Raw genomic sequence first — 56861 nt, 5'->3', positions numbered from 1 at the left:
ATGCTTCTAGATCCGGCGCCTGTGGGAATTTTCCTGCCATTCCCACAATGGCGACCAGATCAGCGGCGACAAGCTCGGATCGGGTGTTGCTCACAAAGCCCTCCTCTGAACCTCGCGTGAACTCGCGTAGGCGCGGTGGTAGTTGAAGAGCCCGGATGTTCTGACATGTCCGGCAGTGCTGCGGGCGTGGCCGACGTGCCACACCCCAGGTTAGGAGCGCAGGCCAAAGCACCGCTAAAGCCCGGCTAACCGGCCGCGCCGGTCGGAGCAGGGCGGGTCACTCCGTGATCATGCCGCTGACCTGCAGACTTTGATCCGATCGCCGGGCGGGTGGCGTCTTTGCCGATACGGTCCGCGACCTGCGTCCTCGCAGGTCGCGACCATGGGCGCGGGACAGAGGCGCAGCAGGGCCCGTGGGTTCCGCGGGCATCGGTGCGAAGGCGGCTCGATCGCCACTTGGCCGTCCTTCCGTGCGGTAGCGTTTTCGGTTGCGCCTGCAGCATTTCCGGGATCAGGCACCGCCGATCGGAGAGTGATGATTCATCGCACGGGCAGTTCTTCCGAGCCTCTTGCCGACCGGGCCCCCGTGGTGGAGTCGGTATGCGACCCGGAATTGGTCCGACGCCTCGTCGCCGACGTGTGTGGGAGTGGTTCCACATTCCGTCTGAGCCCTTTCGATGAGCGGAAGATCGCCGATATACCTGAGTCCTCAACGGACGATGTCCTGCGCGCATTCGCGGGTGCCCGAAAGGCACAGGAGGAGTGGGCGGCCGTCCCGGTGCGGCGCCGGGCGCAGGTGTTGCTGCGGCTCCACGACCTCCTGCTCGCGCGCCAGGAGGAGATCCTGGACCTCGTCCAGTTGGAGACCGGGAAGACGCGGCTGCACGCGCTGGAGGAGGTCCTCGCGGCGGCCGTGGTGGTCCGCCACTACGGCCGTACGGCGCACTCCTATCTCAGGCCGCGGCGCCGCGGAGGGGCGATCCCCGGGATCACCAGGACGGTGCAGGTGCGCCATCCGGTGGGGGTGGTCGGCCAGATCGTGCCGTGGAACTATCCGCTCGCGCTCACCGTCAGCGACGCGCTGCCGGCACTCGCGGCCGGGAACGCGGTGGTGACCAAGCCCGACACCCAGTCGGCGCTGAGCACGCTGTGGGTCCGCGAGCTCCTGGTGGAGGCGGGTTTGCCGCAGGAGGTGTGGTGCACCGTCATAGGCGAGGGCCCCGTGGTCGGCCGCGCCGTGGTGGAGCACGCGGACTACGTCTGCTTCACCGGCTCCACCCGCACGGGGCGCGAGGTCGGCCGGCGGGCGGCCGACCGGCTCGTCGGCTGCTCGCTCGAACTCGGTGGCAAGAACGCCATGGTCGTGTTCGAGGACGCGGACCTCGACCGGGCGGTGGACGGAGCGCTCCGGGGCTGCTTCGCCTCGGCCGGACAGCTGTGCATGTCCATCGAGCGGCTCTACCTGCACGAAGCCGTGGCGGCGGACTTCCTCGCCGCCTTCGCGGAGCGGACGGCGGCGCTGCGGCTCGGCGCGGACCTCGCGTACGGGCCGGACATGGGCTCGCTCGTCTCCCACCAGCAGCTGAGGACCGTACGGGAACACGTGGAGGACGCGGTGGCGAAGGGTGCCGAGGTGCTCGCCGGCGGGCGCCCGCGGCCGGACCTCGGCCCGCTGTTCCACGAACCCACCGTCCTGACCGGGGTGGACGCCTCCATGCGGGTCTTCGCCGAGGAGACCTTCGGACCCGTCGTCTCGGTCTACCGGTTCGCCGACGAGAGCGAGGCCGCCGCCCTCGCCAACGGCACTGACTACGGCCTCAACGCGAGCGTCTGGACGAGGGACGGGGCTCGCGGCCGTGCCTTCGCCGCCCTGCTGCGGACCGGCATGGTGAATGTGAACGAGAGCTATGCCTCCGCCTTCGGGAGCGTCGGGTCCCCGATGGGCGGCCGGAAGAGCTCGGGGCTGGGCCGCCGACACGGGGCGGAGGGCATCCAGCGCTTCACCGAGTCGCAGACCATCGCCCAGCAGCGGCTGGTGCCCATGGCGCCCTTCGCCCTCGGCCCGCTCAGGGTCGAGGGTTACGCGGCTTTCATGACGAGCAGCTTGCGCCTGCTGAAGCGGCTACGGCTGCGCTGACGGCAGCGCCGCGTCATCGGCGCGCCGCCCGGGTGTTCACCAGCGCACGGGCAGCCGTCGCACGCCCCGGATCAGCAGCCCGGGACGCCAGTCGAGGGCCGCCGGATCGGTGTCCAGGGTCAGCCCGGGGCAGCGCTCCAGCAGGGTGCGGATGGCGACACGGGCCTCCAGCCGCCCCAGCGGGGCGCCGATGCAGTAGTGGACGCCGTGGCCGAAGGCGAGGTGGGACTGGGGGGAGCGGTGGATGTCGAAACTGTCGGGGAGCGGGAAGCGGGACGGGTCGCGGTCAGCGGCGGCGAGCACCACCCGCACGATCGCACCCGCGGGGATCACCGTCCCGGCGAAGTCGATGTCCACCTCGGTAAAGCGGAAGGTGGACGTCTCGACCGGGCCGTCGTACCGGAGCATCTCCTCCACGGCGTCGTCGAGGAGCGAGAAGTCGGCCTGCAGAGCGGCCTGTTGTGCGGGATGCCGGAGCAGGGAGAGCAGGCCGCCGGAGATCAGATTGGCGGTGGTCTCCTGTCCCGCCACCAGCAGGAGGAACGCCATGGCGATCAGCTCGTCGCGGGAGAGCCGGTCACCGTCCTCGGCCCGGGTCCGGATAAGGGCGCTGAGCAGGTCGTCGGCCGGCGCGGAGGCCCGCTTGTCCTCGATCAGCTCGTCGAGGTACGTCTCCATGGCGGCGACCGCGGACGCCGCGGACTCCGGGCCGGTCGGCGCCACGAAGTCGTTGGACCAGGTGCGGAACGCGTCGCGGTCCAGCTCGGGAACGCCGAGCAGCTCGCAGATCACGGTCATCGGCAGCGGGAAGGCGAGGGCGTCCACCAGGTCCGCCCGCCGCTCCGGCTTCGCCACCAGCGCATCGACCAGCTCGTCGGTGAGCTGCTGGATGCGGGGCTCGAGCGAGGCCATCCGCCGGGCGGTGAATGCCTTGGACACCAGCTGCCGCAGCCGGGTGTGGTCCGGCGGGTCGGTCTCCAGCAGGTTGGCGTCGATCGGCGACACCCGGCCGCCGTTCGCATTGGGCCGGGACTTGCGGCGCCAGTCCTTGTGCAACCGGGGATCGGTGAGCGCGGCTCGGACGGCGTCGTACCCGACGATCAGCCACTGCTCACCCTCGTCCGTCAGCACCCGGTGCACGGGGCCGCGCTCGCGCAGCTTGGCGTAGAGCGGGTAGGGATCGGCGGTGAACTCGGCGCCGTGCGCGGTGAGATCCACGATATTGGTCATGGGGAGCACTCCAGGTGAAGGGGGTGGGTTGCGGCGGGAAGCCGGCATGTCCCGTTGTCGATCGGAGGATGGGGTGAGGGGCTGCCTGACCGAGCGCGACGGCGCGCCGGGCAGGACCACGCAGCCGAGGTGTGAAGGAGGCCGCCCACGCGCCCGTCGGCGGATCAGCACGATTCCGCCACTGCGGGGGCAGGGCCCGGAGCCGGTCGGTCACGTGCGGCGGCCGGGGAGAAGCGGCGGCAGCGAGCATCGCTTTCCGGTGTGCTCATCGGAAATGATCGTACGAGCACGGGGCCGCCGCTGCTTCGCACCTCCGCAAGGGCCGACCCTATCCGCAGGTACCCAAAGCGATTTCAAGCCCAAAACCAGCACTCGGGAACGCGGGACTCCGGAAACTATGGATCCTGGGCCGGCTGTGCACCTTTGCCTGCCGGTAAAATGTTGTGCATCGTCCGGTAAAATCTCGTGCGCCGGACGGCTACCAGGAGTTCTTCAGCCGGCTCGCGAAAGAGCGGGTGCCGCATCAAGATCCGGATCGCGCACCAGGATCGATTGATGCAGTCGCTTAATTCGCGCACCGGGTTCCAGGCCGAGCTCACGGACGAGCGCGTCGCGAACCTTGTGATATGTATGAAGCGATTCCGATACCCGGCCGCTCCGGTATAGCGAGAGCATGAGCTGGGAATGGACGTCCTCCCACAGGGGATATTCCGCCACCAGTCCGCGGAGCTCGCTGATGATGCCCGCGTGCCGGCCGAGCTGCAGTTCCATGGCGATGCGCTGCTCCAGGGCGTCGATACGCTTTTCGTCCAAATGCCGGGCGAAATTCTCGAAGGCCGGGAGGCCTCGCAGATCCGCCAGAGCGGGGCCGCGCCACAGGTCGCACGCGGTCCGCCAGTACTCCAGCGCCTCGTTCGTACGGCCGGCCGCGGCGGTCGACTTGGCCAGGCTGACCTGCAGCTCGAAGGCGAGGAGGTCCAGCTCCGAGGTCTCCAGCTCCAGCACGTAGCCGGGCGGCCTGCTGACCAGCCGGGCGGCGAGTCCCGCGTGGGCCTCAAGGTGCTTGCGGAGTTTGGAGACGTATACCTGGAGCGCCGTGCGTGCCGTGCGCGGGGGGTTTCCCGACCAGAGGGCGTTGATGATGAAATCCCTGGGGACGACCGTTCCTGACTTCACGCAGAGCAATGCCAAAAGGGATCTTATCTTCGCGGGCCGGGGTGTGATCGGGCAGATGCCTTTGGTGATTTCCACCGGACCCAACACCTGGAACTGAACATGTGCGGTGCCCATTTTCCCCCGTCTCGTTCGGCTGCTGGCAGCTGACCGACATTCCATGCTGCCAGAGGGAAGTGGTCTGAACAACCCCTAGCTAGGGGCCGTTTTCAAGAGCGGGTCGAGATCGACGGGTTCACCCGGAGACTCGGGGGCTCGGTGAGGTAAAAGCCTGTCAGTTCCCTGTGGAAGTGCTCTGCCGAACCGAACGGGTCCGGAGTGTTCTCGACTGCCGAGATGGAGGTTGGTCCTGATTGCCGGAGTTCGGCCGGATGGCGGCCTCCGACCTAATTTCTGGGGCCACGGAAATGCGGAATAGTTGGTTCCGATAATTTGTCGGCAGTGCGGAGCTCAAGGTTTCCTCAATCTCCTTGTCGCCTGCACGGATGGTGGGTAGATTGCGACCATGCTAGATCGTATGTTCGATTGGGGGGCATCCCAACCGCCTCGCGGAGTAGGGGGTGAGGTGCGGGCTTCAGTCGTGCATGTGCCAGGGCAGGCGTCCGCAAGGCGATGCCCGGATGCCGACGGCGCCGGCCGGGGCCGGGGCCGAGCTGGTCGAGAGAGCTCGACGCGGCCGGCCGGACTCCTCGGGGCGGGGTGGCGGCCGAGCGCGTGGCGGTTTCGGGGGAGGGAGGCGAGGTGCCCCGGGGTGGAAGCGGAACGCGGCCCCGTGGCCAAGTCACCAGGATAGGTTGATCAGCGTTCCAGGCTTTGCGAAGACACGGGGGCAAGCAACTTGATGGATCTGTTGGACCGAACACGGGCTTGGCCAGTCCTCAGGAACATGTTCACGCAGGCGGAAGGCGGCGACGGCCGGGCCGTGCTCGTCACCGGCGCGCACGGAATGGGCAAGACGACCCTGCTCCGCGACATCCAGACCCATGCCGAAGCATTAGGAGCGGTGCTCCTCACCGGTGTCGCCTCGCGCGCGGAGCGGGACGTGCCCATGGGGGTGATAGGCCAGTTGACCGGGGCCAGAGGGCTGCCGTCCGGCCAGGCGGCGGAGCTGGACCGGCTGTTGGAGGCCGCGCGACGGTTTCCGGCCGAATGCTGGGACTCCTCGTGCCTCCCGCCCTCCCAGGTGATCCGGGTGATCGACTCGATCCACGGGGTGATCCGGCAGCTGGCCGAGAGGGCGTTCGTCGTCATCACGGTCGACGACGTCCACGAGATCGACCCGGCCTCCTTGCACTGTCTGCTGTACGGGATACGGCGGGTGGGGCGCTCGCGGGTCCTCGTCGTCCTGGGCGAGCGCACCGAAGTACCGGAGGCCACCTCCACCCTGACGACCGAGTTCGTCCGGAACCTCCGGTGCGCCCTGGTCCATCTGACGCCGCTGTCCAAGGAGTGCGTCACGTCCGCGATCGCGTACCAGGAGGTCTGCTCGGAGAGTGCTCTCGGGGCGGTGACCGCCTGGCAGGGCGTCTCGGGTGGCAACCCGCTTCTGTTGCAGGCCCTGCTGACGGACAGGCAGGCGTCCGCGGCGGAGGGGCGGGGGTCCGACCCCGTCACGGGCAAGGCATTCGGACTGGCGGTCCAGTACCTGGTCGGCCAGGTGAGCGAGCCGGTCCGGCGCATCGCGCACGGTCTCGCCCTGCTGGGCACGGCGGCCACGTCGGCACTGGTCGAGCGGCTGATGGACGTGGACGCCGGTGGTGTCACACGCGCGATGGGTGTCCTGGACGCCATCGGCCTGACCGGCCAGGGGCAGTTCAACGCGGCAGCCGCCCGGACGACGGTGCTCGCGGACATGGCCCCAGCGTGCCGCGTCGCACTGCACCGCAAGGCCGCCCGCCTGCTGTACGAGGACGGGGCCGCGTCGGCGGTGGTCGCCAGCCATCTGGTCGCGGGCGGCCCTGTGGAGGAGAGCTGGGCGCTCCCCACCCTGCTGCACGCGGCCGACCAGGCCCTTCGCACCAACGACGCGCAAGGCGCCAGGACGCTGCTGCGGGCCGCGCGCGAAGCGTGCAGCGACGATCGGCAGCTGGCCGCGATCCGCGCAGAGCTCGTCCAGGCGGAATGGGAGATGAACCCCGGCGCGGTCCGCCACCAGCTCGACAGGATGCTGGACGACCACCGGAGCGGCCTTCTCGACCCGCGCCACAGCCTGCGGCTGGTCGCCCACCTGCTGTGGCAGGGCCGACCCCGGGCCGCCGAGGAGGTGTGCTCCGATCTCGATGCCGCCGAGGACCGGCTGGAGGGAGAGTCCAGGACCCGCCTGGAGACTCTGCGGATCTGGTTCGCGTACGTCTATCCAGCTCTGGGAGCGCGCTACGCCGAAGGTGCCGCGCCCGGCGGTTCGGCGCCGGCCCCGTTCTTCGGAGCGGCGGACCCGGAGTCGGAGGGGGCGCTGCTTCTGCGCACCCTGCGGTCCGAGGGGCCGGTCAGCGGTGTCGCCGAGACCGCCGCGCGGCTCCTGCAGGGGCTGTCCCTGCAGGACCCCTCCATGGCGGCCGTGGGCGCGGCCCTGACCTCCCTGTTCGACGCCGCGTGGCTCGACGAGGCCGCCGAGTGGTGCGACCTGCTCTACCGCGACGCCGACCACCGGTCGCCCACGGTCCGGGCGATCCTCGCCGCGGCCAGCGCCGCGGTGGAGACCCGGCTCGGGAACTTCGAGCTCGCCAGGCGGCGGGCCGACGAGGCGCTGAGCCTGCTGAGCCCGGCGGCATGGGGGATCGCCTTGTGCATCCCCCTGTCCGCCAAGGTGCTGGCGTGCACGGCACAGGGGGACCGGGAAGGCGCCGCCGAATGCTTCAGGATCCCCTTGCCCGAGGCCCTGTTCGAGACGGTTCCGGGGCTGCAGTATCTCAAGGCGCGCGGCAGGTACCACCTGTCGGTCTGTCGGTATCAAGCCGCCCTCGGTGACTTCTACGCGTGTCGTGACCTGATCGCCGCGTGGAAGCTCAACTCCTCCGTGTCGCTGGACTGGCAGGTGTACGCCGCCAAGGCGCTGACCGGGCTCGGGCATCAGGAAGAGGCCGAACGGCTGCTCCGGGACTGGCACTCGAAGCAGGAGACGGTGAGCCGGTCACCGCGCGAGCGAGCGGTGTCGTCGCTCGAACGGTTCGGCGGCGGCAGGTGTGTGACGGTCCCGACGCGGGCGTTGAAGGAGGGGGAGCGGGAACGGGCACGGTCCAGGACGGTCCTGCGGGACGGCCCGCACCTCGCGGACGGGCTGGGCAACCGGCGCGTCGAGGTCCTCAGCCGTGCCGAGCAGCGGGTCGCCATGCTGGCGTCCCAGGGCCGCACCAACCGGAAGATCGCCGAGGAGCTGTTCGTGACGACGAGCACGGTGGAGCAGCACCTGACACGGACGTACCAGAAGCTCGGGGTCCGGGGCCGGTCGGACCTTTCCCCGATCATGGGTTTGCTGACGAGCGGGAAACCGGCCCGGAGCGGTCCCTAGCCCGGGCCGGGCCCGCCCGGTGGGAGAGCCGGGGCCACAAAGGCCCCGGCTCTCCCTCCCTACTACGGCCAGCAGCGGAACCCCTGGCCGCTCTTGCGGCCGAGAGCGCCGCCGACGACCAGCTCTTCGAGCATGGGCGGCACCGCGAAGTCCGGTGCGGAGAACTCCGCCCGCAGACGCCGCATGATCGCCAGCGAGACGTCGAGGCCGATGCTGTCCAGCAGGGTGAACGGGCCCATCGGATATCCGAATCCCTGCTCCAGGGCGGTGTCGGTCTCCTCGATCAAGCTGTCGTGGCGGTCCAGCAGCCGGACGGCGTCACCGAGGTAGGGGAAGAGCAGGTAATTCACGATGAAGCCGGCCCGGTCCCCGCACTCGACCGTGGTCTTGCCGAGCCGGGCGCAGAAGGCCCGAGCGGCTGCGACGCTCTCCTCGCCGGTCGTGGACGTACGGGACAGCTCGACCAACCGCATCGCGGGCGCCGGGTTGAAGAAGTGCAGTCCCAGCACGTCCTGGTGCCGTCCGGACGCGTCCGCGCAGGCCGCGACCGAGAGGCTGGACGTGGTGGTCGCCAGCAGCGCGCCCGGCCGGCACACCTCGCCCAGCCGGGCGAAGACGGCCTGCTTGACGGGTAGTTCCTCCGCCGTCGCTTCGATCACCAGGTCGCAGTCGCCCAGCGCTGAGAGGCCCTCGGCGCTCTCGATCAGTCCCAGCGCCGCCGCCCTGCGGTCGGGCGTGACCCTGCCGCGGCGCACGGAACGGGTCAGCGAGGCGCCGATCGCCTCCACCGCCGCGTCCGCCTTCTCCCGGCTGCGGGCCACCAGCACGGTCGGCAGTCCGGCCGCCGCGGTGACTTCCGCGATGCCGCGGGCCATTGTGCCCGAGCCCGCGACACCGACACGCAGGATGTCCGCGGTGCCCGCACCGCCGCCTTCGCGGACGGCGTCCGTCGGGGACGGGGTCCGCACCGCGCCCTCGGCCGCGTCGGCCTCGTCGTACGTGTAGAAGCCCTGTCCGCTCTTCCTGCCCAGCGCCCCGGCGTCGGCCAGTGACCCGAGCAGCGGTGCGGGGCGGAAGGTGTCGTCACCGGTGCGCTGCCACCGGTCGGTGAGCGCCGCGTGCACATGATCCAGGCCCAGTTCGTCCAGGAGCTGCAAGGGCCCGAGCGGTAGCCCGCAGCCGAGCCGCATCGCGGCGTCGACGGCGTCCCGGTCGGCGTATCCGTCCTCGATCATGGCCACGGCGCGGTTGAGGAAGCGGTACACCAGGCCCACCGCGTCGTCGCCCGCGCGTGCGCCGACCGTCGCGGGGGTCAGTCCGAGCGATGCCGTCAGACCTTCGAGCACACCGACGGCTTCGGTGCAGCTCATGGCCGTGGCCACCAGCTCGACGGCGCCCCCGGCCCCGGGCGGCCGAAGAAAGCGCAGCGCCAGGGTCCGGTCCGGCCTTCCGGAGGCGGAGGCGATGCGCACGAGGGGGAGTGCGGCGGTGGTGCTGACGAGGACCGTGTGCGGTGCGCACAGCGAGGCGGCCCGGCGGAGGGTATCGGTCTTCACCGCCAGGTCCTCCTGCACGGCTTCGACGACGACGTCTGCCCGGGCCACTTCCGCCAGGTCGGTCGTCAGCAGCCAGTCTCCGCCGTCCAGCCCGTCCGCTGCCGCGGACTTCATCCGACGGTCCACGCGCGCCAGGACGTCGGGATCGCTCTCGACACCGACGACGTCATGACCGGCCGCGCGCACCGCGCGCAGCAGGGGCTCTCCCACCGATCCGAGCCCCACGATGCCTACCACTGAAGGGTTCATCGCCCTGCCTTCTCTTCCCTCTGGTCCGCCGGCGCCGTGCGGAAGCGGTTGATGGCGTCGATGTGCTTCTCGCGCAGTTCTTCGTCGCGCACGCCCAGGCCCTCGCGGGGGGCGAGGGCGAGGACGCCGACCTTGCCCTGGTGGAGGTTGCGGTGGACGTCGTACGCGGCCTGGCCGGTGTCCTCGAGCGAGTAGACCTTGGAGAGGGTGGGGTGGATCTTGCCCTTGGCGATGAGGCGGTTGGCCTCCCAGGCTTCGCGGTAGTTGGCGAAGTGCGAGCCGATGATCCGCTTGAGGGACATCCACAGGTAGCGGTTGTCGTACTCGTGGTTGTAGCCCGAGGTCGAGGCGCAGGTGACGATGGTGCCGCCCTTGCGGGTGACGTACACGCTGGCGCCGAAGGTCTCGCGGCCCGGGTGCTCGAAGACGATGTCCACGTCCTCGCCGCCGGTCAGCTCACGGATGCGCTTTCCGAACCGCTTCCACTCGCGCGGGTCCTGGTTGTGCTCGTCCTTCCAGAACGTGTAGCCCTCGGCGTCGCGGTCGATGACCGCCTCGGCTCCCATCGCCCGGCAGATCTCCGCCTTCTGGCCGGAGGACACGACGCAGACCGGGTTGGCGCCGCCCGCGAGCGCGAGCTGGGTGGCGTAACTGCCGAGTCCGCCGCTCGCGCCCCAGATCAGGACGTTGTCGCCCTGCTTCATGCCGGCGCCGTTGCGCGAGACGAGCTGGCGGTATGCGGTGGAGTTGACCAGGCCGGGGGCCGCGGCCTCCTCCCAGCTGAGGTGCTTCGGCTTGGGCATCAGCTGGTTCGACTTGACGAGTGCGATCTCCGCGAGGCCGCCGAAGTTGGTCTCGAAGCCCCAGATCCGCTGCTCGGGGTCGAGCATCGTGTCGTTGTGGCCGTCACTCGATTCGAGCTCGACGGACAGGCAGTGCGCGACGACCTCGTCGCCCGGGTTCCAGGCCTGGACCCCAGGACCGGTGCGCAGCACGACGCCCGCGAGGTCGGAGCCGATGACGTGGTAGGGCAGATCGTGACGAGCGGCCAGTTCACTGCGCCGGGCGTAGCGCTCCAGGAATCCGAACGTCGCGACCGGCTCGAAGATCGAGCTCCAGACGGTGTTGTAGTTGACGGAACTGGCCATCACCGCCACGAGAGCCTCGCCGGGGCCGAGTTCGGGCACCGGGACCTCGTCGACGTGCAGGGACTTGCGCGGGTCCTTCTCCCCAGAGGCCATCCCGGTGAACATGCCGACGTCCTCCTTGCGCAGGACGACCGCCCGATAACTTTCCGGCATGCGGAGGGATGTGAAATCCCTCGATGTCGCATCGCCTGCAAGAACAGTATCGATGACTTCCTTCACGTGATTTCCTCGAAAAATAGGAGCCGCCGAAAAGAGTGTGCGCCGGCACGGAAGCCTAGGCAGGCACTCCCGGGCGGATAACCCCTGTTCCACGATCTCGGCGACATCGTGGAGACCCCCAAAAAACAGGGGGGCCGGTGCGGAGTAGGGGTTCGCCCGGCGGTCGCCCCGGAGACCTAAGGGGACCTCACCGCCGCGGTGCTTTTTATGGGTTGTCCGTTCCGGCGGGCTCCGGCATCGTCCCACTGTGACCGCAATTCGTGGTCCGTTGTTCGGCACCACCAAATCCGACGGAGGGACGAATGGTGCGTTTGCGTGTCTTGGGGCCGCTGGAGCTCGTCGACGCCGACCGCGCGGTCACGCCGCAGCCCATGAAGATCAGGTCGGTCCTGGCCCTGCTCTGCGTGCACGCAGGGACGGTCGTCTCCCGGGAAAGTCTGGTCGAGGCGCTCTGGGCGGGCCACCCGCCGAGGACCGCCCGCACCGCTCTGCAGGTCTACGTGTCGAAGCTGCGTAAATACCTCGATGAGTACGGCGGGCTCGCGGACCGGCTGATCACCAAGCCGCACGGCTACGTGCTGGAGGTGCTGTCCGGTGAGCTCGATCTGCATGAGTTCGACCGGCACTTCCGGCAGGCCCGGGCGGCCACGGCTGAGGGGCGTCAGGAAGAGGCACTGGTCAGCCTTCATGCCGCCCATGCCCTGTGGCGCGGTGGTGCCCTGGCGGACCTCCGCGGGCTGCCGACGTTCGACAACCTCGCCCGGCAGCTGGACGAGCGGCGCATCGAGGTCCTGGAGCGGCGGATCGACATCCAGCTGAGCCTGGGGCGGCACAAGAGCGTCGTGGCGGAGCTCTACGGCCTCGTCGGCGAACACCCGACCTGGGAGACCGCCCACGCGCAGCTCATGCTCGCCCTGTACCGCAGCGGACGCGTCGCCCAGGCGCTGGAGGCGTACCGCCGCGTCCGCGATTCGCTGGTTCGCGAGCTCGGGCTGGAACCCGGCGAGCGGCTCCGGCTCCTGCACACGGCAATCCTGGCGAGGGACCCCTCACTGGAGTCGCACCGGGTTCTGTCGACCGCCTACTGATTAGCGGAATTTTAGCGGGATCAATCGTACCCACTGTTACCTTCGCTACGCCCCAGCAGCGGGCGGCAGTTACTCGACATTCCATCGTCCGACGCGGGAGGACTCTTGCTGTCCCATCTCTCTGAACGCCTTCACGACCCCATCATGTACGCGCTTCCCGCTGTCGCACTCATTATCCTCGTCGAATTCGTGGCGATACGATTCGATGACGACGATCGCGAGCGTTTCTCGACGGAGGACACCCGCGCCAATATCCTCACCGGGCTCGGGGCCCTGGCCATTTCGAGTGTGCTGCGTACCGCGGCTCTGGTCTTCTACGCCTGGCTCTACGTCTATGTGGCGCCGTTCCAGCTGCCCGCGGATTCCTGGTACACGTGGGTCATTCTCTTCATCGGAGTCGACCTCACTATCTACTGCTACCACCGCATGACCCACCGCATCAGGCTGCTGTGGGCCGGACACCAGGTGCACCACTCCAGCCAGTACCTGAACGTCTCGGTCGCCCTGCGGCGCAAATGGGCCCAGTGGTTCGAGAAGCTGATGTGGCTGCCGCTGCCCCTGATGGGTGTCCCGCCGGCCCTGGTCTTCACGATGCACTCACTGCATCTGATCTACGGGCTCTTCGCGCACACCGAGAAGATCGGCAAGCTCCCGCGTCCCATCGAGGCGATCTTCGTGACGCCCTCCCACCACCGGGTCCATCACGGCAGCGACGCCGAGTACCTCGACAAGAACTACGGCAGCATGCTGATCATCTGGGACCGGATGTTCGGGACGTTCCAGCCGGAGCTCCACCGTCCCACCTACGGACTGACCAAACAGCTCACCACACACAGCATCTGGCGCATCCAGGTCCACGAGTTTGCCCAGATGTTCCGTGACATCCGCGGCGCTTCGTCCTGGCGTGACCGTGCCGGTTACGTGTTCGGCCCGCCCGGTTGGAAGCCTCCCCAGGCCCGGACCGGCCAGGCCCCGGAACGCACCGCGGCATGAACCGCCTGCGCGGGCACCCGTGGCTCACCCTGGTGCCCCTTGCCCTCGGCGGCATGATGGTGTCCCTGGACACCACCGTGGTCGCCGTCGCGCAGCCCGCCATGCAGGCTGATCTCGGAGCGTCGGTCGGGGACATCCAATGGGTGACGACGGGCTATCTGCTGGCGCTGGCGGCCATGCTCGTCCTCGCTGGGAAGCTCGGCGACCGGCTGGGACACCGCCGGGTCTTCCTCGCGGGGACGGCGGGCTTCGCCGCGACGTCCGTCGCCATCGGCCTGTCGCCGGACATCACCTCGATCACCGTGCTGCGGGTGGCCCAGGGGGTGTTCGGCGCGCTGATGCAGCCGCCGACCCTCGCCCTGCTGCGCGCGACGTTCCCCGCGGACCGGCTGAACGTGCCGATCGCCGTCCGCAGCGGCGCGCTCGGCATCGCCACGGCGGCCGGTCCGGTCGTGGGCGGCCTGCTGGTGGAGTACGGCAGCTGGGAGTCCATCTTCTTCATCAACCTGCCCCTCGGCATCGTGGCCATCGCGATGGGCCTGCTGGTCCTGCGCGAGGCGCGCCTCGACACGGTGGCGAGGTCCTCGGATCCCGTCGCCGTGATCCTGCTCGCCGGGACGCTGCTCGCGCTGCTGTGGGGATCGGTACAGGCCCCTGAATACGGCTGGGGCGACGTCCGTATCTGGGGGGCACTCGCCGGCGCCTGCGTCATGGGCGCCGGTTTCTGCGTGTGGGAGGCACGGGCACCCGAACCGCTCGTGCCCCTGTCGCTGTTCCGCTCGGCCGCGTTCTCGGCCGGGGTGATGCTGATGGTCCTGGTCTCCTTCATCATGTTCGGCGTGCCGTTCGTCTGCACGTTCTTCCTGCAGAACGTGGTGGGGCTGTCCCCCGTGGAGTGCGGCGTCCTGGTGCTGTGGCTGACCCTCGCCATGGTCGTGGCGGGTATCGCCACGGGTCTGCTGATGCGGCGTACCGGCTCACGGGCGCCCGCCCTGCTGGGCATGGCGCTCACGGCCGTCGCCGCCGCCGGTCTGGCGCACGCCACCGGTGCCGGGTCGTCACCGGACGAACTGCGGCTGTGGTTCATCGTGTTGGGGCTCGGATTCAGCGCCGTGATCGTGGCCTCCACCCATCTCATCGTCGCCGCAGCTCCGTTGCGTCACTCGGGCGTTGCCGGCGGGCTCCAGCAGACCGCCATGCAGGTCGGCGGGAGCCTGGGTACCGCCGTGCTGGGCGCGGTGCTCGTGGCCCGGGTGGACGCGCTGCTTCGGCAGCGTCTCGCCGAGACCGGTACGCGGATGACGGGACCGGAGCTGGACGAGGCGGTCCGGTCGGTCTCGCTGGGGATCACACCGGCGTCGTTCGGGCCCGAGGCGGCGTCCGTCGTCCCGGGCACGTTCGTCGCCGGCATGGACACCGCACTTCTGATCTCGGGCGGCGTGGCGGCGCTCGCGGCCCTTGCCGGGTGGCTGCTGCTGCGCCGTCCCGCGGCCGAGGCGGCGCCGGAAGCGGGGGCGGAGGTGAAAACCATGGCGTAGCGGGCCGCACGGTGACGAGATCCCGAAGACGTGAGGAGGGGCGGGAACCGCGACCGCGGTTCCCGCCCCTCCTCACGTCGCTCACACCCTCACGTCGTCCGCGCGGTGCCGGTCCGCCGCTCCGGCGCTCTCCAGTACCCGCCAGAAGTTTTGGAGCCAGGTGAGCGTGTCCCGCATGACGTAGTGGTCGGAGCCCGGGCGCAGCGCGGAGAGAAGGAACGACCTGCGGCCCTCGGCCGCCGGCCCCAGCACCGTGAGACGGTCCTCGACGCTCCCGTCGGCACGCACGGGGTGGGAGCGCTCGGTGAGGTCGAGCCCTCCGGGTTCGAACATGTCGCCCGCTCCGGAAGCGTTGCGCCAGAGCCGTACGGTTCCGTGCTCCAGCAGGTTGCGGAACAGCGGCGACGCGTCCAGCTGCGGGTCGAAGGGGTGGATCCTCGCGTCGGCCAGGGTGTCCACGAGGCACGACGCGCCCGTGGCGGGCCCGTCGACGCGGAAGCGCCCGGCCTCCCCGTCGCTGACGACGACCGCTCCGGGGCCGGTGCCGACATCGAGCACACCGTGCCGGATCAGAGCCCTGATGCGGGACATGACCTCGGCGGCGGCGCCGTTGGCGAGCCGGTTGTGGATCCGTACGTACCGCGCTAGGAAGACGCGGTGGGACGCCGGAGTGAGACCGCCGTCGTCCACCGCGTACGAGATGACCCCGCGCAGATCCCGCCACACACCGTCCGCGGCGGCCTTGTGCGGGTTGTTCAGATTGCCGTGCACCGCCCAGAGGTGATCGCGGTCCATGAAGTCGAGGACCGCCTCCCGGTATTCCCCGGGTGACCGCGAGGGGCCCCCTGCCAGGGGGGCGACCGTGCGCTCCCAGCTGAACCGGTTTCCGTGCGGCTGTTCGTCGAGCCGCCAGGGCGAGACCCACGACGCGGCGACGCGCTCCGGTGCGGCGAGGTTGTGGCACAGGGCAGCCCGGGTGATCGCCTCCCGCTCGGTCCCGAAAACCACCCCGATCCAGCGCAGGACGGTGGGCTCCACCGCCCAGCCGGACGTGCCGGCCGCGGCCCGCGCCACCGTCACGCGGCCGTGCAGGACACCGTCGACCACGTCGGCCAACTCGTTCACGGCGGCTTCCAGCGGACCGAGCAGCCGCGACGGGTCCTCGGGCCGCTCACCGTGCGGCGGCCCGCCCGCGAGGAACCCGCGGTAGACGCCCGCGAGCCGGTCGGCCAGGAAGTCGGCCACATGGCCGCCGAAGAGGGTGGTGTAGTGGACGAACGCCATCTCCAGGACCACGAGCGGCAGTACGTCCCGCTCGAAGTCCAGCTGACCGGATCCTCCGCCCGCTCCGGGAGTGCCGACACTTGTCCGCATCTGGTCCAGGGCCGTGGGCGTCAGGAACACCGCCCGGTGTTCCAGCCGGGCCGGGTCGGCTTCCTTGTGGTTGTCGGGACGGGCGAAGGTGAACAGGCCCGTCTCGCTGAAGGCGAGCAGCTGCGCGGGCTCGGCTCCGCCAGGCCGGTAGCGCAGGCCGTGCTGGCCGTCGGGCTCGAAGCTTCCCCCTCGCCCTTCCGTGAGGAAGAGGATCTCGTCGATCGCCGTGAGCCCCATGCCGGCGATGCCCACGACGCGGCCCGCGCCACTCACCTCGGCCGTCAGCGCCTTGTCCAGCGGGTAGGCGTACGGGACGTAGGCGGCACCGGTGGTCTGCGCGAAGTCCGTCAACGCCCGCGACCGCGCGGACCGGCGCGGATCGTGGTGGGTGTGACCCGTCACCATCAGCACCTGGTCGCAGGGGAAGCCGACGCCGTCGGCCCCGTGCACCGTCAGCCCCTCGCCGTCCGGCCGCACGTCCACGACCTCCTCGTGGTGGAGGAACACCTCGACCTGCGGATGCGCGCGCAGTTCGCGGACGTAACCGTCGAACATGTCCTGGAGCGCCATGCCGTGGACGTAGCGCTTGGGCCAGTCCTCCGGGCCGAGGTCGAGGTCGGGGTGGCCGGTCCGGAGGAACCGGCGCCGGCACCACTGGTGGAGGTCGGGCCGCTGATCGGGGTGGCGCAGCGGCCCGGCGCCCTTCACCGACTCGTCGGCGGCGAAGGACACCTGATTGCCGATGCGGTTCAGATAGCTCGTCCTCGGCTGTGTCGGGCTGTGCGCCTCCCCGGAACCGAACTCCCCGGTGCGCTCGAAAACCCGTATCTCCAGCGAGCGGTCCGGGCCGAGGCGGTCGATGCCCGCCGACAGCCGCTCCAGGGCGTACGTGGCGCGGGGCCCGCCACCGACGACGGCCAGCCGGTGGACCCCCGGTGTGCCGGTCACGCGGCCTCCCCGGGCCCGGAGCGCACGGGAGTGCCCCGCCCTTGCCCGGCCAGCGCCTCGCCGAGCGCGGCGAGGAAGCCGTCGATGTCCCGCTCGTCCATCGCGCCCATGGTGGAGAGGCGGAAGAAGCCCCCAGCCAGCTGGTCCTGGGCCGCGTAGATCACGAACCCGGCGCGCTTGCAGGCATCGTGCAGGCTCTCGTACGGCACTCCGTCGGGCAGCCGGATCGCACTCAGGCTCACCGCGCGGTGCCCGGGCTCGAGCATGATGTGCAGGCCCTGTTCCGTCAGGCCGGCGCGCAGCCGCTCGGCGAGGGCGCGATAGCGCGCGCCCCTCCCGGCGACGCCCTCGGCGAGTGCTAGGTCGAGGGCCGCCTCGAAGGCGTAGAACGCGGGGACCGACGGGGTGAAGGCGGGCGCACCGGCCTTCTCCTGGGCTTGGAAGTGCCGGTTCAGATCGAGGTAGTACGTGTGCGCGGGGTGCGCGGCCAGGGCGTCGAAGTCACGCCGGGAGGCGCAGACGAAGGAGACGCCCGGCATTCCCTCCAGGCACTTGTTCGCCGTGCCGACCAGCCAGTCGATGCCGTCCCGTGAGATGTCCAAGGGCTCCGCGCCCACGCTGCTTATGGCGTCCACGATGGTGAGGCACCCGTGCTCGTGGGCCACGGCGCCGATGCCGGAGACGTCATTGAGCATCCCGGTGCTGGTCTCGTGGTGCACCACCGCGACATGGGTGAGGGACGGTGCGGCGGCCAAGGCGCGGCCGACCGCCGCCGGGTCCACGGGGGTGCCCCAGCCCAGGTCGAGGCGGGTGACGCGGATGCCGTGGACGCTCGCGATGTCGAAGAGGCGCCTGCCGTAGTGGCCGTTGTCGACCACCAGCAGCCCTCCGTCCGCCGGAATCGCCGAGGTCACGGCGGCCTCGAGCGCGGCCGTGCCGGAGCCGGTGAGCAGGACGGACGTGTGATCGGCGCCGCCCCCACACACCGCGGTGGCCTTGCGCCGGATCCGGTTCATGAGCGCGCCGAACTCCGGCTCGCGGTGGCACATGTCAGGGCCGCCGAGTGCGCCGCGCACCGCTTCGACGGTGTTCACCGGACCGGGGTTCATCAGTACCAAGCGGCGTCCGGTCGGGGCGGTTCTGGCCGGGACGGCGGGGGAGTCGCCGGTCACGAGGCGATCATCTCCTGGAATCGGGCGGCCGAGGCCGGCGGTGGGAGGGCCGGACGCCCCAGCCCGGGGTCGGAATACGAGGCGATGCGTACGCGGAGCAGGGAGGGCCCGGCGTGCAGCAACTGCTTCTCCAGCGCGGCCACCAGCCCCTCGGGGCCGGTCACCTCAGCGGCCTGTACGTAGCCGCAGGCCGCCGCCAACTCGGTGAAGTTCAGGCTGGCGGAGCCGGTCGGCTGGCCGCCCGTCGACTCGTACGCCTCGTTGTCGAAAATGATGTGCAGCAGGTTGGGCGGTCCCAGCCTGCCGATCGTGGCCATCGCCTCCAGACGCATGAGCGCGGCGCCGTCGCCGTCGAGCACGACGACCTGGCGGGCGGGCGCGTGCAGGGCGATGCCCAGGGCGATGCTGGAGGCACAGCCCATGGAGCCGACGACGTACAGATTCCCGGGCCGGTCCCAGTCGTGCTCCAGCTCCCGGGCCGTCTTGCCGGTGGTGGCGACGACCAGGGCCCGATCGCCGACGACGCGCATCACGTGCGCGATGGCCTCGCTGCGCAGCATGGTTCCGCCGGCCGGCGCCTTTGCCCGTGCCCCGGGAACCGAGGCCACGATCTGCCCGGAGGCGGCCGGGGGTACATAGGGGGCTATGGCCCCCTTGCGGACGACGAAGGCGAAGGGCAGACCCGTGTCCCGCATGTGCGCGTCGGCCACCAGCAGGCGCTCGCGCAGGGTCTCCTCGTCCTGCGGCAGGATCTCGCTCCGGATCTCCATGGCCGTCAGGAGGTCCGAGGTGATCCGGCCCATCAACTCGTGCTGGGGCTCGTCGGGCGAGCCCGGCTCACCGCGCCAGGTGACGAGCAGCAGGACGGGCAGGCGCAGGGTGTGGCACAGCGAGGTCAGCGGATTGACGGCGTTGCCGAGACCCGAGTTCTGGAGGATGACGACGGGGCGCCGGCCCGCCAGACGCGAGCCGGCGGCGATGGCCACCGCCTCGCCCTCGTTGGCGGCGATGAGGTACTGGTCGGGGCGGGTGTCCTGAAGGCAGCTGATCACGGGGCCGAGGAACGAGCAGGGCACTCCGGTGAACGGACCGAATCCCGCTTCGTCCAGGAGTGCGACGACCTTCGCGGGGTCGAGGGTCGCGGTCAAGCCGTCACCTGCTCGGACACCAGCGCGCGCAGCTCACGCAACTCATTCTGCGAACGCACATGCGTCCACCCGCCGGCGATGCCGGTCGCCCGGACCGTCCAGCCGGTGGCGATGAGGTCGGACAGCAGGTCGACCAGGGACACCGGGTGGTCCTGGACCGTGCCGCGCTTCTCCGCCGCCTGCTGGAGCGCGGTGAACCCGCGCGCCGAGAAGGAGGCGATGCCGGTGAACTCGCCGTTCGCCGGACCGGCTACCTTCTCGCCGAGAGCGGTCACGACGTGGCCGCGGTTGCCCGCCAGCAGCCGGCCGCCGATGCTCTTCGAGGACAGCGCCACCGGTACGCCGCCCCGCGCGGCCACATCGACCAGGACCGCGACATCGGCGGTCGTGGTGGTCAGCCGGTTGAGGGACTCGGCATCGGCGAAGACGTCGTCGGAGCTCACCAGGGTCCGGCCGGCGAAGCCGGTCGGGACCTCGGTCAGCGCCGCAGCCGCGTCCCCGGCCGGCTGCCCGGAGTGCTCGGGGGCCTCCACGACGTCAGCGACCCCGCTCTCCTTCAGCGCGTCGCCACGCAGCAGGGCGAGACCGGAGTGGGAGTCGTCGGAGGGATCCCGCGGGACGCCGGCGGGCGCGCTGGGCACGATCACCGCACGGGTGCCGGGGCCTCGCTCACGGACGAAACGCTCCTCGTCCGCCTTCAGCGCGGCCATGCCCTGGAGGTCGAAGACCGTGGCGAGCGGCGCGATGTCCTTCTCGAACCCGGTGGTGCGCCCCTCCGCGAGGATCTTGCCGAACACCTCGGTGACGGCGCTGATCCCAGCCCGCAGACCGTGGTTGGCGTAGATGACCATCTTGGCGCCCGCTGCGCCGAGCTCGTCCGCGGTGATCGTGTGATAGGTGGTGGGCACCACGACGACGGGCAGGTCGAGACGCCAGCGCCGGAGGAACTCGAGTATGGGGTCCGGGGACGAGCCCTTGGCGTGGATCAGCACCGCGTCCGCGCCGGACTCGGCGTAGGCCTCGCCCCGCTTGAGCGCCTCCTCCATCCCGTGTCCGGCGATCAGGGCCTCGATACGGGCGATCACCATGAGGTCGGTGCCGCGCTGGGCTCTCTTGGCGCCCTCGATCTTCCCGCAGAACTCGTCGAGACCTGCGAGCTCCTGTCGGCCCGGGATAAAGCTGTTGACCTTGGGGAAGACCTTGTCCTCGATGCTGACGGCGGCCAGCCCGGCGCGCTCGTAACGCCGAATCATGTGCATGACGTTGAGGGCGTTTCCGTACCCCGCGTCACAGTCGGCGACGACGGGGATGTCCACCGTGTCGGCCAGCGAACCGGCGATGGAGAGCAGTTCCGCCATCGTCAGCAGATCGGTGTCGGGCAGTCCCTGGGACGCCGAGATCTCCAGGCCGCTCGACCAGACGCCGTCGAACCCCGCACGTTCTGCCAGCCGCGCTCCCAGAGGGTTGTGCGCGCCGACGATCCGGACCACCCCCGGCCGTGCGAAGAGCTCCCGCAGTCGCGTCGCTCCGCCCGTGCCGACACTGTTTTCCACGACGGCTTCCATACTGCCCTCTGCTTTCCTGTGATGTCCGGGCCGTTGTGCCCGGGTGTGTGGCGGCATCGCGTCGTCGCTGCCGTCGCGGTGATGGACCCGTGTACTCATCCGTAGTCGAAGGTGTCCGGGTCCGGCCCCCTGCGCAGGCCGGAGTCCAGATCCGCGATCGCGGCCATCTCGCCGTCGTCCAGGGCGAAATCGAAGACGCGGAAGTTCTCGGCGATGCGGCTCGGTGTCGCCGACTTGGGGATGACCAGGTTGCCCAGCTGGAGATGCCAGCGGATGGCCACCTGGGCCGGGGAACGGCCGTGCGCCCGCGCGATCTCCTCGAGGACCGGAAGGTCCAGGAGGCCGTGTCCCGAACCGAGCGGGCTCCAGGCCTGCGTGGCGATGCCGTGGGCCGCGTGGAACGCGCGCAGCTCCCGCTGCGGGAACAGGGGGTGGAGCTCCACCTGGTTGACGGCCGGCACGATGTCACAGGTCTCCATCAGCCGGGTCAGGTGCCCGGCCGTGAAGTTGGAAACCCCGATCGCGCGCGCCCTGCCGTCGGCGTGGATCTTCTCCATCGCGCGCCATGTCTCCACGTAACGGTCGCGCATGGGAAGCGGCCAGTGGATGAGGTACAGATCGACATGGTCCAGCCCGAGGCGCTCCAGGCTCGTGTCGAAGGCGCGCAGCGTCTCCTCGGTGCCGTGGTCGCCGTTCCACAGTTTGGTCGTCACGACGATCTCGTCGCGCGGGAGGCCGGAGGCGGCGACGGCGGCGCCGATGCCCCGCTCGTTGCGGTAACTGGTGGCCGTGTCGATGCTGCGGTAGCCGGCCTCCAGCGCGGTCGCGACGACGGACTCCGCCTGCTCGTCCGGGACCTGCCACATGCCCAGGCCCAGCCGGGGGACCGTGACGCCGGTGTTGAGGGTGACTTCGTTCTTCACGCCCCCTCCTTCAGCCCGAGGTCGACCGGCAGGGAGTAGCAGCCGTGCAGATGGGTGGTGGTGCGGAACTGGATCTGGTCCTGCGGGATCGCCAGCCTCATGTCCGGGTAGCGCGTCACCAGGTGTTCCAGGACGACCTCGAGCTCAATCCGGGCCATCGCGGCGCCCAGGCACACATGGATCCCGTGGCCGAACGCGAGATGGCGCGGGCTGCGCGGGCGGTCGAGGTCGATCACGTCGGGGTCGGGGAATGCCGCCGGGTCCCAGTTCGCCGCCTGGACCGAGGCGATGACGCCCTCACCCGCGCGGATGGTGACGCCGCCCAGCTCCACGTCCTCCACGGCCACCCGCCGCGGCGAGTCCCGGACGATGGCGTGGTAGCGCAGCAGTTCCTCCACGAGCACCGGGATGACCGAGGGGTCCTTACGGGCCCGCTCCGCGAGGTCGGGGCGCTCGATGAGCGTCAGGGCCGTCAGCTCGATCTGGTGGGCCGTGGTGGAGAAGCCGGCGAAGAGCAGCAGCGCCACGAAGGACACCAGTTCGATGTCACTCAGCTCGGGATGGTCGCTGATCATCATGCTGAGCAGATTGCCGTCGGGCTCGGCATGCTTGAGCTCGATCAGCTTCAGCACGTACTGGAGCAGCTCCAGCTTCGCGTGGTCACGCTCCTCCGATTCCAGCTCGTCGTGCGCGAGCACGATCCTGACGTTGCGTTCGAAGAAATCGAGTTCGTCGGCCGGAACACCGAGCAGCAGGCTGATCGCCGTGGCGGGAATGGGGGTGGAGAACTCCTTGACGAGGTCCACCGGCTGGGGGAGGGCCTCGATGGCCTCGCACCGCTCCCGGGTGATCCGCTCGATGTCCGGGCGCATCCGGGCGATGCGCTTGGGCGTGAACTCAGCCGCCACCATTCCCCTCAGCCTCGGGTGCTCGGGCGGGTCGGCGTGCGTCATGCTCAGGGGCAGATCCGTCCCACCCGGCAGGTTCCAGCGAGGAAAACCCGGCGCCTTCGGATTGACGCTGAAGCCCGGAAGGGTGAGGATCTCGCGGACAAGTTCATAGCTCGTCGCCAGCCAGGCAGACGTGCCGTCGGGCAAGGCCACCTGAGCCAGCGGGCTCTCCTCACGCAGCTTCGTGACCGCCTCCGGCGGGGCGAAAGGGCAGCCGGCGGGGGCGCCTTGGGGGAGCTCGGGCAGCTCAGGCGCTCCGGGGCGGTCTGAGGCGTCGGCGTTCACATCAACAGTCATCTGTTCCACCACTTCAGGGCTCATTGCTGGACGGCTTGCTTCATGCGGGCTCACCACTTCACGACGCTGGCGCACGCCGCCGTTCCGCCCCCGAGGCCGGCGAGCATCACGCGGTCACCTCGCCTGATACGCCCCTGCCGCACCTCGATGGCGAGGGTCAGGGGGATGGAGGCGGCCCCGGTGTTGCCGAACCGGTCCGCCGACAGCGCGACCTTGCCCGGAGCGGCACCGAGCCACTTGGTGCACAGCTCGACCATGCGCGGGCTCCCCTGGTGCAGCACGAAGCGGTCAATGTCGGCCAGCGTCAGCCCGGCCTCCTCGCACGCCTGCTGCGCCACGACCGGCAGAGCCGTCTCGGCCCAGGTGACGATGGCGCGCCCCTCCATCTCGAACCGGTCGGCGAGCGGGTCCTCTGTGTCCCGCAAGGGCAGCGCGCTGCCACCGGCGCGCACCCGTACGAGGTCCAGGTGCTCGGGCTGACACCGGGCCACGACACTGACGAGCCCGGAGTCCTCGGTCGGCGGCTCGAGGATCACGGCGCCGGCGCCGTCGCCGAACAGGCTCACCGTCCTGCGGTCCGCCGGATTGACGATCGAGGAGTACTTGTCGGCGCCTATGAGGGCCACCGGTCCGTGGCGGCGCCACCCCTCGGCCGCACCGAGCCCGTAGAGGAACCCGGCACAGACTCCGTTGACGTCGAAGGCGGGGATCCCCGTGAGGCCTAGGCGAGCCAGGACGAAGGCCGCCGTCGGAGGCTGCGGCTGGTCCGGTGTGGAGGTGCAGACGATGACTCCGGCCAGGTCCTCACCGCGCAGGCCCGCGTCCTCCAGGGCCATGGACAGCGCCCGGGCCGCCAGCGCGGACGTCGGCTCGTCGGAGGCCGCGTACCTGCGCTCCTCCACGCCGGTGCGATCGACGACCCACCCGGGGTCCGCGCCGCTCCACCGGGAGATCGTCTCGTTGTCGATGCGCAGACCGGGGACGTGCCACCCCAGGCCCGCGACCCCCATCCCCTGCTCAGCTGTCTTCATCGGTATGCCTCGTAGACCTTCCCTAGGATGCGGGCGGTGACACGGGAGCCGGCTCCCGAAGGGGCCACAGCCCCCGGTGGCGTGTCCGTGCCGGCCCGCGGCCGGCTCAGCGCACGGGCGACGGCCGCCGCTTGCGGTTCGGCACAGCGGACCGCGGCCTCGCCGCACCGGAACCGGTTCATGAGGAACAGGCCGGGGCAGCCCGGCGCCTCCAGGGCCAGACCGAGCCGGCCCTCGCGCAGCACCCGCCGCACCTCGGCCGGCAGATGTGGCGAGCTCTCGCTGAACCCCGTGGCGGCGATGACCGCGTCGAATTTCTCCGAGGTCCCGTCGGCGAAGCGCACCGCCTCGTGCTCCAGGGACTCGACCTGGCCGTACACGCGCAGACGGCCATGGCTCAGATGCGGCAGGAAGTGGTCGCTCAGTACAGGGGTCGAGGCGGCCAGCGGCTTGCCCGGACTCGGCAGGCCGTAGTCGGCGTAGGAGCCCGTGAGCCGCCGCACGACCGACTCCGCCACCTTCGCGGCGAGGCCGCCGACCAGCGGGACACGCTGCAGCATGCCGTCCGACGCGTGGTCGACCGGTCTGCCCAGGATCACCTTCGGCAGATGCCACTTCGGCGTCCGGATGCTGATGCCGACTCCGGCCGCCGCGGCGACGAGGTCGCAGGCGATGTCGACGGCGGAGGCGCCGTTGCCCACCACCAGGACGTGCTTGCCGCGGTACGGCTCGGGATTGCGGTACTCCGACGAGTGGGCGTACGCGTACACCGGGTCGGCGGCCACCGGGACCTGGGGGCCCCTGGGTTGGCCGTTGTGCCCCGTGGCGTCGACGACGGCATCGAACTCCGCTTCGGCGTCCGAGCCGTCGGGCTCCACCCAGCGAACCCGCCAGACACCGTCCGGCTGCCGCTCGACCGAGGTCACACGGCACTCCCAGTGGCGCTCGGCGCCCTCGCACTCTGCGGCGACCTCCTCCAGATACGCTGCGTAGCGTGAGTGGTGGAGGTACTGGACCGGTGCCTCGGCATGGATGGGGCTGCCGGTGAAGGCACTCAGTTCCCGTGACGTGTTCAGGTAGAGGGCGTCGTACACCCGGCTCCGCCGCGAGGAGGCGTTCCACAGGCCTCCGGCCTCGCGGTCCTCGGAGAGCCAGTGCAGGGACCCGGCCGGAAGGTGCCGCTGGAGTTCGCGTACGGCGGCGATGCCGCAGACGCCCGAACCGATGACACAGACCTTCACCGCGACCGTACCTCCGGGGTGCCGGGATCCGTGAACAGATCGGAGCCCGGGCGGTTGCGGTACAGCTTCTTGGCGTAGTCGTAGGCGGGCACCTCGATGTACCGGTAGATCGGGACGGCGAGAAGGATGATGAGGAGGAAGTACGTGAGCGCGATGGGTATCTGGTAGAGCGCCCCGTTCAGCGTCTCGGTCGGCAGCGACAGCGCCCCGGAGAGCCAGCGGACGACGAACGGCCCGGTCGGGAGGAAGACGAGGAGCTGGATGGCGTACATCCCGTAGGAGAGCTTGCCCAGTTCGACGAAGAGCCGACGGCGCAGGAGCGAGGGCCGGCCGGCGAAGTCCGTCTGGGCCAGGGCGACCACCAGAATCGTCAGCGGGACCATGCCGACCGCAGTGCGCTGGAGCGGCCCAGGGACGTACGTACCGATCAGATAGGCGACGGCGCACAACGACCAGGCCCAGCGCAGCCGGACGGTGGGCAGCACGCCCCGCATCAGCAGGATGCAGGCGATCACGCCGACCAGGAACTCCAGAAAGCGGTAGGGCGGGAACGGCAGGGTGAACCAGTAGGCCAGGTCGCCGCCCTTGGAGCCCGTGCTCATGTACGTCTCGTGTCCGCCGGTGCCGGTGACCGCGAAGTACTTCATCACGTACAGCGGCAGGGCGAATTCGAGGAGGACCGCGCAGCCCAGCAGCCAGTACAGGGATCGGGTGGGCAGCCTGCGGACCAGGAACAGGGCCACCGGGAAGAGCAGATAGAAGAAGCCCTCCGTGCTGAGCGACCAGGTGACGGGGTTGACCCCGTGGTAGATGTCCTGGAACGGCACCCATGACTGGAGCAGCGTCAGGTGCAGCACCACGTTGCTCACGCTGATCGGCATGCCGATCAGGAGGATGGCGCCGATGGCGAGCAGGGACGTGAACAGGTAGACGGGCACGAGTTTGCCGACGCGCTTGGCCGCGAAGTTGGCCATGCTCGTGCCCTGGCGGGTGGTGAGCGCCAGGACGAATCCGCTGAGGATGAAGAAGCTCCCCACGGCGAAGTTGCCGCTCATAGTCAGGAAGCGGGGCCGCGACAGCGACGCGAACTCCAGGTGGCCGCTCTCGCCGAACACCATCCGGAAGGTGGTGAAGTGGAAGAAGAACACCAGGATGGCGGCCAGTCCCCGCAGGCCGGTCAGGGAATCGAGCAGTGGTGGGCCCCCCTTGGGCCGGGACTGTGGGGTCTCGACCGGCACCTTCACAGGGCTTGGCGTGGTCATCCAGGTACTCCCGTTTACTTCGTCTCGCGTAGGTCTTCCGGCGGCGCCGGCGATCCGGTGGTCGGGCCTTCAGGCGGTACGGGGGTCGGCGGGCTGCTCGGTCAGCATGCGAAGACCAGGGCGGTGTTGTGCCCGCCGAAGCCGAACGACGTGGACAGTGCGACGCGGTGCTCGAGCGCTCGGGGCTTCGTCCGCACCAGGTCCAGATCGATCCCGTCCCCGGGCCGTTCGAGGTTGCGGATGGGGGGGACCAGTCCGTCGCGCAGGGTGAGTACGGTCGCGACCGCCTCCACGGCTCCGGAGGCGCCCAGCAGGTGCCCCGTACACGACTTCGTGGCGGTCACCGCCGGGCGGTGGCTGCCGAGCGCCCGGTTCAGTGCGCGGGACTCGGCGAGGTCTCCCGCCGGTGTCGCCGTCCCGTGGCTGTTGACATGGCCGATGTCGGCCGCCGTCACACCGGCGTCGCGGAGGGCCGTCTCGATGCTCCGTGCTGCGCCGCTGCCCGAGGGGTCGGGGGCCATGAGGTGGTACGCGTCGGAGGTGGCGCCCGCACCCAGCAGGGTGCCCAGGACCGTGGCCCCCCGGGCCTCGGCGTGCTCGGCCCGCTCCAGCACCAGCATGCCCGCGCCCTCACCCAGGACGAATCCGTCACGGTCCCGGTCGAACGGCCGACTGGCCGCCGAGGGGTCGTCGTCTCGGCGGGAGAGCGCGCGCAACTGGGCGAAGCCGGCCAGGGTCATCGGATGCAGGCAGGAATCCGCTCCGCCCGCCACGACGACGTCCGCCCTGTTCAGCCGCAGCAGATCCATGGCCATGGTCATGGCCTCCGAACCGGAGGCGCAGGAGCTGACAGGCGCGTGCGCCCCCGCCCGCGCCCCCAGATCCATGGCCACCTTGGCCGCCGCGGCGTTGGGCATCAGCTGGGACATGAGGTACGGACTGATGCGCTGCGGCCCGTGCTCCTGCACCAGCCGGAACTGCTCGGGGACCGCCTGGACGCCGCCGATGGCGGTGCCGATCACCACCGCGAGCCGCTCCGGAGCCACATCCGTGGCCTTCGCCTGGTGCCAGGCCTCACGGGCCGCGATCAGCGCGAGCTGCTGGACGCGCTCTATCGTCCGTGCGGTCATCCTGTCGAGGCGGCCCTCGACGTCGGCGGTTCCCGCGAGCCGGGTCGGCAGACCTTCGAACCCGGGCCCGTCCAGAAGCCGGATGCCGGACCTGCCGGCGAGCAGGCCGCGGTAGAAGCTCTCCGCGTCCGTGCCGATGGGTGTGACGGCACCGGCCCCCGTGACGGCGACGCTCATGAAGCCGCCTTGTGCTCGGCCAGGTAGTCCAGGACCGCCTCGACGTCGCGCAGTTCGTTCACGACCTCGTCGGGGATCTGGACGCCGAACCGGGTCTCGCAGGCGACCATCAGCTCGATCTTCGCCACCGAGTCGATGTACAGGTCATCGACCAGATCGGCCTCCGGGACGACCGCGTTCTTCGGCAGGCCGGTGATCTCGGCGATGAGCGAGGCCATCAGTTCCAGGTTCGCCGCCTTGGCGGCAGCGGCCCCGGCGGCGGTGCCCGGCCGGCTGTCCGTGATGTCGGACGCAGTCATCTGTGAACTCCCATCAGAGAGTGGTGTGTCGAGGTTGTCCGGGGCGGGCCGCTCCCGGCGAGACCAGGTGGCGCCGGCCGGGGCCGCGCTCATTTGGCGGCCAGGGCCGCGCCCTTGACGGCGAACCCGGGAGCGAGCTCCTGGCCCGACAGGGCGCCGATCTCGCGCATGATCCGGTCGGTGTACTGCCGGCGGCTGAAGCTCTGCTTCTCCCGCCCGGCGTATTCGCCGGGCGTGAGCGGTTCACCAAAGTGCACTTCGAACGTGGTCCGCTTCAACAGCAGTCGCCCCGGCCGCTGCACCCGGTCGGTGCCGACCAGTCCGCACGGCACCACGGGCGCCCCCGTCGTCAGGGACAGCCACGCCGCCCCCGTCTGCCCCCGGTAGAGCCGGCCGTCCGGCGAGCGGGTGCCCTCGGGGTGGATCCCCACCCCTACTCCCTGCACCAGGAGTTCACGACTGGTCTCCAGGGCGGCGACACCACCTCGGCCTCCGTCCCGGCGAACCGGGATCATGCCGACCTGCTCGAAGAACCAGCTGCTGACGCGTCCCCTGAGCCCCTTCCTGCCGAGCCGTTCGGCCTTGCCCACGAAATACACCGGGCGGGGCACGAAGACGCTCAGGAAGATGTGGTCCGAGAACGACAGGTGATTAGCCGCGACGACGAACGGCCCGGATTTCGGTATGTGAGCCGTGCCTGTGATGCGGGGCCGGAAATAGGCGACCGCCAGGCCCGACAGAATCTTGCGCGTGATCTCACGGCCGGCCATGACTTCCCCCAAGGCAGAATTCATTCTCGGGTCCGCGTCGGACACCGTCTCGGCGGCTCACTATGTCGAAGTCCGCGAGCCCAACTCAAGGCCGATTCAGCGGGCTTTACCGCGCTCGCAAAAACCGCTTTAGCGAGGCACGCGGTGCGTCGTTACCCATGGGCGACCCGAGCCCGCCGGAACGGCCCCGGGCCGCCCGGCGAGCGGTCCCGGGCAGGCCGAGAACCGTTGCCCCGGCCACCGGCTCGGATATCGTGGCGGGCGTTCATCCCCACCGGCGCGCAGTTCTAGGCGGTTCGCATGTCACGTATCGACGACCCGAGTATCGGCGGGAGCATGCTGCCCGAAGTCGTGCCGACCGACGGGGACTTCGAGCCGCGAAGAGCATGGCTGACACTCGCCGTCGCCGCCTTGGGCGCCATGATGGTCTCGCTCGACGGCACCATCGTCCTGCTCGCCCAGCCCGCGCTCCAGGACGACCTCGGGGCGAGCCTGGAGCAGGTCCAGTGGGTCACGACCGGCTATCTGCTCGCGGTCGGCAGCCTCCTGGTGATCTCCGGGGGCATCGGCGACCGCATCGGCAACCGATGGGCCTTCCTGATCGGAGTCACCGGATTCGCCGTGACCTCGGGTCTCATCGCCGGAGTCCACGACGCCGGTTGGCTGATCGGCCTGCGGGTGCTGCAGGGAGTCAGCGGAGCGGTGCTCCAGCCGGCCACACTGGGGCTGCTGCGGGAAACCTTCCCGGACGACCGGCTCGACATGCCCATCGCCATCCGCAGCGCCGCGATCGCCGCCTCCACCGCGGCCGGACCGGTGGTCGGCGGACTGCTGGTCGAGCACGTCTCATGGCGAGCGGTCTTCATGATCAATCTCCCGCTGGGCCTCCTGACCGTGGTGGCGGGCGCGCTTCTGTGGCGTGGCAGGCCCGCGCGCCGCGTCGCCCTGCGGGGCCAGCGCGGATTCGACTTCGTGGGCGCCGCCGTCCTGGCGACGGTCCTGTTCGCCCTCTTCTTCAGCGTCTCCAAGATCACCTCGTACGGGGTGCTCGACCTGCGCAGTGCCGGACTGGTCGTCGTCGTGGTCGCCCTCACCTGGGTCTTCACGCGCATCGAGAAGCGCGTCCGCGACCCGCTCATGCCTCCCGCCCTCCTGCGGGCGCCGGCGCTCGGCGTCGGGTTCTTCCTGGTCATCACGTTGTCGTTCACCATGATCGGCACTCTCTTTGTGCTCTCCTACTACGTGCAGAACCAGTTGGGGCTCGATCCGGTCGCGGGCGGCATCCACGTGCTTCCGCTCACCGGGACCCTGATCGTCGCCGCCGCGCTGTCGGGCTTCGCCATGCGGCGGGCCGGGCCCCGTGTGGTGGTCGGCGTGGGACTCCTGGTCACCGCCGGCGCCACCTACGGGCTGTCCCGACTGGGGCCGCACGCCGGTTCGATGGAGCTGAGCCTGCTGCTGTTCGCCCTGGGGACGGGGCTGGCGCCCGCCCTGGTCGGTACCACCAAAATCATCGTGTCGAACGTGCCACCGGCGCTGGGCGGGCTCGCGGGCGGGCTGCACCAGACCGGCATGCAGATTGGCAGCGGCATCGGCATCGCCGTGATGGGCACGATGCTCGGCAGCCGCGCCGAGGCTCTCGTGCACGCCGGACTCGACCGGGCAGGCAACCCCCCGGTGGACCCCGACGTCATGACCCGGGCGATCGGTGAGACGTCGGTCGGCCTGCACCGTCCCGTCCCCGGTATGCCCGCCGAACTCGCGTCGGCCTGGGAGCGGATGAGCTCCGCCGTCTTCATGGACGCGATGGCGTACGCCCTCGGTGCGGCGGTGGTGGTGGCCCTCACGGGGGCGGTCGTCGCCGCACTGGGGGTGCGCGGCAAACACACCTGACGTTTCGCCCCAGCCCTTTTCGGACAGCGCCCCGTCCGCTCCGGCCTACTGCCGAGCGGACGGGGCGCTGTCTTTTTAGCCGGGATTAAGTGAAACCGGCGGTGAGAATTCAGTAATTCCTCGGCGTATCAAGACCGCTTGACGGGCCGATGGGTGGTGTTTAGGATCCGTCGGGCCTGCGTATGAAATTCCGATCGCTCATCACATCGATATACGGGAACAGAGCGGAGTAACCCGAAGTTGCCGATCTACCAACACATCAGGCGGATAGCCGGTCCGTTGCTGCGCGCTGCGGTACGCCTCGAGGCGACCGGCTTGGAAAACGTGCCGCGGTCGGGTCCGGTGATGCTGGTCTCCAATCACCTTTCGATCGTGGATTCCACATTCCTTCCGCTCGTCCTGGACCGCCACGTCACGTTCATGGCCAAGGCCGAATACTTCCGGGGACGCGGCCTGATGGGGAAGTTCATCTCCTCGTTCATGAACGGCAGCGGCCAGATCTCCGTCGACCGAGCCGATCAGCGGGCGGCGGTCGCCTCTCTGGACCCGTGTCTGGCGGTCCTGGAGCAGGGCGGCGTCTTCTGCATCTATCCGGAGGGCACGCGGTCGCCGGACGGCCGGCTCTACCGGGCCCGTACCGGTGTGGCGTGGCTGGCCCTGAAATCCCAAGCACCGGTGGTGCCCGTTGCCATGTGCGGCACGGACAGAGTGCTCCCTCCCGGCCGGCACGTGCCTCGTCCTGCCAGGGTCCGGATCATCTTCGGGCCGCCCGTGGACCTGACGGAGTACGCGGGCCGGGCCGGGGAGGCCCGCGCCAGGCGCCTCGCGGCCGACACCGTCACGGACGCCGTCGCCGCGCTCTCCGGTCAGGAGTACGTCCCCGTCTACGCCACGTCCGCGGCCACCTGAGCCCGGACCACGCCTCCATCCCCTTCCGAGGAGCCCCCAGTGGAACTTGCCCTGAACGTGCTGGATGCCCAGTCCATGATCACTGCCTTCGGGCTGGCGGGCATCCTCGTGATCATCTTCGTCGAGACCGGATTACTCTTCGGCTTCTTCCTGCCCGGCGACTCCCTGCTGTTCCTGGCAGGCGTGGGCGCCTCCGGCGCCGCCGCCGAGGTCTTCGACCGCCCCGGCTTCCACCTCTCCCTGCCGATGCTCCTCATCGGGGCGCCCATCTGTGCCATAGCCGGGGCGCAGTTGGGGCATCTGCTCGGGGCGAAGGTCGGAACGAGGCTGTTCGCGCGGCCCGACTCCCGCCTGTTCAAGCAGGAGTACGTCCAGAAGGCCGAGGCCTACCTCAGCCGTTACGGGGCCGGCAAGGCGATCGTCCTCGCGCGCTTCATCCCCGTCGTGCGGACGTTCCTCAACCCGGTGGCAGGGGTCCTGGGAATCCGCGCGGGCGTCTTCCTCCTGTGGAACACGATCGGGGGCCTGGTGTGGACGGTCGGCATCCTGCTGCTCGGCTACCGCCTGGGGGACACCCTCAAGGGCAGCATCGACAGCTATCTGCTGCCGGTCGTGTTCCTGATCATCGGCGTATCGATGCTCCCCGTCCTGATAGAGGTGGTCCGCACTCGCAGGGCCTCACGCGCCGCGGCGGCCGCCGGCCTCACCGAGGCGACCACAGGTCCCTCCGGTTTGGGTACCGTGCCCGAGGGGCTCGCCGCCGACCGCTCCGGGACCGGCGCTGTGCGGTGATCCGCAGCCGGACGCACGACGCACAGGCGTGTCAGATGTGAAGTGCGCGGCGTTAGCGCCTGCAACCGATCCGGAAGTGGGGGCGCCATGGGCGACATGTGGACCGGCGAGAACGTACGCCTGCGAGGTGTCGAGCCCGAGGACTGGGAGGGCTTTCACGACCTGGCCCGGAACACGCTCGACGCCCGCACCGCCGACCTGGTCGAGCCTCCGCGCTCTGCCGAGAGTTTCCGCGCCTGGGCCGCCGAGCGGGCAGGTCGCCCGCCGGGGGGCGAAGCCTTCCGCCTGGTGATCGAGGTGCTGGCCGACCAGGCGTTCGCGGGAGCCGTGACGGTCGGAGAGACCGACAGTCGTGCGGGACGATTCAGGACCGGCATCGAGATCACCCGCGATCACCGCCGCAGGGGATAGGCAGCCGAGGCGACCTGACTCGTCCTCACCTACATGTTCGCCGAACAGCGCCACAACAGGCGCGAGGTGGAGGTCTATGCCTTCAACGACGCCTCCCTCGCCCTCTACCGCAACCTGGGCTTCGTCGAGGAGGGACGGCTTCGCCAGTACGAATACTTCGCCGGCGGCTACCACGACGTCGTGCTGCTCGGAATCACCGCCGTCGAACACTGGGCCGCCCACCCGTGCCCGTCGGTGCGGTGGCCTCCGCGTCACCTCCCCGACGGGCTCCTCCCTGCAAGGAGAGGGCTGAACGCTCCACGCCCGGCGGCCCGGTCCACCTGTTCCACGCGGAAGGTGACCGGGTCTGCCCCCGCCGGGTCGCCCGGAGACGGGCGCGTCAGGTGCCGTAGCCCGAAGGGCGCTTCTCCCCGCGGATGTCCTCCAGCAGGGTCACGACCGCGTCCATGATCCGGCTGCTGGCTTCCCTGAGCACGGGGACGGTCAGCCCGGCGTCGTACAGGTCTGAGAGGTCCACCGGGGGCCCGGCGTGCACCACCAGGGTGGGCCGGGGGCGGAGTCTGACCCGCCTGCCGCCCCTGGCGTAGGGCGGCACGAGCTCGTGAGCGCCCCACTGGGCGACCGGTATGACCGGGGCCCGCGTCATCAGTGCCAGACGGGCGGCCCCCGTCTTCGGCGGCCCCGGCCACAGCTCCGGGTCGCGGGTGAGCGTCCCCTCCGGATAGATGGCCACACACTCCCCGCTCCGCACGGCCTCGTACGCCGCCCGCAGGGAGTCGGCCGCGCGGGTGCTGCGCCGCTCGACGGGGATCTGGCCGGTCGCGCGCAGCGCGGCGCCGAGTACGGGGACCTTGAAGAGCGAAGCCTTCACGAAGAAGTGGGGCGGCTTGCCGCTGTCGTACTGGAAGTGGCCGTAGGCGAAGGCGTCCACGTACGAGTTGTGGTTGATCACCGTGATGTAGCCACCCGCCACGGGCAGATGATGGCCGCCCTGCCACTCGCGGCGCGCGAAGACGCGGTTGGCCGCGCGCACGACGGTGGCGATCAACCAGTAGGTCATTCCGATCCGGCCGGGCTTTGCGTCCCGCTGATCCGTGTTCTCATCCATGTCAGTCCGTACGTTCCGTGTCCCGGGCCCGGCACTGCGCATGGCCCGGCCACAGTATCGACGGGTGGCCGGGCCAGGCGTGGCCGAACGCCGTCGGGAGCCCTCGCCGACACGGTCGGAATTTAGGGCTCCGTTAGTCACGGCCCGGATGAACCGCGCATTCTCGAACGCGAGGCCTGATCTGCCTTGGGCGAGATGCCTCAGCCGATGGTCACCACCCGCCCCAGGAGGGCGGCCCGTCCGGGACGTAGTCGGGATCGGACTCGTCGTAGGACGAGCGCCCGCGGAGTCGGCCGAACAGACCCACCACCGTCCGGCACCGCGGGCGCCGGGACGGCCAGGGGTCTGCCGTTGGTCAGCATGACCACGACGGGTGTGCACCGGGGTGCGTGTTCGCGTTGTACGGGTTCACTCCGTCGCCTCCATCCGGGCGAGCAGGGAGCGGACCAGGGTGGGCAGGCTGCCGGGCCCGTCGCCGAGCCAGACGTGGTCGGTTGCCTCGTCGAGGACGTACGTGGCGTCTTCGAGCAGGCCGCTGGAGCCATGCAGGCGTCGGTGATCCGGGAGGCGGCGAGCAGCGACTCGGAGAGGACCTCGACGTAGTCATCGGGCGTGAGACTGGCGGCTTGGGCCGCGGTGCGGATCGCCGCCAGCTCCAGCGCGCTGAACGCGAAGTCGAACTCTTCGTTCCGTTCGGCGCCGTCGGTCGCGGTGAGGACCGGACCCCGAGGTTCGGTGGGGATGCCCACGCGGGTGCAGATCTGGTCGACCGAGGCGGTCAGCTCGCTGTCGTGCCAGCGTGCCAGCAGGTGGTCACTACGTGCTGCGCGACGGCGTCCTCCGGTGGACAGCCGGTGGACAGACGCCCTTGGACGGGGCGGCATGGGGCAGCACGGGGAAACCCAGCGCACATGGTCTGATCAGGGGAAACGTCACCCGGCAGCGCCATGCGGCACCACACGACATGAACGCTCTCGGTCTCGTAATGCTGAGGTCTCGGGTTCTAATCCCGAAGGCGGCTCCACTTGTACCCCAGATCAGGCTTCTGGGCTTGGGTTTCTTGTTGCTCGTGCCGCCTCGTCCGGGTGGGAATGCGACTGTCGGCCTACGTAGCCGCAATGGATGGGTCAAGGGTTTTGGTGACGAGGGCAGCACGTGGAGTTGGCGCAGTATGGGCCCCTCGCGACGTATACATTCTCTGTGTCCGATGCCGTGATCCGAGTGCCTGCCGAGGTGCGGGATCGCCATGCGGTCGTCGTTGGGCCGAGGGATACGTCGATGCGTTCGCTGGTTCGGGTTCGCTTGGGCCACGCTGACCGACGAGGAGCGGCGGGAGCGGACGCGCGCTCATCTGGACGAGCACCCCCGCGTGGGGCCACCGGCAGGGCGGGAATCCGGCCCTCGTAGGCAGACGGCACCGACTGCTTCCCGCCTGAGTCGGTGATGCATGAGCACCTCACCAGAGCGAGCCCCAGCAGGGCCCTGAGCTTCTGGAAGGGCGTGGCCCGCTACTGGTGTGTCGGGCGACTTCGCACTTCGGGGCCGCTGGCTTATGCTCCAAGGGAATAAGCTTGAGCCATTAGGGGAGTGGATGAAGACGCGTCCGGGCCTGACCGTCGACAAGATCGCACATGCCGCTGCCGCCTTGGCCGACGAGATCGGCTTCGAAGGGGTCACACTGTCGGCCCTTGCCCGCGGTTTCGGCGTCAAGGACGCCAGCCTGTACTCGCACGTCAAGAACCTTCAGGACGTACGGACCCGGGTGGCTCTGCTGGCGGCCGAGGAGATGAGCGCCGAACTCGCCGTGGCCATCGCCGGCCGGTCGGCCGAGGACGCGCTGGTGGCCTTCGCCGACACCTACCGTGCCTTTGCCCTGCGCTGCCCGGGGCGGTACGCGGCGACACAGATGCGGCTGGATCTGGATCAGATCGCCGATGAGAAGGGGTTCGTCCGCAACATCGAGCTGACGTACGCGGTACTGCGCGCCTACGACCTGGAAGAGCCCGATCTGACCGATGCGGTGCGCTTCATGCGCAGTACGTTCCACGGCTTCATCAACATCGAGTCGGTCGGCGGGTTCGGGCACCCGCGCGACATCGAGGGCTCTTGGCGCAAGACCGTTGCGGCGGTGCACTCGGTGCTCCGGCAGTGGCCCCGCGCCAAGGCCGCCTAGAAGGCGGCCGGTGGCGCGACGGGTGGGACGAGGCCCTGTCGTGCCGACCTGGCTTCCGGCACTCGCCCCACTTCATGTAGATGACCGGCGGCTCGCGGCCGGGCAGCTGGCGCAGAGGGGCGTGGTCGAGGCCGAAGACCTCCCGCAGAGCGGTGGTCTCGCCGGGCCACTTGGGGTGGGCCAACTCGTCGAAGGCGAGGATGCTGCCCTTGGTCAGGTGCGGCTTGATCGCCTCGAGGAGCTCCTTCGTCGGCTGGTACAGGTCGAGGTCGAAGTAGGCCATCGCGATGACCGTCTCCGGGTTCTCTTCCAGGTATCGGGGAACGGTCTCACGCACGTCGCCCTGGACGACGAGGGAGCGCTGGGTGTGCTGCCCGAAGGGCTCGGTGGCCTCGTGGGCCGCCAGGACCTCGCGGAGGTGGTCGACCTCGCCGTCGGGCGTCGCGAAACGTCCCGGGACGGCACTGGTGCTGACCTTGTCGACGGCGTTGATGTCCTCGGGAAAGCCGGTGAAGGTATCGAAACCGATGATGCGGCGCAGCGAGTTGTACGGCTCGTAGATGCTGCGCAGCGCCGTCAACGTGGCCAGGTGACGGCCGTGGAGCACGCCGAACTCCATGATGCTGCCGGGGATCTCGGGCAGCATGCGGGAGAGCGCGTCCATGGACAGCAGGTCGGCCAGCTGGTGCCGGCGCATGTAGACCGACAGGTTGTCGATCCGGTACTCCGGCGGGATCGGCGACTCGACGAGCAGCTTGGTCAGCCGCTCGCGCGCGTCGCGGTCCTGTGCCGACTCGTGTGGGACGAGCCGCGGGTCGGTGAAATTGTTCTCGGCCATGGAGCCGTTTCCTTTCAGTTCGGTTCAGGTCACGTGAGTCGGGTCGGGTCAGGAGAGCCAGCAGTCGGGGGCCGGGCCGCCGCGACCGAACGGCGGGAAGAGCTCGTCGAGCCGGGCCAGCGGGGACTCGGGCAGCGCACACTCCAGAGCTTCGAGCGCGCCCTCGATGTGGTGCTCCGTACGAGGCCCGATCACCGCGGCCGTCACACCGGGGCGCGACAGTGTCCAGGCCGTGCCGACCACCGCCGGGTCCGGCCGTGCACCGGATCCCGGTGGTCTTCATCTGTGAGAACAACCTGTACTCGATCTCCTCGCCGCTGAGCGTCCGGCATGCCGAGGGCACCTCGGTGCACGGCCGCGCCGCGGCGGCCGGAGTGCGGGCGCGGTCCGTCGACGGCAACGACGTGTTCGCCGTGCACGCCGCCGCGCGGGACGCGGTGGAGAACGCCCGCCGGGGCGAGGGACCGGTCCTGCTGGAACTGGCGACCTACCGGTGGCGGGCGCATGTGGGCCCCGGCCTGGACCACGACCACGGCTACCGCTCCAAGGAGGAGATCGAGTCCTGGATGGCGGGCTGCCCGATCCTGCGGGCCACGGACGCGCTGCGCGCGGACGAACCGGACATCGACGCGGCCGTCGCCGCCTGGCGCGCCGAGTTCCAGCAGGAGACCCACGCGGCGGTCGGCCGCGCCAAGGCGCTGCCGTTCCCGGACACCGCCCGGCTGCTCGACGGCGCGTATCTGCCCGCACCCCACTGACCACCGCACATCCCAGGAAAGAGGAGACCGGACTTGCACACCCTGACCTACGGGCCGCGGCGGGAGCACGCCATCCATCCGCTGGACCCCGAACTCGCCCTGCCTTTCCCGCAGGGCCTGGACCTCGTTCTGTCGGACCGAGACCGCGCGGCTCCGACGCTGGCCGAGGCGAAGGAGCTGGGCATCCTGCCCGACTACGCCGAGAGCCTGCGCCTCGACGCGCGGTCGGGCGCGGTGCGCAGCTGACAGCGGGAACCGCGACAGGCGCAGAACAACGCCGTGGTGGGAGGCTCCGAGGGAGCCTCGCACCACGGCGTTCGGGTGTCCGGCCGGGGGCTACTCGCCCTTGGCCTTCGCGATGATCTCCTCGGCGACGTTCCTCGGCACCTCGGCGTAGGAGTCGAACTGCATCGAGTAGCTCGCGCGCCCCGAGGTCTTGCTGCGGAGGTCGCCGACGTAGCCGAACATCTCCGACAGCGGCACCAGAGCCGTGACGAGCTTGGCACCGTGGCGGTCCTCCATGGACTGGATCTGACCGCGACGGGAGTTGATGTCGCCGATCACATCGCCCATGTAGTCCTCGGGAGTCGTCACCTCGACCTTCATCATCGGCTCCAGCAGGGCCGGGGACGCCAGCTTGGCGGCCTCCTTGAAGGCCATCGAACCGGCGATCTTGAAGGCCATGTCCGAGGAGTCGACCTCGTGGTACGCACCGTCGAGGAGGACGACCCTGACACCGGTGAGCGGGTATCCGGCGAGCACGCCGAAGTCCATGGCCTCCTGGCAGCCCGCGTCCACGGACGGGATGTACTCGCGCGGGACGCGGCCGCCGGTGACCCTGTTCTCGAATGCGTATCCTTCGCCGACGAGTGGCTCGAGCGCGATCTGCACCTTGGCGAACTGGCCGGAGCCGCCCGTCTGCTTCTTGTGCGTGAAGTCGTGCTTCTCGACCGTCCTGCGGATCGTCTCGCGGTACGCGACCTGCGGCTTGCCGACGTTGGCCTCGACCCTGAACTCGCGCTTCATGCGGTCGACGAGGATGTCGAGGTGGAGCTCGCCCATGCCGGCGATGATCGTCTGTCCGGTTTCCTCGTCGGTCTTGACGCGGAAGGACGGGTCCTCCTCGGCCAGGCGCTGGATCGCGACGCCGAGCTTCTCCTGGTCGCCCTTGGACCTGGGCTCGATCGCGACCTCGATGACCGGCGCCGGGAAGTCCATGGACTCCAGGATCACCGGGTTCTTCTCGTCGCACAGCGTCTCACCCGTGGTGGTCTGCTTCAGACCCATGACGGCGACGATGTCACCGGCGCCCACCGAGTCGATCTCCGTACGCTTGTTGGCGTGCATCCGGTAGATCTTGCCGATGCGTTCCCTCTTGCCCTTGACCGAGTTCAGCACGGCGGTGCCGGCGTCCAGGCGGCCGGAGTACACCCGCACGAAGGTGAGCTTGCCCAGGTGCGGATCGCTCGCGATCTTGAAGGCGAGCGCGGAGAGCGGCTCGTCGTCGGTGGGCTTGCGCCGCACGACCTGCTCGGGGTCGTTCACCGCGTGGCCCTCGATGGCCTCGATGTCGAGCGGGGAGGGCAGGTAGCGCACGACCGCGTCGAGCAGGGGCTGGACGCCCTTGTTCTTGAACGCGGTGCCACAGAACACCGGGGTCACTGTGGTGCCGGTGCCCTTGCCGGAGGCGATGGTGATACGGCGGATCGCGGCGTACAGCTGCTCCTCGGACGGCTCCTGGCCCTCCAGGTACAGCTCCATGATCTCTTCGTCGTTCTCGGCCACGGCCTCGAGCAGCTTGCCGCGGTACTCCTCGGCGGCCTCGGTGTGGGTGCCCGGGATGTCGACGGTGTCGTAGGCCTCGCCCTTGGTGGCCTCGGCGGACCAGACCAGGGCCTTCATACGAACGAGGTCGATGACGCCCTTGAAGTCGGCCTCGGCGCCGATGGGCAGCTGCATGACGAGCGGCTGGGCGCCCAGGCGGTCGCTGATCATGTCGACGCAGCGGTGGAACTCGGCGCCGGTGCGGTCGAGCTTGTTGACGAAGCAGATGCGCGGGACGCTGTAGCGGTCCGCCTGACGCCACACGGTCTCGGACTGCGGCTCGACGCCGGCGACGCCGTCGAACACCGCCACGGCACCGTCGAGCACCCGGAGGTTGCGCTCGACCTCGACGGTGAAGTCGACGTGCCCCGGGGTGTCGATGATGTTGATGGTGTGATCGACGTCGTCGAGCGGCCAGTGGCAGGTCGTCGCGGCGGACGTGATCGTGATGCCGCGCTCCTGCTCCTGCTCCATCCAGTCCATGGTGGCAGCGCCGTCGTGGACCTCACCGATCTTGTAGGACACACCGGTGTAGAACAGGATCCGCTCGGTGGTCGTCGTCTTGCCCGCGTCGATGTGGGCCATGATCCCGATGTTGCGGACCGTGGCCAGGCCGAGCGAAGTGATAGCCATGACTGAGTACTTTCCTGGACGGAGGGGTGGGGCGGGTTCCGAAGGCTCAGGCCTGTGCGTCCTGCTCAGGCATGCTTGGAGCTGCCGGGCGGGAGGAACAGCGCGGGGACCGCGGTGAGGGCCACGAAGACGAGGGCCCACCAGAAGACGGCGCCGAACTCCGCGGCCGCTCCGCCTGCCGAGTAGACGTAGTGCTGCAGGAGCAGCGCGATGACCGTGGTGCCCACGGCACCGCCGAGCTGCTGCGAGACCGCGTTGGCCGTGGTGGCGGCCGGCACGCTGGTGGTCGGCAGCGAGTGGTACAGCGTCACCATGACGGGCGCCGCCGCCAGGGCCAGGCCGATGCCCTGGGCGAAGAGGGCGGCGAGCAGGAGGACGGTCACCTCGGCGGTTTCGGCCAGGGCGAACGTCGTGAGGCCCGCCGCGACCAGGAGGAGCCCGAGGAGGACCAGCGCCCGGGGGTTGCTCTTGGTGTCGATGACCCGGCCGACGAGCAGCACCGCCGCCGCCGTTCCGGCCCCCTGCGCCACCATGATCGCTCCGGCACCCAGGGGCCCCTTCCCGCCGGCCTGCTGGAAGAACAGCGGGACCAGCACGACGACTCCGTAGAGACCGAAGTTGTTGAGCAGGGTGATGGAGGTGGAGGCCGTGAAGGCCCGGTCACGGAAGAGTGAGAAGTCCACGACACCAGGGGTCTCGGACCGGGCGGTCCGCACCCCGTGCACGGCGAGCAGCAACACGCCCACCGCGATCGGCAGGAGCACCGGCGTGTCGGTCACCGACGTGCCCTTGGCCAGGTTGCTGAAGCCGAGGATGGCCGCGGCCAGGCCGCCGCCCATGGTGAGCAGCCCGGCGAGGTCGAGACGCCCCGGCGCCTGCCCCTTGATGTTCGGGATGTTCCGCGCGGACAGGACGATCACGGTGAGGATGATCGGCACATTCAGGAAGAACGCCCACCGCCAGGAGAACTCCTGGATGAGCGTGCCGCCCAGCACGGGGCCGAGCACCGGCGCGACCAGCAGCGGAACGGACATCATCGTCATCATCCGGCCCATCTGGGCCCGGCCGGCGACCTCGACGACGATGATCCGCATCAGCGGGAAGAGCATGCTGGCGCCGAGACCCTGCACCGCCCGGAAGACGATGAGGCTGCCCAGCGACCAGGCGACACCGCACAGGAGCGAGCCCAGCAGGAAGACGGAGAGCGAGGCGATCCAGGTGGCGGTCGCGCCGAAGCGCTGAGCCGCCCATCCGGTCGCCGGGATGACCGAAGACATCGCGAGGAGATACGCGGTGGACGCCCACTGGGCGTCCGCGAGGCCGACGTCGAAGTACTCGGTGAACGAGTGCATGGCGACGCCGACGATCGTGGTGTCCAACAGGGCGACGAACGCGCCCATGGCCAGGACGAGTGCGACGACGACGGGCGAGCGCTCCGTCGGCGTGGTGGCCGCTTCGGCCGGCGCCTCCCTCCCGGTGCTCGTGGTGCTGATCTCCTCGGACATGAACGTGGCCTCTCCTGTGCAGCGTCTGGGCAGTGGCCCATAAGCCACAACCTAGGGGTCATTGTTTTTTGCCTACTATACATAGGCCCTGCTAGGGTCCGGATCATGAAGGAATTGACCGATCCCGAAATCCGCTCATCGTTCGTCAACTGCACGAAGGGCGAGGTCAGTCGACTCACGGTGCCGCGGGATCTCCCCGAACTTCCCTGGGACGACCTGGACTTCCTCGGGTGGCGCGACCCGGCCGCGCCGCAGCGCAGCTACATCGTGGCCGAGCACGACGGTCGGCTCGTGGGCGTCGCCCTCCGTCTGGCGGCCCGCACCGGGAGCACGCAGCACCACTCCATGTGTTCCATCTGCCTGACGACGCACCCCGCGAGTGGGGTGGCGCTGATGACGGCCCGCAAGGCGCGCCAGACCGGCAACGGCGACGAGACGGTGGGCCAGTACCTCTGCACCGACCTGGCCTGCTCGTTGTACGTGCGCGGCAAGAAGCGGGCTCAGCCCGGAGGCCGCCTCCAGGAGACCCTCACCGAGGACGAGAAGGTCGAGCGCATGCGTGCGCAGCTCGCCGGTTTCCTGAACAAGCTCCTTTAGTGCCCCAGCGGGCGACGTTCGCCCCGTCGCGACGGGGAAACGTTGCCTTTCAGGCCCTAGATGAGTAAGTCCGAAGGGGCCGGGTGCATGAAGCGAGGGTCTCGTTGGTCCGTTTGTGACGACAGACCTCGAAACCCTCGCAACTGCACTGTACGTGAGGATCGATGACTCTCTGGTGGGATCGCGTCGATGGGGCCGACCGCCGAGCCTGACCGACGCCGAGTTGTTGACGCTGGCGGTGATGCAGGCCCTGCTCGGATTTGTCTCCGGAGCCCGCTGGCTGCGGTTCGCCCGCGCCCACCTGGCCGCCGAGTTTCCCTACCTGCCCGGGCAGTCCGGCTACAACAAACGCCTGCGGGCCGCGAACACACTGATCAGCAGGTTCATCCGTACCCTCGCCCGCGACACCGACCTGTGGCACGACGACGTCTGGATCGTGGACTCCACACCCGTCGAATGCGCCCGCTCAAGGCCCACCGTCAAGCGTTCCGACCTGGCCGGCTGGGCCGGATACGGCTACTGCCCCTCCCACTCCCGCTTCTTCTGGGGTCTGCGGCTGCACCTGCTCTGCACACCCGGCGGCCTGCCGGTCGCCTGGGCCCTGGCCAACCCGAAGACCGTCGAGCGGGAGGTCCTTGCCGACATACTCACTCAACACGCCGACCTGCTGGTCACCCGCTCCGGGCAGACCGTGATCGGTGACAAGGGCTACGCGCGCAGAGCATGATGGACTTCACCCGCGACTCCCTGGTGCAGGAGAAGCCGTTCTACGTGGACCCGATGCGGTTCCCCAACACGGTGATGAACTGCGCCGCCGGCCAGTGCGCGATCTGGCACCAGCTCAAGGGCCCCAACACCACCGTCGCCGGCGGCCGCGCCTCCGGGCTGCTCGCGCTGAACTACGCGCTGCGGCTGCAGAAGGCGGGGCACACCAGGACCGTGCTGTGCGGGGCGGTCGAGGAGTTCTCCACGGCCCGCTCCTGGCTGGAGGTGCACACCCGGCAGGAGGACGAGGCCGGCGGCCTCCTCGGCGAGGGGGCGGCGGTGCTGCTGCTGGAGTACGCGGAGGCCTCCGCGGAGCACGGCCGCCCCGGCCTGGCGGAGATACTCGCCCTGGAGTTCGGGGTCTTCCACACCGCCGACGAGGTCGCACCCGTACTCGCCGACAGCATCCGCCGGGCACTGGAGCGGTCCGGGGTACGCACCGACGAGATCCGCCTGGTGGCCGACTCACAGGCCTGCGGCGTGCGCGGCGAGGCCGAACGCGCCGCCCTCAAGGACGTCCTCGGCACCCACCGTCCCGAGCGGATCGCCTGCGCCGAGCTGATCGGTGACACCCACGCCGCCTCGGCGACCTTCCAGATCGCGGCCCTGCTGGCCGCCGCCGAGGAGCGGGCCGGCCTGAGCGGCTCCCTCGGCCTGATCACCTCGGTCGACCGGGACGGCGTGGTGGGCTGCGCCGTACTCCGGCTGCGCTGACCGAGTGACCGGCGCGCTGTTCCGCCGTATCCGACACCCCTGACCCCTGACCCCTGGCCCCTGCCTCACGAGATCAGCAGAACCGAAGAGATCCGTTCAGAAGGAGAAACATCATGGCCGACACCACCACCCACACCGTCCTGGAGAAGGAGAACCTCCGCCAGACCGTCGCCGACGTCCTCGACGTCGAGGTGGCGGAGCTCACCGACGAGGCCCACTTCGTCACCGACCTCGGTGTCGACTCCCTGATGGCCCTCGAAGTGATGGTCGTCCTGGAGAAGAAGTACGGCGTCAAGCTCGGCGAGTCCGAACTCAAGGAGGTCACCTGCCTGCAGAAGGCCTACGACCTGCTCGACGCCAAGCTGGCCGCCTGATGCCGCCGCGCGCCGCCAGTCCCGTACGTGCCGTTCCGCAGGTCTCGCCCGAGGCCTCCGACACGCTGCGCACCACCGTCCGGGTCGACGCGGACGAGCAGGTCTTCCCCGGCCACTACCCGGGCTTCCCCATCTTCCCGGGAGTCTGCGTCGTCGAGCAGGTCCGGCGCAGCGCGGTGGCCACCGCCCCCGCGCCCGGCGGCCGGGTCACCCTGGCGGCCATCGAGTCCACCCGGTTCCTCAGCCCGGTGTTCCCGGGGGACCGGCTGACCGTCGACCTCACGTGGCGGCGCCGGGGCACGCACTGGCGGTGCGACGCGGTCGCCAGTACCGGCCGGGGCCGCGCCGCGACGGTGCGCCTGCGTTTCGACGAGAGGAGCCCGCAGTGCTGACGACGACCGGGATCAAGCAGGTCCTGCCGCACCGCTACCCGATGCTGCTGGTGGACCGCGTGGTCGAACTGGTGCCGGAGGAGCGGCTGGTCGCACTCAAGGCCGTCACCTGCAACGAGCCCTGGTACCAGGGCCTTCCGGAGGACGCGGGTGACGAGGAGCACGGCTATCCGCAGACACTGCTCGTCGAGTCCTGGTGCCAGGCGGCCGGTGTGCTGGCCGCGTGGGACAAGCCCAATCCGGATGTGCTGTCGGGCCAGGTGATGCTCTTCGGCAGCATTTCCGACGTCGTCCTGCACCGCACGGTGCTCCCCGGCGAGGTGCTGGAGCACCGGGTGCGGCTGGTCCGCGCCCTCAGCGACACCGTGGTCTTCGAGGGCGAGTCGCTGTCCGGCGGCGAGACCGTCATGGAGGTGGGCCGGGTCGTCATGGCGATGCGCCCGGCCGAGGAGCTGACCGGTGCCCGGCCGCCGGCGTGAAGCAGACGTGAAGCAGAGGAGAGTCCAGATGTCAGACAGCACACGCAAGGTCGCCCTGGTCACTGGCGGCACTCGCGGCATCGGCCGTGCCACGGTACTGCGCCTGGCCCGCGACGGCCATGACGTCGCCTTCTGCTACGCCTCCCGTCCGGACAGCGCCGCGGAGGTGGAGAAGGAGGTCGCGGAGCTGGGCGTACGCGTCTACGCCCACCGGGCGGACGTGTCGGACCCCGACGCCGTACGCGCCCTGGTCGCCGAGACGGAGGAGCGGCTCGGCGTGATCGACACGGCCGTCACCTCCGCCGGCATCGTCCGCGACCAGGCCCTGTTGATGATGGCCGACGAGGACTGGCAGCAGGTGCTGCGGGTCAACCTGGACGGCACGTACCACGTATGCCGTTCCGTGGTCTTCGAGATGATGAAGCGCAAGAGCGGCTGCGTCATCAACATCTCATCCGTCGCCGGCGTCTACGGCCATGCCACGCAGACCAACTACTCCGCCTCGAAGGCGGGCATCATCGGCTTCACCAAGGCGCTGGCGAAGGAAGTCGGCCGGTACGGGATCCGCGCGAACGCGATCGCGCCCGGATTCATCGAGACCGACATGACGGCGGGCCTGTCCGACAAGGTCAGAGAGCAGGCGATACGCGGTATCCCGCTGCGCCGGCTCGACCGCCCCGAGGAGGTCGCGGACATGGTGTCGTACCTGGTCGGCGCCGAATACGTGACCGGGGCCGTCCTCCAGATCGACGGAGGCCTTGTTGTCTGAGACCGGGCCCGCCGCGCCCAGGACGCCCCGCCGCCAGGCGCCGCCCCGTTTCTACTTCTCCCTGCGCAGCCCGTACTCCTGGCTCGCCTACCGGGACATGCGGCGCAGCCACCCGGATGTCCTGGACGCCGTGGAATGGCGGCCGTTCTGGGAGCCCGACGCGGTGAGCGCCCGGGCCCTGGCCGAAGCCGGCGGGCACTTCCCGTACGTGGCGATGTCCCGCGAGAAGCATCTGTACATCCTTCAGGACGTCCGTCGGCTGACCCGGGAGCGGAAGCTGGAGATGACATGGCCGCTCGACCGCGAGCCCGTCTGGGAAGTACCGCACCTGGCCTGGATCGCGGCCCGTGACGAGCACCGCGGACGGGAGTTCGCCGACCTGGCCTACCGGGCGCGCTGGCAGGAGGGCCGCGACATCTGCGACCCCTCGGTCATCGGTCAGCTGGCCGTGGACCTCGGGCTGCCGCAGGAGCGGCTGGCCGGCGCGGCCAAGGACCCGCTGCTGCGCGCGCGGGGGGTGGCCGCGCTGCTCGACGTCTATCAGGACGGTGTCTTCGGGGTGCCGTTCTTCGTCGACCGGTACGACAAGTACTGGGGCGTGGACCGGGTTTCCGCGTTCGGCGAGGCCGTACGGGAGCGCCTGGACGGCGGAAAATGGAAGATCGGGAAAGCAAGCGTGCCCCTGGTGGTCGCGGATACGGTGATCCGGTCGGCTGACGGGGGTCACGCCGGCGGCTGCGGCTGACACCGGCATTCCGGCGGGCCGCAGGAACATGAGTCATGAGGGGGGCACCACATACAGAGCAACGGGAACCGGAACGGCAACGGCCCGCAGGAGGAATCCGCTGTCCGGACGGACACGGTGGACACGGTGGACGGGAACACGGGGAGGACCTCACCGTGTGGCCGCGGTTCGCTGCTGGGCGCGCTGACGGCGACGCTGGCGCTGCCGGCCGCACCGGTCTACGGCGCGATGCTCTCGTACCTCGTCTACCACCCCCCGCGGCGGCCCCACCACAAGCACCCGAGCGATGTCGGGCTGCCGGTGGAAGAGATCTCCGTCGCCCTGCCCGGCGGCAGGCGCAAGCTGCACGTCTGGCTCTGCCGCGGCGGCACGGACCGGGTCGTGGTCATCGGCCACGGCATCGGCCTCAGCAAGTCGGCGAGCCTGGCCCAGGCTGCCTTCCTGCACGAGGCCGGCTACACGGTGGCCCTGTTCGACCACCGCAACCACGGGCTGAGCGACGCGGACAAGGCTTTCTGGGGTCTGAGCGAGCGCCACACGGACGATGTCGTGTCCGTCGTGGATCACCTGCGGACGACTCCGGAGTACGCCGACGCGCGCTACGCGGTCTTCGGTTTCTCCTTCTCCACCTTCCCGTCCCTCTACCTGCTCAAGAGGGCCGATTGCCCGGTGGAGGCGATCGTCTGCGACAGCGGCCCCGCCCTGGAACTGCGCCCGCTGTTCCAGAACTTCCTGCGGGCCAAGGGACTTCCCGTGCCGGGCGCGCTGCGCTCCCGGCCCTCCTGGGCGCTGCTGACCGCGGTCTTCTCGCGCCTTGGTACGGCGATGCTGCAGGCGCAGTGGCCGCCGCCGGCCGAGGGCGCGTACCTGCGGACACCCGTGCTGATCCTGGCCGGCGAGGACGACAGCATCATCCCGGTCGACGGAGCGCGGGTGCTGGCCGCCCGCTATCCCGAGGCCGAGGTCGAGGTGCTCCCCGGAACCGAGCACCTGCAGGGCATGAAGACGGATCCGGACCGCTACCGGACCGCCGTGCTCGACTTCCTCAAGCGGGCGCTGGGATAGTGCCCGCCATGGGAATTCCGCAGGTATGGGGGGCCAGGCCCGAGGAACTGGCGGCGTCGTACCCGTGTGACGGCCTGCTGGGACCCTCCTCCGAGCCGTGGATGCGGGCAGTCACCGTACGGACGGACGCGCCGACCGTCTTCCGCTGGCTGTGCCAGCTGAAAGTGGCACCGTACAGCTACGACCTGCTGGACAACTTCGGCCGGCGCAGCCCCGTGGAACTCACCCCGGGCGCCGAGGTGCTGGAGACCGGCCAGCGGGTGATGACCATTTTCGAACTGGTGGAATTCGAGCAGGATCGTCGACTGACGCTCCTGCTGAACACACCCTGGGCGGTGCGGGCCTTCGGTGAATTCGCGCTCAGTTACACGCTGCTGCCCGAAGGGCCGGACAGCACCAGACTCGTCGTCAAAATGATGGTGGGCCGCCGACCCGGGGTGCTGGGCGCTGTCCGTATGCGCGCCATGGCCTGGGGCGACCTGCTGATGATGCGCCGTCAGCTGTATACCCTGCGCGATCTGGCCGAGGGGCGCGGAAAGCGGGTAAAGGGCCGAGCTGGCAGGTAACTGCCAGCTGGAACAGGCTGGTTGACCTTGATACGGGGCGCCGTGAAGGATTCGGACGGCAGTTCAGGCGCCCCATATCGAGAGGTCACAGTCACGTGGTGCAGCAGCTTGCGGGGCAGGACCCGGACGAGACGGTCGCGGATGCCACCCGGACCCCGGGCGGGCGGCGCTGGCTCGCGCTCGCGGTACTGGTGCTCGCCCAGCTGACGGTGTGGCTCGACAACACGATCCTCAACGTGGCGCTCAAGACCCTCGCGGATCCCGTCGAGGGCCTGGGGGCCACGACCAACGAGCTCCAGTGGAGCATCAGCTCCTACACGCTGATCTTCGCCGTCATGCTGTTCAGCGGCGGAGTCCTCGGCGACCGGTACGGCCATCGGCGGCTGCTGCTCATCGGCACCCTGATCTTCGCCGCCTCCTCGTTCTGGGCCGGTCTCTGCGACAGCCCGGCCGAGCTCATCACCGCGCGCGGCGCGATGGGTGTCGGCAGTGCGCTGATCATGCCGGCCACCCTTTCGTTGATCGCGGCCGTCTTCGACGCCCGGGAACGGGCGATGGCCATCGCGATCTGGTCCGGCTCCAGCGGACTGGCCATCGCCGCGGGTCCACTGGTCGGCGGCGCCCTGCTGGAACGCTTCTGGTGGGGCTCGGTCTTCCTGGTCAACGTGCCCCTGGCAGCCATTACGCTGGTCGGCGCGGTCCTGCTGCTGCCGGCCGCCAGGGACGCGAGCCGCACCAAGCTGGACCCGCTGGGCGTCCTGCTGTCCACCGCCGGCCTGCTCGCCCTCGTCTACGGACTGATCGAGGGCGGCCACCGCAACGAGTGGACGAGCCCCGGTGTCCTGGGACCGATCGCCGGCGGAATCCTGGTGCTGGCCGTGTTCGTGCTGGTCGAACTGCGGGTGACCACCCCGAGCCTCGACGTCCGGCTGTTCCGCAACGCCCGCTTCACCGGTGCGACGACCTCCGTGATGCTGACCTACTTCAGCCTGTCCGGGTCGATGTTCTACACCGCCTTCTACCTTCAGGGCGTACGGGGGCAGACGCCCTTCGAGGCCGGGCTCAACCTGTTGCCGGTGGCGGTCGGGGTGGTGCTGGGCGCTCCGCTCTCGGCGGCCCTGGTCCGCAGGCTCGGCCTGGGCGCGGTGGTGTGCGTGGCCATGGTGGTCGCCGCGCTCACCTTCCTCGCGTACATCCAGCTCGACGTGGAAACGGGCATGGCGTACTTCTGGCTGCTGATGCTGGTCCAGGGCGCGGCCCTGGGCGCCGCCATGGCACCCACCACCGAGGCGGTCATGGCGGTCCTGCCGGAGGACCGCACTGGCGCGGGCTCGGCCGTGAACAACTCCATGCGGCAGATCGGCGGGGTTCTGGGCGTCGCCATCCTGGATTCCCGTTCAAGGAGGCCATGCGGCTCTACCCGCCGGTCTACATGTTCTCCCGGCAGGCCACTGCGGACGTGGACGTGCTCGGATACCGCATCCCGGCCGGCGCGGCGGTCATCTTCAGCCCGTACACGCTCCACCGGCGCGCTGACTACTTCCCCCATCCGGAGCGCTTCGACCCCGACCGGTTCGCTCCGGACCGCGAGGAGAAGCTTCCGCGCCACGCCTATCTGCCGTTCGGCGCGGGCCACCGGGTCTGCATCGGGAACCACCACGCGCTGCTGGGCGGCCACGTGGCCCTCGCCACTCTCGCCGGCCAGGTGCGCCTGAGCGCCCTGCCGGGGCCCTCCCCGGTCGAGGAGCCCATGGTCACCCTGCGCCCGCAGGGCGGCCTGCGGATGAGGGTCGCCCGCCGCGAGCGCCCAGCCGGGGTGGCGCCGGCGCCGGACGGCGCCGCCTCTTCGCAGACGGCGGCGACCTGCCCGTACGGGCACGGGAACGCATGACCGAAGGGCCGGTGGAGTGCGCGGCACTCCACCGGCCCTGGCGGCGTAAACCCTCCGACCCGGGTTCTCAGCTCGTCCAGAAGTCCCACCAGCGGGTCAGGATCAGCATCCCGATGATCCCGGTGTGCAGCACGGGCAGCACCCAGGTGAACTCGCCGAAGAAGCCGCGCACCGCCGCCGGGGCCGGCAGCAGACCCTTGCGTACGGTGTGCGAGATCACGTACCAGAACATGACGATCGTCGCGACCCACGCCGAACAGCACCACAGGCAGAGCGAGTTGATCGTGTAGAGCGACTGGTACATCAGCCAGGTGCAGAACCCGACCCCGAAGAGGGCCCCGGCGTTCAGCCCCAGCCAGTACCAGCGCCGCAGCCGCGCCCCGGACAGCAGTGCCGCGCCGATCGCGATCAGCATGCCGTATGTCACCAGCCCCAGCATCGGGTTGGGGAACCCGAACACCGACGCCTGCTCACTCTTCATGATGTTGCCGCAGGAGACGACCGGGTTCAGGCTGCAGCCCGGAGTGAAGTCCGGGTCCTCCAGCAGCCTGAACTTGTCGAGCGTGATCACCCACGCCGCCAGCAGCCCGACCGCACCCGTGACCACCAGCATCCACCCGAACGCCCGGCCCGCGCCGACCGTCGTGCCGTGCCCGGCAGCCTCATCCCGGTGGAGGGAAACCTCGTCCTTCACGCGCGTCATCGTCATGGCGGCGACGTTACACGCCGAATCCTTTCGTCTCGGTTTTCCACGATTTCTTCCACCGGAACGAGGGAGGCCCCGGCGCCAGGTCAACACCCCTCGCGCCGGGGCCCCTTCGGGCTGTCCGTCAGGTACGGACCCGGCGCACCGGCACCAGGCAGTGGGCGCTCTTCGCCACCATCTCCTCCTCGCCGAGGAACGCCCGCAACTGCTCCTCGCCGACCGGCTTCCCCTGCACGGCCTCCGGCCACGGGCGCAGCGCGCAGATCAGGTAGGCCGTGCCGCTCTCGTGGGCGGCCTTCTCCCACTCCGGCGGCACGGGACACTGCACCTTCATGAAGGGAAGGTTGAGCACGGCCTGTTCGGCCTCCACCAGCAGGGTGACCGGGATCCGGGTCTCGCGGGACAGGTCCGTCACCTTGTCGCCGATCGACAGGCCGATCTTCTCCAACTCGGCACGCAGCGCCTCCGCCCCGGCCTCGGTCCCGTCGCGGCCGTCCCCGAGGGAGTACACCATCAGGAACGGCGTCACGGGGGTGCCGGCGTCGGACTCCGGCTCGCTGACCCACGGGATGACGGTGAGGGTGCCCAGGAGGGATTCCTGCTGGCCCGGCGTTGCGGCGGTGGAAGAAGTCATGCTGCCGGATGGTAGTGGCGTCCTTCCGGGTGTTCGGGCGCGTTTCCACCCGTTCGGCCCATACGTCGGGGTCATGATTCACCTGGCCGGGTAACGGATGCGGTGACGTCCTTACGAAACGGTTCGCGAGCGGGGTCGTTGTGCCCGGTGGGAGCCATGACGAGCAGGGAGCCCGATCGATGAGCGCCAGACCGCCGCTGTCCCGCCTCCTGCCGCGCCGCCGCGCCGTTGTGCGGGCGCTGTTCACGCTGACCGTCACCGCGTTCACCGGCGGGTCGCTCGCCCATGTCGCCGGCACCCCACGCGACAGGGCCGCGCGGGAGTCCACGGGAGGGTTCGACGAGACGTACCGGGGCCGCCGCATCCAGGGCCGCCCGGCGCCACCGGACGGCCGGCGGTTCGACGTACGCGTCGACGGCCGGCCCCTGCACCTGATGCGGTGCGCCGACGGCGGCTACCTCACCCTCGTCGACCACTACCAGTCGTACCCGACACCCCTCGCGGCCGCCCGCGCCGCCGTGGACGAGCTGGGCTCCGCCCAACTGGCCCCAGGAGCACACCATGGCAGCGTACGTCCGTAAGAACCAGCGCGACCTGACCGGCGCCGAGCGCAAGAGGTTCGTCGGCGCCGTGCTCGCCCTGAAGCGCAGCGGCCGGTACGACGACTTCGTCCGGACGCACATCAGGTACTACAGCGCGGACGGCGACGACGATCTGCGGGTCGCCCACATGGCGCCGTCCTTCCTGCCCTGGCACCGGCAGTACCTGCTGGAGTTCGAGCGGGCCCTCAGGAGCGTCGACCCGAGGGTGACCGTGCCCTACTGGGACTGGACCCGCGACAACACCCCGGCCGCCTCCCTGTGGGGCGAGGACTTCATGGGCGGCAACGGACGGCGCGGCGACCAGCAGGTGATGACCGGGCCCTTCGCGTACGCCAAGGGGAACTGGCCGATCACCGTCGGTGTGACGACAAGCCCCTTCCTGACCCGGAACTTCGGCAACCCGGCCAACCCCATCGGCCTGCCCACCAAGCAGGAGCTGGCCCGCGCCACCGCCGAGACCGTGTACGACTCCGCCCCGTGGGACTCCACCAGCCGCACCGGCTTCCGCAACGCGCTGGAGGGCTGGACCCGGGAGAGCGGCAACGGCCGCTGGCGCAACCACAATCGCGTCCACCGGTGGGTCGGCGGCCTGATGCTCGGCGGCGCGTCCGTCAACGACCCGGTCTTCTGGCTCCACCACTCCTTCATCGACCTGATCTGGTCGCGCTGGCAGCGCGAGCACCCCCGGGCCGGTTATCTGCCCGCCACACCGCCGCCACCCGGCTCGGCCCAGTACCGCCGGGTCGTCGCCCGGGACGAGCCGATGCCACCGTTCACGGTCACCCCCGCCGACGTGGCCGACCACCGGGGCATCTACCGCTACGCGTGAAACGGGTGCGCGGACAGCGCGGACACGGAACGGCCCCCCGGCCGGTGAGCCGGGGGGCCGTACGCGCGGCGGGGTTCAGCCGCCGTAGCCGTCCTTGTGGTCCTTCTTGTGCTGGATGTTCGCGCACTGGTTGCCGAACGCGGGGTTGAGCAGGCCGATGATGTCGATGGTGTTGCCGCACAGGTTGATCGGGATGTCGATCGGGACCTGGATCGCGTTGCCGGAGATGACACCGGGGGACTCGACAGCAGCGGCGTCGGCGTCGGCGCCGGCCATGGCCACGCCGGATCCGCTCAGGACGACAGCGCCTGTGCCGACGATGACGGCGGCAGCCTTCGCGATGCGAGACATCAAAATCTCCTTGTACGTGGAAATCCGACCGCGGACCTGCGGTCGTCACTCCCCTACAACGCCGCTTTTCAGGCCGGGTAACGGCCGCGCCACTCCAACAGCCGGTCGTGGCACAGGGTTCGCCCTTTTGGACGCGTACGGGAAAGGGGGGAGGTCGGAAAGGGGCGCGGATCAGTCCTTCGGCTGCGCCAGTCCGAGCGTGGAGTCCAGTGCCCCGGTCACGGTCGGCGCCAGGAAGCCGACCTGCGGCAGCTCCAGGCCCGGAAGGCCGAGCGACTCGGCGCGCGGCAAGGTGACCGGGGAGCCGAGGATCGCGCCCGGTGTGGTGGCCTGCACCTCCGAGGCGGGGGCCGCGATCAGTGCCCGGCCGGTCGGCTCGCCCTCCACGACGTTCGGCAGCGGCGCGCTGACCAGCGTTTCCGGGACCCCGGTCGTGAAGGGAAGCTGCGGCAGGTGGATCGGCTGGACCCGGCCCTCCCCGTGCCCGGTGAGCCCCATGGGCGCCCCTGGCAGGGGGATGGGGACACCGGTACGCAGCGTCGGCGTCTCCGTGGGGAGTACGGTTCCGAGACCGTGCAGCGGCACGTCCACGGGTGCAACGGGTACGGCGGCGGCTGCCGCCGCGGGCGACGCCATCGCCGCTGATGCGAGGCAGGTGACGACAAACCCCATGCCGGCCTGAGATTTCAGGTTCATTGCTGCGTACGCCTTCCCGGGCTTTGTGAGTACGGTGCTGCCTCAAAGAACGAGCACGCGCCGACAAACGCGTCAGAATTCGCCTGATTGCAGCAATGCCATCGGCCGGGTGGCGCCCGGGTACGCCGAAAGGCCGACGGAAACGTCTCGTTTCCCGTCGGCCCCGGCAGCAGTACGTACGATTTACTGGGCGTATTACTCGGCGTCTTACTTGCCCAGCGGGGGCAGCCCACCCAGGAGCGGCTTCGCGGTGTCCTTCGCGGGCTCCAGCGCACCGGCGGTGCCCTGCACCTTCTCGACCGCCTGGCCGTCGGTCACCTTGCCCACGGCGTCGGCGGGAACCGCCTCGGTGAGACCCTTCTTGCCCAGGGCCTCGACTCCTCCGTTGAGGCTGGAGGGGGTGAGGCTGTCGACGGCGAAGGCCGGGGCGGCCGCGCCCAGAGCCATCACGGAACCGGCGACGACCGCAGCAACCTTGGTGGGCTTCATTGGAGTGAGTCCTTCCTGGAATGGCGTCTGTTCGCTGCAACTCACGCACATCACAGGCCACTTGAGATCACCTGTGCAGCGCTCTGTCTTCTGTAACGAGCCCTCCGCGTGGGGGAAACTCCGCGAGCCGTGAATTCTCGGCACTGCACCCGAATGATGTGAATCGGTCCTATTCTCCGATCAACGTGAGAAGGGACGGCCGGCGGCCGTGTCGGCTCAGCGGGAGAGGCAGAGGCTGAGGCGGCACGGCCGTCGGGGCGGGACGGGGCCTAGAGGCTGGTGGCCGGGAGGGTGGTCATGCCCGTGGCCGGCGTACCGGTCATCTTGGCGACGTCGCGCATGATGGTGTCGACAAGCGTCTTGGTCGCTGCCTGGACCTGGGACGCCGAGGTGACTGCCTGGCCCTTCGCCGCGGCGTTGACCAGGTCGTCGATCGCCTTGTCCATGGCGGCCATGGCCTTGTCCATGTCCGCGTCCATCGTATCGGTGACGTTCGTGGAGCCGGTGGAGCCGGTGGAGCCGGTGGTGTCGGTGGTGTCCATGGAGATGTCGTCGGCCGCCGTCATCCCGCTGTCGGCGGGGGCGGTGTTCTTTTGCTCCACCGCCTTCTTCAGGGCTTCGATGGCGGCGGTGAGGTCCTTCATCTGCTGGCTCATGTCCGTGGCGGGCAGCGTCTGGGCGCTGCTCGTGCCCGATACGGTGCCGAGAACGGAGTCCAGCACGCTGCCGATCGAGCCGAGGATGTCACCGATGTCCTCGGGCGCCCGGACCTGCTGCTTGGCTGCTTGGTGGGTGGAGTGGGCGAGGGCGGGTCCCGCCGTACCGAGCGTGAGCGCGGCACAGAGCGCGGTGACCGCCACACGGCGGGGTGTCAGGAGACGCATGCCTTGTCCTTCCAGTGATGCGTCGAGAACGTGACATCACCGTGAGTCCGCTCATTGCGGCCCGCAAACGCATACGTGACGACATGGGAATGGGCCCGTCGGGTGAATCGGGCCGCCTGACCTGCCGGGAAAAGGGCCGGTCGCGCCGCCCCCGGGCGACGGCGGCGCGCCGCCGATAGGGTGGCCCGCCCTCTTGCGTACATGCGAAAAGTGCGCCACCCCCCGCGAGGATGGCGCACCGCTTTCGCGCCGGCTGTGCGCGTGGCGGCCTGCGTCAGTCGTTGACGCAGACGTTGCCGAAGGTGGGGTTCAGTGCGCCGATGATGTCGATGGTGTTGCCACACAGGTTGATCGGGATGTGGATCGGAACCTGGATCACGTTGCCGGAGATGACACCGGGGGACTTCACGGCCGCGGCCTCCGCGTCGGCGTCGGCGTGCGCGACGCCGGTGGCACCGGCAACGGACGCGGCGACGGCGGAGGTCAGGACGGCTGCCTTCGCGATACGGGACATGGTGACGAGCTCCTAGTTTGGTGAGGCACAGCGGCCGACGTGGCCGGCTACACCAACAACGCCCCAGCATTTCGCCGGTTGCGCGACCGAATGGGTGACGCGTCCGCCGGAGCGCTCGCGCGCGACACGCCACACCGGGAACGCGACGTGAAAATAAGGAAGTTGCTCCGGCGGTGTTTCATATGCTTCTGGTCGTGTTTGTTGAGTTATAACGTTCCTCTCGCCGGTCCTCATTCGTCAAAGCGGAGAACCACCAGGGGGAATTCAGAGGTCTGACATTCGCCCGCGCGCCGGAAAGCGCCGACCCCTCACTGCCACCAGCTTCGTAGAAAGGGTCACGCGTGCGTCCTCCACTCACCGCATTGCATGTTGTCCAGCCGGGTGACGGCGGGGTGGCCCGCGTGGTCACCGACGTGGTCGGCGCGCAGGTGGACCTGGGGATGCGGGTGTACGTCGCCTGCCCGCCCGGTACACCGCTGGCGATGGCGGCCGGCGCGCGGGGCGCCGAGGTGCTCCCGTGGCGGGCCGGCCGGGAACCGGGCCCGCGGCTGGTGGCGGAGAGCCGCCGGATCGCAGACCTCGTCGGCCTCGTACGCCCCGACCTGGTGCACGCGCACAGCGCGAAGGCCGGGCTGGCCGCCCGGATCGCCGTACGGGGCCGCGTGCCCACCGTCTACCAGCCGCACGCCTGGTCGTTCGAGGCGGCCGACGGGGTCACCGGCGCGCTCGCCAGGCGCTGGGAACGCTGGGCCGCCCGCTGGACCGACCGGGTCATCTGCGTCAGCGAGGCGGAACGGCGGCGCGGTGAGTACGCGGGCGTACGGGCGTC

The 56861-nt window shown here is 69.8% G+C and carries 53 protein-coding genes and 3 pseudogenes (2 of these 56 only partly in view); 27 read left to right on the top strand and 29 right to left on the bottom strand.

What is annotated here, in order from left to right:
* On the bottom strand, positions 1-94 hold the 5' portion of the coding sequence (locus tag BKD26_RS13915) for a type I polyketide synthase (protein ID WP_206603685.1). Its footprint begins 5903 nt before the window's first position; the window shows 94 of its 5997 coding nt (coding positions 1-94); the start codon lies at positions 92-94; its stop codon lies beyond the left edge, outside the window.
* Between the two features lie 441 nt (positions 95-535).
* On the opposite strand from BKD26_RS13915, the gene BKD26_RS13910 reads away from it, so the two are divergent.
* Positions 536-2137, top strand: a complete 1602-nt coding sequence (locus tag BKD26_RS13910; protein WP_084898144.1) for a succinic semialdehyde dehydrogenase — start codon at positions 536-538, stop codon at positions 2135-2137.
* Positions 2138-2173: 36 nt separating this feature from the next.
* Here the strand turns inward: BKD26_RS13910 and BKD26_RS13905 are convergent, their stop codons facing one another.
* The gene (locus BKD26_RS13905; protein WP_084898143.1) at positions 2174-3367 is read right to left on the bottom strand and encodes a cytochrome P450; all 1194 of its coding nucleotides are present in this window, start codon (positions 3365-3367) and stop codon (positions 2174-2176) included.
* 492 nt (positions 3368-3859) lie between these two features.
* Positions 3860-4657 carry an AfsR/SARP family transcriptional regulator gene (locus BKD26_RS13900; RefSeq protein ID WP_179166527.1) on the bottom strand — a complete coding sequence of 266 codons (798 nt, stop codon included), beginning with the start codon at positions 4655-4657 and terminating at the stop codon, positions 3860-3862.
* A 769-nt stretch (positions 4658-5426) separates the two neighbouring features.
* Here BKD26_RS13900 and BKD26_RS13895 point away from each other — a divergent pair.
* On the top strand, positions 5427-8048 hold the full coding sequence (locus BKD26_RS13895) for a LuxR family transcriptional regulator (RefSeq protein ID WP_206603684.1): 2622 nt from the start codon (positions 5427-5429) through the stop codon (positions 8046-8048).
* 62 nt (positions 8049-8110) lie between these two features.
* Here BKD26_RS13895 and BKD26_RS13890 read toward each other — a convergent pair whose 3' ends face one another.
* On the bottom strand, positions 8111-9853 hold the full coding sequence (locus BKD26_RS13890) for a 3-hydroxyacyl-CoA dehydrogenase family protein (protein ID WP_241518641.1): 1743 nt from the start codon (positions 9851-9853) through the stop codon (positions 8111-8113).
* A complete protein-coding gene (gene ccrA / locus BKD26_RS13885) occupies positions 9850-11220 on the bottom strand; it encodes a crotonyl-CoA carboxylase/reductase (protein WP_084898139.1) in 1371 nt (456 codons plus the stop codon). The genes BKD26_RS13890 and ccrA overlap by 4 nt, the downstream gene beginning before the upstream one ends.
* Positions 11221-11522: 302 nt before the next feature.
* Between ccrA and BKD26_RS13880 the strand changes: the two genes are divergently transcribed.
* The 3 genes from BKD26_RS13880 (at position 11523) to BKD26_RS13870 (ending at position 14839) form a co-directional block, all read left to right on the top strand.
* Positions 11523-12308 carry an AfsR/SARP family transcriptional regulator gene (locus tag BKD26_RS13880; protein WP_084898138.1) on the top strand — a complete coding sequence of 262 codons (786 nt, stop codon included), beginning with the start codon at positions 11523-11525 and terminating at the stop codon, positions 12306-12308.
* A gap of 189 nt (positions 12309-12497) precedes the next feature.
* Complete coding sequence (locus BKD26_RS13875; RefSeq protein ID WP_241518640.1) at positions 12498-13301, top strand: sterol desaturase family protein; 804 nt, start codon at positions 12498-12500, stop codon at positions 13299-13301.
* Positions 13298-14839 carry an MFS transporter gene (locus BKD26_RS13870; protein ID WP_084898136.1) on the top strand — a complete coding sequence of 514 codons (1542 nt, stop codon included), beginning with the start codon at positions 13298-13300 and terminating at the stop codon, positions 14837-14839. Before BKD26_RS13875 ends, BKD26_RS13870 begins: the two co-directional genes overlap by 4 nt.
* Positions 14840-14920: 81 nt before the next feature.
* Here BKD26_RS13870 and BKD26_RS13865 read toward each other — a convergent pair whose 3' ends face one another.
* The 12 genes from BKD26_RS13865 to BKD26_RS13810 all read right to left on the bottom strand — a co-directional run bounded on the left by BKD26_RS13865 (position 14921) and on the right by BKD26_RS13810 (position 29171).
* The gene (locus BKD26_RS13865; RefSeq protein WP_084898135.1) at positions 14921-17161 is read right to left on the bottom strand and encodes an FAD/NAD(P)-binding protein; all 2241 of its coding nucleotides are present in this window, start codon (positions 17159-17161) and stop codon (positions 14921-14923) included.
* Positions 17158-18333 carry a 2-aminoethylphosphonate aminotransferase gene (locus BKD26_RS13860; protein WP_241518639.1) on the bottom strand — a complete coding sequence of 392 codons (1176 nt, stop codon included), beginning with the start codon at positions 18331-18333 and terminating at the stop codon, positions 17158-17160. The genes BKD26_RS13865 and BKD26_RS13860 overlap by 4 nt, the downstream gene beginning before the upstream one ends.
* A complete protein-coding gene (gene aepY / locus BKD26_RS13855) occupies positions 18330-19481 on the bottom strand; it encodes a phosphonopyruvate decarboxylase (RefSeq protein WP_241518638.1) in 1152 nt (383 codons plus the stop codon). The genes BKD26_RS13860 and aepY overlap by 4 nt, the downstream gene beginning before the upstream one ends.
* Positions 19478-21034: an isocitrate lyase/phosphoenolpyruvate mutase family protein gene (locus BKD26_RS41280; RefSeq protein WP_241518637.1), complete on the bottom strand. Its 1557-nt coding sequence runs from the start codon at positions 21032-21034 to the stop codon at positions 19478-19480. The genes aepY and BKD26_RS41280 overlap by 4 nt, the downstream gene beginning before the upstream one ends.
* Positions 21035-21141: 107 nt before the next feature.
* Positions 21142-21912, bottom strand: coding sequence for an aldo/keto reductase (locus BKD26_RS13845; RefSeq protein WP_107417873.1), 771 nt, complete (start codon positions 21910-21912; stop codon positions 21142-21144).
* 53 nt (positions 21913-21965) lie between these two features.
* A complete protein-coding gene (locus BKD26_RS13840) occupies positions 21966-23216 on the bottom strand; it encodes a cytochrome P450 (protein WP_179166526.1) in 1251 nt (416 codons plus the stop codon).
* Between the two features lie 50 nt (positions 23217-23266).
* Positions 23267-24247: a ketoacyl-ACP synthase III gene (locus BKD26_RS13835; RefSeq protein ID WP_084898131.1), complete on the bottom strand. Its 981-nt coding sequence runs from the start codon at positions 24245-24247 to the stop codon at positions 23267-23269.
* Positions 24244-25488: an NAD(P)-binding domain-containing protein gene (locus BKD26_RS13830; RefSeq protein WP_084898130.1), complete on the bottom strand. Its 1245-nt coding sequence runs from the start codon at positions 25486-25488 to the stop codon at positions 24244-24246. Before BKD26_RS13830 ends, BKD26_RS13835 begins: the two co-directional genes overlap by 4 nt.
* Complete coding sequence (locus BKD26_RS13825) at positions 25485-26750, bottom strand: acyltransferase (RefSeq protein WP_084898129.1); 1266 nt, start codon at positions 26748-26750, stop codon at positions 25485-25487. The genes BKD26_RS13830 and BKD26_RS13825 overlap by 4 nt, the downstream gene beginning before the upstream one ends.
* Positions 26751-26851: 101 nt before the next feature.
* Entirely contained in the window at positions 26852-28057 is a 1206-nt protein-coding gene (locus tag BKD26_RS13820) for a beta-ketoacyl-[acyl-carrier-protein] synthase family protein (protein ID WP_084898128.1), read from the bottom strand.
* Entirely contained in the window at positions 28054-28356 is a 303-nt protein-coding gene (locus tag BKD26_RS13815; RefSeq protein ID WP_179166525.1) for an acyl carrier protein, read from the bottom strand. The genes BKD26_RS13820 and BKD26_RS13815 overlap by 4 nt, the downstream gene beginning before the upstream one ends.
* Positions 28357-28445: 89 nt before the next feature.
* On the bottom strand, positions 28446-29171 hold the full coding sequence (locus tag BKD26_RS13810) for a lysophospholipid acyltransferase family protein (protein WP_347104804.1): 726 nt from the start codon (positions 29169-29171) through the stop codon (positions 28446-28448).
* A gap of 255 nt (positions 29172-29426) precedes the next feature.
* Here BKD26_RS13810 and BKD26_RS13805 point away from each other — a divergent pair, with 255 nt between their 5' ends.
* From BKD26_RS13805 to BKD26_RS13790, 4 genes and pseudogenes are all read left to right on the top strand, one after another.
* Positions 29427-31019, top strand: coding sequence for an MFS transporter (locus tag BKD26_RS13805; protein ID WP_084898125.1), 1593 nt, complete (start codon positions 29427-29429; stop codon positions 31017-31019).
* 240 nt (positions 31020-31259) lie between these two features.
* Complete coding sequence (locus BKD26_RS13800; protein WP_107417846.1) at positions 31260-31928, top strand: lysophospholipid acyltransferase family protein; 669 nt, start codon at positions 31260-31262, stop codon at positions 31926-31928.
* A gap of 39 nt (positions 31929-31967) precedes the next feature.
* On the top strand, positions 31968-32720 hold the full coding sequence (locus BKD26_RS13795) for a VTT domain-containing protein (protein ID WP_241518636.1): 753 nt from the start codon (positions 31968-31970) through the stop codon (positions 32718-32720).
* An 87-nt stretch (positions 32721-32807) separates the two neighbouring features.
* Positions 32808-33371: pseudogene (locus BKD26_RS13790) on the top strand (GNAT family protein); the annotation flags it as partial.
* A 139-nt stretch (positions 33372-33510) separates the two neighbouring features.
* On the opposite strand, the gene BKD26_RS13785 reads toward BKD26_RS13790, so the two are convergent.
* Positions 33511-34239, bottom strand: coding sequence for a lysophospholipid acyltransferase family protein (locus BKD26_RS13785; RefSeq protein ID WP_084898124.1), 729 nt, complete (start codon positions 34237-34239; stop codon positions 33511-33513).
* Positions 34240-35830: 1591 nt separating this feature from the next.
* Here BKD26_RS13785 and BKD26_RS13775 point away from each other — a divergent pair.
* Positions 35831-36412, top strand: coding sequence for a TetR/AcrR family transcriptional regulator (locus BKD26_RS13775; RefSeq protein ID WP_084898123.1), 582 nt, complete (start codon positions 35831-35833; stop codon positions 36410-36412).
* Between the two features lie 61 nt (positions 36413-36473).
* Here the strand turns inward: BKD26_RS13775 and BKD26_RS13770 are convergent.
* A pseudogene (locus BKD26_RS13770) lies at positions 36474-37250 on the bottom strand (class I SAM-dependent methyltransferase); the annotation flags it as partial.
* 48 nt (positions 37251-37298) lie between these two features.
* Positions 37299-37493, bottom strand: a complete 195-nt coding sequence (locus BKD26_RS13765) for an aldo/keto reductase (protein ID WP_107417871.1) — start codon at positions 37491-37493, stop codon at positions 37299-37301.
* A gap of 14 nt (positions 37494-37507) precedes the next feature.
* On the opposite strand from BKD26_RS13765, the gene BKD26_RS13760 reads away from it, so the two are divergent.
* The gene (locus BKD26_RS13760; RefSeq protein WP_241518635.1) at positions 37508-38008 is read left to right on the top strand and encodes a thiamine pyrophosphate-dependent enzyme; all 501 of its coding nucleotides are present in this window, start codon (positions 37508-37510) and stop codon (positions 38006-38008) included.
* A 33-nt stretch (positions 38009-38041) separates the two neighbouring features.
* Positions 38042-38254, top strand: coding sequence for a dTDP-4-dehydrorhamnose 3,5-epimerase family protein (locus BKD26_RS13755; RefSeq protein ID WP_084898121.1), 213 nt, complete (start codon positions 38042-38044; stop codon positions 38252-38254).
* Positions 38255-38344: 90 nt separating this feature from the next.
* On the opposite strand, the gene fusA is transcribed toward BKD26_RS13755, so the two are convergent.
* Complete coding sequence (gene fusA / locus BKD26_RS13750; RefSeq protein WP_084898120.1) at positions 38345-40465, bottom strand: elongation factor G; 2121 nt, start codon at positions 40463-40465, stop codon at positions 38345-38347.
* Between the two features lie 65 nt (positions 40466-40530).
* The gene (locus tag BKD26_RS13745) at positions 40531-41970 is read right to left on the bottom strand and encodes a DHA2 family efflux MFS transporter permease subunit (RefSeq protein WP_084898119.1); all 1440 of its coding nucleotides are present in this window, start codon (positions 41968-41970) and stop codon (positions 40531-40533) included.
* Between the two features lie 105 nt (positions 41971-42075).
* Between BKD26_RS13745 and BKD26_RS13740 the strand changes: the two genes are divergently transcribed.
* The 12 genes and pseudogenes from BKD26_RS13740 (at position 42076) to BKD26_RS41275 (ending at position 50327) form a co-directional block, all read left to right on the top strand.
* On the top strand, positions 42076-42567 hold the full coding sequence (locus BKD26_RS13740; protein WP_084898118.1) for an FBP domain-containing protein: 492 nt from the start codon (positions 42076-42078) through the stop codon (positions 42565-42567).
* A 115-nt stretch (positions 42568-42682) separates the two neighbouring features.
* A pseudogene (locus BKD26_RS13735) lies at positions 42683-43279 on the top strand (transposase); the annotation flags it as partial.
* Between the two features lie 11 nt (positions 43280-43290).
* The gene (locus BKD26_RS13730) at positions 43291-44046 is read left to right on the top strand and encodes a beta-ketoacyl synthase N-terminal-like domain-containing protein (protein ID WP_084898117.1); all 756 of its coding nucleotides are present in this window, start codon (positions 43291-43293) and stop codon (positions 44044-44046) included.
* A 113-nt stretch (positions 44047-44159) separates the two neighbouring features.
* A complete protein-coding gene (locus BKD26_RS13725) occupies positions 44160-44420 on the top strand; it encodes an acyl carrier protein (protein WP_084898116.1) in 261 nt (86 codons plus the stop codon).
* Positions 44420-44812: a hypothetical protein gene (locus BKD26_RS13720; RefSeq protein ID WP_084898115.1), complete on the top strand. Its 393-nt coding sequence runs from the start codon at positions 44420-44422 to the stop codon at positions 44810-44812. The genes BKD26_RS13725 and BKD26_RS13720 overlap by 1 nt, the downstream gene beginning before the upstream one ends.
* On the top strand, positions 44806-45291 hold the full coding sequence (locus BKD26_RS13715; protein WP_084898114.1) for a beta-hydroxyacyl-ACP dehydratase: 486 nt from the start codon (positions 44806-44808) through the stop codon (positions 45289-45291). The genes BKD26_RS13720 and BKD26_RS13715 overlap by 7 nt, the downstream gene beginning before the upstream one ends.
* 28 nt (positions 45292-45319) lie before the next feature.
* Positions 45320-46060 carry a 3-oxoacyl-[acyl-carrier-protein] reductase gene (fabG, locus tag BKD26_RS13710; RefSeq protein WP_084898113.1) on the top strand — a complete coding sequence of 247 codons (741 nt, stop codon included), beginning with the start codon at positions 45320-45322 and terminating at the stop codon, positions 46058-46060.
* On the top strand, positions 46053-46805 hold the full coding sequence (locus BKD26_RS13705; protein WP_084898112.1) for a DsbA family protein: 753 nt from the start codon (positions 46053-46055) through the stop codon (positions 46803-46805). Before fabG ends, BKD26_RS13705 begins: the two co-directional genes overlap by 8 nt.
* Before the next feature lie 126 nt (positions 46806-46931).
* On the top strand, positions 46932-47870 hold the full coding sequence (locus BKD26_RS13700; RefSeq protein ID WP_241518634.1) for an alpha/beta fold hydrolase: 939 nt from the start codon (positions 46932-46934) through the stop codon (positions 47868-47870).
* An 8-nt stretch (positions 47871-47878) separates the two neighbouring features.
* On the top strand, positions 47879-48436 hold the full coding sequence (locus tag BKD26_RS13695; RefSeq protein ID WP_241518633.1) for a hypothetical protein: 558 nt from the start codon (positions 47879-47881) through the stop codon (positions 48434-48436).
* A 98-nt stretch (positions 48437-48534) separates the two neighbouring features.
* Positions 48535-50151, top strand: a complete 1617-nt coding sequence (locus BKD26_RS13690; RefSeq protein ID WP_241518632.1) for a DHA2 family efflux MFS transporter permease subunit — start codon at positions 48535-48537, stop codon at positions 50149-50151.
* Complete coding sequence (locus BKD26_RS41275; protein WP_241518631.1) at positions 50115-50327, top strand: cytochrome P450; 213 nt, start codon at positions 50115-50117, stop codon at positions 50325-50327. The genes BKD26_RS13690 and BKD26_RS41275 overlap by 37 nt, the downstream gene beginning before the upstream one ends.
* Positions 50328-50394: 67 nt before the next feature.
* Here BKD26_RS41275 and BKD26_RS13680 read toward each other — a convergent pair whose 3' ends face one another.
* A complete protein-coding gene (locus BKD26_RS13680; RefSeq protein ID WP_107417870.1) occupies positions 50395-51030 on the bottom strand; it encodes a vitamin K epoxide reductase family protein in 636 nt (211 codons plus the stop codon).
* 127 nt (positions 51031-51157) lie between these two features.
* Positions 51158-51667 (bottom strand): DUF5949 family protein, encoded by a 510-nt coding sequence (locus BKD26_RS13675; RefSeq protein ID WP_084898109.1) that lies wholly within the window; start codon positions 51665-51667, stop codon positions 51158-51160.
* A 179-nt stretch (positions 51668-51846) separates the two neighbouring features.
* On the opposite strand from BKD26_RS13675, the gene BKD26_RS13670 reads away from it, so the two are divergent.
* Positions 51847-52248: a tyrosinase family oxidase copper chaperone gene (locus tag BKD26_RS13670; protein ID WP_084898108.1), complete on the top strand. Its 402-nt coding sequence runs from the start codon at positions 51847-51849 to the stop codon at positions 52246-52248.
* Positions 52229-53098 (top strand): tyrosinase family protein, encoded by an 870-nt coding sequence (locus BKD26_RS13665; protein ID WP_084898107.1) that lies wholly within the window; start codon positions 52229-52231, stop codon positions 53096-53098. Before BKD26_RS13670 ends, BKD26_RS13665 begins: the two co-directional genes overlap by 20 nt.
* Before the next feature lie 75 nt (positions 53099-53173).
* On the opposite strand, the gene BKD26_RS13660 is transcribed toward BKD26_RS13665, so the two are convergent.
* The 5 genes from BKD26_RS13660 to BKD26_RS13640 all read right to left on the bottom strand — a co-directional run bounded on the left by BKD26_RS13660 (position 53174) and on the right by BKD26_RS13640 (position 56032).
* Positions 53174-53449, bottom strand: a complete 276-nt coding sequence (locus BKD26_RS13660; protein ID WP_084898106.1) for a chaplin — start codon at positions 53447-53449, stop codon at positions 53174-53176.
* Between the two features lie 171 nt (positions 53450-53620).
* Positions 53621-54145, bottom strand: a complete 525-nt coding sequence (locus tag BKD26_RS13655; protein ID WP_084898105.1) for a hypothetical protein — start codon at positions 54143-54145, stop codon at positions 53621-53623.
* 207 nt (positions 54146-54352) lie between these two features.
* Complete coding sequence (locus BKD26_RS13650; protein ID WP_084898104.1) at positions 54353-54634, bottom strand: hypothetical protein; 282 nt, start codon at positions 54632-54634, stop codon at positions 54353-54355.
* 269 nt (positions 54635-54903) lie between these two features.
* Entirely contained in the window at positions 54904-55518 is a 615-nt protein-coding gene (locus tag BKD26_RS13645; RefSeq protein WP_084898103.1) for a hypothetical protein, read from the bottom strand.
* A 274-nt stretch (positions 55519-55792) separates the two neighbouring features.
* Positions 55793-56032, bottom strand: coding sequence for a chaplin (locus tag BKD26_RS13640; protein ID WP_084898102.1), 240 nt, complete (start codon positions 56030-56032; stop codon positions 55793-55795).
* Between the two features lie 341 nt (positions 56033-56373).
* Between BKD26_RS13640 and BKD26_RS13635 the strand changes: the two genes are divergently transcribed.
* Positions 56374-56861: the beginning of a glycosyltransferase gene (locus tag BKD26_RS13635; protein ID WP_084898101.1), read on the top strand. The gene runs 670 nt beyond the window's last position; 488 of the gene's 1158 nt are visible here — the first part of the coding sequence; it begins with the start codon at positions 56374-56376; the stop codon falls past the right edge of the window.

Source organism: Streptomyces sp. CB03238, assembly GCF_002099185.1.
Taxonomy (GTDB): Bacteria; Actinomycetota; Actinomycetes; order Streptomycetales; family Streptomycetaceae; genus Streptomyces.
Note: the sequence above shows the minus strand (reverse complement) of the source record. Positions and strands in the feature narration are given on the sequence as shown.

What these genes read in the sequence shown, in the direction of transcription:
- BKD26_RS13910 (WP_084898144.1), top strand. Translation starts at nt 536, where the DNA reads ATGATTCATCGCACGGGCAGTTCTTCCGAGCCTCTTGCCGACCGGGCC.
- BKD26_RS13905 (WP_084898143.1), bottom strand. Translation starts at nt 3,367, where the DNA reads ATGACCAATATCGTGGATCTCACCGCGCACGGCGCCGAGTTCACCGCC.
- BKD26_RS13900 (WP_179166527.1), bottom strand. Translation starts at nt 4,657, where the DNA reads ATGGGCACCGCACATGTTCAGTTCCAGGTGTTGGGTCCGGTGGAAATC.
- BKD26_RS13895 (WP_206603684.1), top strand. Translation starts at nt 5,427, where the DNA reads ATGTTCACGCAGGCGGAAGGCGGCGACGGCCGGGCCGTGCTCGTCACC.
- BKD26_RS13890 (WP_241518641.1), bottom strand. Translation starts at nt 9,853, where the DNA reads ATGAACCCTTCAGTGGTAGGCATCGTGGGGCTCGGATCGGTGGGAGAG.
- BKD26_RS13880 (WP_084898138.1), top strand. Translation starts at nt 11,523, where the DNA reads ATGGTGCGTTTGCGTGTCTTGGGGCCGCTGGAGCTCGTCGACGCCGAC.
- BKD26_RS13870 (WP_084898136.1), top strand. Translation starts at nt 13,298, where the DNA reads ATGAACCGCCTGCGCGGGCACCCGTGGCTCACCCTGGTGCCCCTTGCC.
- BKD26_RS13845 (WP_107417873.1), bottom strand. Translation starts at nt 21,912, where the DNA reads ATGTGGCAGGTCCCGGACGAGCAGGCGGAGTCCGTCGTCGCGACCGCG.
- BKD26_RS13840 (WP_179166526.1), bottom strand. Translation starts at nt 23,216, where the DNA reads ATGACTGTTGATGTGAACGCCGACGCCTCAGACCGCCCCGGAGCGCCT.
- BKD26_RS13835 (WP_084898131.1), bottom strand. Translation starts at nt 24,247, where the DNA reads ATGAAGACAGCTGAGCAGGGGATGGGGGTCGCGGGCCTGGGGTGGCAC.
- BKD26_RS13825 (WP_084898129.1), bottom strand. Translation starts at nt 26,750, where the DNA reads ATGACCACGCCAAGCCCTGTGAAGGTGCCGGTCGAGACCCCACAGTCC.
- BKD26_RS13820 (WP_084898128.1), bottom strand. Translation starts at nt 28,057, where the DNA reads ATGAGCGTCGCCGTCACGGGGGCCGGTGCCGTCACACCCATCGGCACG.
- BKD26_RS13815 (WP_179166525.1), bottom strand. Translation starts at nt 28,356, where the DNA reads ATGACTGCGTCCGACATCACGGACAGCCGGCCGGGCACCGCCGCCGGG.
- BKD26_RS13805 (WP_084898125.1), top strand. Translation starts at nt 29,427, where the DNA reads ATGTCACGTATCGACGACCCGAGTATCGGCGGGAGCATGCTGCCCGAA.
- BKD26_RS13785 (WP_084898124.1), bottom strand. Translation starts at nt 34,239, where the DNA reads ATGGATGAGAACACGGATCAGCGGGACGCAAAGCCCGGCCGGATCGGA.
- BKD26_RS13775 (WP_084898123.1), top strand. Translation starts at nt 35,831, where the DNA reads ATGAAGACGCGTCCGGGCCTGACCGTCGACAAGATCGCACATGCCGCT.
- fusA (WP_084898120.1), bottom strand. Translation starts at nt 40,465, where the DNA reads ATGGCTATCACTTCGCTCGGCCTGGCCACGGTCCGCAACATCGGGATC.
- BKD26_RS13745 (WP_084898119.1), bottom strand. Translation starts at nt 41,970, where the DNA reads ATGTCCGAGGAGATCAGCACCACGAGCACCGGGAGGGAGGCGCCGGCC.
- BKD26_RS13740 (WP_084898118.1), top strand. Translation starts at nt 42,076, where the DNA reads ATGAAGGAATTGACCGATCCCGAAATCCGCTCATCGTTCGTCAACTGC.
- BKD26_RS13730 (WP_084898117.1), top strand. Translation starts at nt 43,291, where the DNA reads ATGATGGACTTCACCCGCGACTCCCTGGTGCAGGAGAAGCCGTTCTAC.
- BKD26_RS13725 (WP_084898116.1), top strand. Translation starts at nt 44,160, where the DNA reads ATGGCCGACACCACCACCCACACCGTCCTGGAGAAGGAGAACCTCCGC.
- BKD26_RS13720 (WP_084898115.1), top strand. Translation starts at nt 44,420, where the DNA reads ATGCCGCCGCGCGCCGCCAGTCCCGTACGTGCCGTTCCGCAGGTCTCG.
- fabG (WP_084898113.1), top strand. Translation starts at nt 45,320, where the DNA reads ATGTCAGACAGCACACGCAAGGTCGCCCTGGTCACTGGCGGCACTCGC.
- BKD26_RS13695 (WP_241518633.1), top strand. Translation starts at nt 47,879, where the DNA reads ATGGGAATTCCGCAGGTATGGGGGGCCAGGCCCGAGGAACTGGCGGCG.
- BKD26_RS13680 (WP_107417870.1), bottom strand. Translation starts at nt 51,030, where the DNA reads ATGACGCGCGTGAAGGACGAGGTTTCCCTCCACCGGGATGAGGCTGCC.
- BKD26_RS13675 (WP_084898109.1), bottom strand. Translation starts at nt 51,667, where the DNA reads ATGACTTCTTCCACCGCCGCAACGCCGGGCCAGCAGGAATCCCTCCTG.
- BKD26_RS13670 (WP_084898108.1), top strand. Translation starts at nt 51,847, where the DNA reads ATGAGCGCCAGACCGCCGCTGTCCCGCCTCCTGCCGCGCCGCCGCGCC.
- BKD26_RS13665 (WP_084898107.1), top strand. Translation starts at nt 52,229, where the DNA reads ATGGCAGCGTACGTCCGTAAGAACCAGCGCGACCTGACCGGCGCCGAG.
- BKD26_RS13660 (WP_084898106.1), bottom strand. Translation starts at nt 53,449, where the DNA reads ATGTCTCGCATCGCGAAGGCTGCCGCCGTCATCGTCGGCACAGGCGCT.
- BKD26_RS13655 (WP_084898105.1), bottom strand. Translation starts at nt 54,145, where the DNA reads ATGAACCTGAAATCTCAGGCCGGCATGGGGTTTGTCGTCACCTGCCTC.
- BKD26_RS13650 (WP_084898104.1), bottom strand. Translation starts at nt 54,634, where the DNA reads ATGAAGCCCACCAAGGTTGCTGCGGTCGTCGCCGGTTCCGTGATGGCT.
- BKD26_RS13645 (WP_084898103.1), bottom strand. Translation starts at nt 55,518, where the DNA reads ATGCGTCTCCTGACACCCCGCCGTGTGGCGGTCACCGCGCTCTGTGCC.
- BKD26_RS13640 (WP_084898102.1), bottom strand. Translation starts at nt 56,032, where the DNA reads ATGTCCCGTATCGCGAAGGCAGCCGTCCTGACCTCCGCCGTCGCCGCG.